Below are 56,042 nucleotides of genomic sequence, written 5' to 3' on the forward strand. Positions count from 1 at the left end.
ACGAGACGCTGGTGCGCGCCGTCGCCGCGCTGCGCACCCCCGTGGTCTCGGCCATCGGTCACGAGCAGGACCAGCCGCTGCTGGACCTGGTCGCCGACGTGCGCGCCTCGACCCCGACCGACGCCGCCAAGCTGGTCGTGCCCGACGTGGTGGGCGAGCTCGACGCCGTCGCCCACGCCCGCGAGCGGATGCGCGCCGCCCTCGGTGGCCGCCTGGCCCGCGAGGAGGCCGGGCTGCTGGCGCTGCGCACCCGCCCGGTCCTGGCCGACCCGCGCCACCTGATCGACACCCGCGACGACGAGCTCGTCGCGCTCCTCGGGCGCGCCCGGCGCACCCTGGGCCACCGGCTCGACCGCGCCGCCGACGACGTCGACCACCAGCGGGCACGGGCCCGGGCGCTGTCGCCGCTGGCCACGCTGCAGCGCGGCTACGCCGTCGTGCAGGACGCCGCCGGTCACGTCGTGACCAGCGTCGCGGCGCTCGCCCCGGGCGGTGCGCTGTCGGTACGCCTCGCCGACGGCCGCGCCGACGTCACCGTCTCCAGCACCTCCCCCTCACCCACCACCCCCGACCCCGAGGAGAGCCGATGAGCACCGACGACCGCCCGTCCTACGAGCAGGCGCGCACCGAGCTCGTCGAGACCGTCCGCCTGCTCGAGGCCGGCGGGACCTCCCTGGAGGAGTCGCTGGCGCTGTGGGAGCGCGGCGAGGAGCTCGCCGGGATCTGCCAGACCTGGCTGGCCGGCGCCCGCGAGCGCCTGGACGCCGTGCTCGACGAGCGCGAGGACGACGAGTAGGGCTCAGTCGCCGGGCTGGCGGTCCTGGTCGGAGTCGTCGGCGCCCTCCACGGTGACGTCGGTGAGCAGCGCGACGTACCCCGACATCTCCTGCGGCGAGGCCGAGCCGTAGACCAGCACCTGCTGCCCGTCGACCTCGGCGGCGTACGCCGTGTCGCCCCCGTCGTCGCCGAAGCCCTCCCACCGGGTGGCGACCAGGCCCTCGGCCTCGGCGCCGTTGAAGACCAGCGGGTCGCGCTCGGAGTAGTCCTCGTCGACCAGGGACTCCAGCATCTCCTCCAGCGGCGCGTCCGCCACCCGCAGGCCGACGTAGTCGGAGTCCGCCGTCAGCACCGACAGGTCGAAGGCGGGCCGGGGTGCCGGGGTGAAGTCGACGTCGCTGGCGCCCCAGCCCGAGGGGAGCGTGGCCGGGTAGACCACGTCGACGCCCGCCACCTGCACGTCGCGCACCAGGGCGAGGTAGTCGACGGGCTCCCGGTCGAAGACGTCCTCGTCGCTGGTCAGGTTGCGGAGCCCGAAGACCACGAGCACCCCGACGACGGTCACCACCATCGCGCCGACCAGGCCGCCGAAGGAACGCGAGTAGCGCCCCGGCCGTCCCGCGCTCCCCGTCTCGCTCACGTCGTCATCCTCCCAGGTCCCCGGCTACGGCTAGCATCCCGCCCATGAGCCACGTGGAGCCCGAGACCATCGCCACCGCCCCCGGCGGGCCCGACCGCAACCTCGCGCTGGAGCTCGTGCGGGTCACCGAGGCCGCCGCGATGGCGGCCGGCCGGTGGGTCGGCAAGGGCGACAAGAACGGCGCCGACGGCGTCGCCGTCAACGCGATGCGCGTGATGATCTCCAGCATCCAGATGCGCGGCACGGTCGTCATCGGTGAGGGTGAGAAGGACAACGCGCCGATGCTCTACAACGGCGAGGAGGTCGGTGACGGGACCGGCCCCGAGTGCGACGTCGCGGTCGACCCGATCGACGGCACGACCCTGACGGCCAAGGGCATGAGCAACGCGGTCGCGGTCCTGGCCGTCAGCCCCCGCGGCTCCATGTACGACCCCTCCGCGGTGTTCTACATGGACAAGCTGGCCACCGGGCCGGAGGCCGCCGAGCACGTCGACATCCGGCTGCCCGTGGCCGAGAACATCCACCAGGTCGCCAAGGCCAAGGGCCGCAAGCCCGAGGACGTCACCGTCGTCGTCCTCGACCGGCCCCGCCACGAGAAGCTCGCCGAGGAGATCCGGGCCACCGGCGCCCGGATCAAGTTCATCGTCGACGGTGACGTCGCGGGCGCGATCTCGGCCGCCCGCCCCGACAGCGGCGTCGACCTGCTGCTGGGCGTCGGCGGCACCCCGGAGGCGATCATCACCGCCTGCGCGATGAAGTGCATGGGGGGCGTCATCCAGACCCAGCTCTGGCCGACCGACGACGCCGAGCGCCAGAAGGCGCTGGACGCCGGTCTCATCCTGGACCCGGACCACGTGCTGTCCACCGAGGACCTCGTCACCGGCGACGACTGCTTCTTCGTGGCCACCGGGATCACCGACGGCGACCTGATGCGCGGCGTGCGCTACAGCGGGGGTGGCGCGACGACGCACTCGTTGGTGATGCGCTCGCGCAGCGGCACGATCCGCTCGATCACCTCCGAGCACCGGCTGGCGAAGCTACGCGCTTTCTCCGCGATCGACTTCGACCGCTGAGCCGGACCCGCCGACCCCGACGCCCGTGAGCCGGGCCGTCGCCCGGGCGGTGGTCGTCCCGACCTCCGGCAGGTCGTGACGACCCAGCGCCTCGACCACGACGGCGAGGACGCGTGGGTCGACGGCCATGCCCAGGTGCGTGGCCCGCACCTCCACCGACGTCGCCTCCGGGTCGACGCAGGCGCGGTGGTCGACCACCCCGTCGCGCCGCGACCAGACCGCGGTGAAGGCGACCTCGTCCGGCACCGGGGCCCGGGTCTCGTCGAAGCTCGCGCGGGCGCACCGCCCGTTGACACAGTCCTCGGCCATCAGCCCGCGGCACCCCGCCGCGCTGAGCCGCACCAGCAGCTCCAGGCTGGCGCTCAGCGAGACGTGGTGCGCCCCCGGGGCCAGCATCGGGCTGCCCAGGGTGACGATGCCCGAGACCAGGTCCGGGCGACGCACCGCGAGACCGCGTGCGAGCATGCCACCGAGGCTGTGGCCGACGACCTGCACGCGGGAGCCGCGCCGCGCGGCGATCGCCTCGATCCGGCTCTCGAGCTGGTCGGCGGCCGAGGCGGTGCAGCCGATGTTCGCGTGGATCTGGGACCGGTAGGTCCGTCGGCCCGCGCGGCGCAGCCCCGCGGCCATCACGGCCAGCGACCCGTCGCCGGCCAGGAACCCGGGGACGAGCACGACCGGCTCGGCGTCGCGCGGCCGGCTGCGTTCGGCGTACGGGAGCGCCCGGCGGCGCCGGTGCTCCGCGGCGGCGTGCCAGAGCGCCCGCCCGGCCTCGCCCACGACCCCGGCCTCGCGCAGCACCGCACCCGCTCCGGGAGGTGCGAAGCCCTCCGGGAGCAGGAAGGAGGCGGTGGGTGAGACGCCGGTCACACGCGGGACGTTAGACCCGCCACCTCGCCCACGGGGGTGAACGGAGGAGACAGGTGGGAGCACGGTCGTGCGCTTGACTGGTCCCATGGTCTCGAGCCCGTCCCCCGTCGCCGTGTCCGAGGAGCTCTTCGCGCCGGTCAGCCGCGACGTCGAGCTCTGCTACCAGACCTTCGGCGACCCCGAGGACGAGCCGCTGCTGCTGGTGATGGGGCTCGGCGGGCCGATGAACTGGTGGTCGCCCGGGCTCTGCGAGGACCTCGCCCGCACCGGGTTCTTCGTCGTCCGCTACGACAACCGCGACACCGGCCGCTCGAGCCGGGGCACCGGCCGGATCGGACGCACCGCCCTCGTGCGCGCGTTCGTCGGCCTGCCGGCCAGCGCGCCGTACGCCCTGACCGACCTCGCCGACGACGCGTTCGGGCTCCTGGACCACCTCGGCCTGCAGACCGCCCACGTGGTGGGGGTCTCGATGGGCGGGATGATCGTGCAGACCATGGCGGTGACGCGACCCGGCCGCGTCCGCTCGTTGGTCAGCATCATGTCGACGACCGGCAAGCGCACGGTCGGGTGGCAGAACCCCGCGCTCCTGCCGATGCTCGCGCTGCCGCGCAAGGGCGGCCGCGAGGCGTTCGTGGCCACCAGCGTCACGACCTGGCGCGCGATCGGCTCGCCGGCCTACGAGCGGACGCGCGCGGCCATCGAGGCGCAGGCCGAGGAGACGTTCGACCGCGGGGCCAGCGCCAGCGGGGTGCTGCGCCAGACGATGGCCATCCTGACCCAGCCTGACCGCAGCGCGGCGCTGCGCCGGCTGCGGCTGCCGGCGGCGGTGCTGCACGGCGAGGCCGACAAGATGGTGCACGTCTCCGGCGGACGCGCCACCGCCGCGGCGATCCCGGACGCCGAGCTGGTGGTGGTCGAGGGCATGGGGCACGACCTGCCCGAACCGCTGTGGCCGACGATCGTGGGCCTGGTCCGCCGCACGGCCGACCGCGTGTCCTGACCGCTACCGCTGCCGCTGCTGGACGCGGCCGTCGCGCAGCTCCACGACCCGGTGGCCCAAAACCGCGGCCTCGACGGGCTCGCGGGTCGTGACCAGCGTCGTGACTCCCACGCGGGCCAGGAGCCCCGGCAGGTCGGACAGCGCTCGGGCCCGCATCGCCAGGTCGAGGTTGGACAGCGGCTCGTCGAGGCAGAGCACCTGCGGTCGCCGTACCACCGCCCGGCCGAGGGCGACCCGTTGGCGCTGGCCGTCGGAGAGGGCCTCCGGCCGCTGGTCGAGCAGGTCGGTCAGCCCGAGCAGCGCGGCGGCCTCCTCGACCCGCGCGCGACGCTCGTCCTCGGCGACCCCGACCAGCTCCAGGGCGTAGCCGACGTTCTCGGCCACGCTCAGGTGCGGGTGCAGCGCGTAGTTCTGGAACACCACGGCGACCCCGCGCTCGCGCGCCGGGACCGAGGTGACGTCGCGGTCCCCGACCAGGACCCTGCCGCGGCTCACCTCCTCGAGACCGGCGAGCATCCGCAGCACGGTCGACTTGCCGGACCCCGCGGGCCCCAGCAGCGCGACCACCTCACCGTCGCCCACGACGAGGTCGAGGCCGGGCACGGCGGGGGCGTCGGCACCGGGGTACCACCGCTGCGCGTCGAGGAAGGTCACCGAGGACACCGCGACCCTCCTCCCACCGACCTCACCTGCAGATACCCGCAGGTGATCCATTGTGCCGGTGACCTGACTCACACTACGGTCGGAGGTCCCGACACGCCCCACCAGCCACACCCGAACCTCGACGGAGAGGCACTCATGCAGGCACGACAGGGACCCGGCCGACGCCGTCTGGTCGCCGCGCTCGCCACGCTCGCCTGCGGGTCAGCGCTGCTGACCGCGTGCGGAGGCGGCGACAGCGGCAAGCCGACGCTCAACTGGTACATCAACCCCGACGGCCAGGACACGCTCACGATGCTGGCCGAGCAGTGCAGCACCGACGAGTACGACATCGCCATCCAGCTGCTCCCGGCCAGCGCCACCGACCAGCGCACCCAGCTCGCCCGCCGCCTCGCGGCCGGCGACACCTCGACCGACCTGATGAGCCTGGACCCGGTCTTCGTCGCCGAGTTCGCCAACGCCGGCTGGCTCGAGCCCTTCACCGGCGACCGGGCCGAGGCGGTGCTCGACGACGACGTGCTCGCCGGCGCCGCCGACACGGTGGTGTGGGAGGACGAGGTCGTCGCGGCGCCGCAGTGGGCCAACACGCAGGTGCTCTGGTACCGCAAGTCGCTGGCCGAGGCCGCCGGGCTCGACATCGGGCCCGATTCCCCCGTGACCTGGAGCCAGGTGATCGACGCGGCCGCCTCCCAGGACGGGGCCACGGTCGGGGTCCAGGCCAACCGGTACGAGGCCTACGTGGTGTGGATCAACTCCCTGATCGCCGGCGCCGGTGGCGCCATCATCGAGGACACCGAGGCCGGGCGCGACGCCGAGGTCACGATCGACTCCGAGGCCGGCCAGGCCGCGGCCGCGGTCATCCAGCAGCTCGCCGACTCCGGCGCCACCCAGCCCGACTTCACCACCTCCAACGAGGGCACCAGCCTCGGCCGGATGTTCCCCGACGACGGCGGACCCGGGGAGTTCATGAACAACTGGACGTTCGTCTACAAGAACTACGAGTCGACGGTCGGGGCCGTCGGTGGTCCCGCCGACGAGCAGGAGCTCGAGGACCTCGGTTGGGCGCGCTACCCCCAGACGGTCGAGGGCGAGGAGTCCCGGCCGCCGATCGGTGGCATCGACATCGGGGTGGGCGCCTACTCCGAGAACCTCGACTACGCCCAGGACGCGGCCGTGTGCGTCACCTCGCCGGAGGCGCAGTCGGCGCTGGCCGTCACCGACGGCCTGATGCCCTCGCGCAACTCCGTCTACGACTCCCCCGAGCTCCAGGAGGCCTACCCGGCCGACCTGCTCGACCTCTACCGCCAGAGCATCGAGACCGGGGCGCCGCGCCCCAAGAGCGCGTTCTACAGCCAGATCTCCAGCGCCGTGCAGTCGGTGTGGCACTCGCCCACGTCGGTCTCGCCCGACTCGACGCCCCAGGAGTCGGCCGACTTCCTGCGCCAGGTCCTCTCCGGGGAGGCACTGCTGTGAGCACCGTGACCGCACCCCGCGAGGGCGGGACCCGCAAGCAGGGCAGGAAGGAGACCCCCGAGGTCTCCGACCGGCTCAAGGCCGAGAACAACCTGGGACGCAAGCTGGTGGCACCGGCGATCGTGCTGATGCTGCTGGTCACCGCGTTCCCGATGGCACGGGCCCTCTACCTGTCGCTGTTCTCCTACACCCTCACCGCCCCCGACGACCGCGAGTTCGTGGGCCTGGGCAACTACCTGACCGCGCTGACCGACTCGCTGTTCTGGACCACGACCCTCAACACCGTGATGATCATGGTCGTCACCGTGTTCGTCGAGCTGGTGATCGGCTTCGCCTTCGCGATGGTGATGCACCGGGTGGTCTTCGCCCGGGGCGTGATCCGCACCTCGATCCTGATCCCCTACGGCATCATCACCGTGGTCTCGGGCTTCGCCTGGCAGTTCGCCTTCTCCAACACCAACGGCTTCGTGAACTCGTGGCTGCCGTTCGTCGCCGACGACTTCAACTGGTTCGCCCAGTACGAGACCTCGATCATCGCGATCATGGTCTCGGAGATCTGGAAGACCACGCCGTTCATGTCGCTGCTGCTGCTGGCCGGCCTGGCGCAGGTCTCCGAGGACATGCTGGAGGCCGCCAAGGTCGACGGCGCGACCTGGTTCCAACGGCTGTTCAAGGTGATCCTGCCGAACATGCGGGCCGCGATCATGGTCGCGGTGCTCTTCCGCGCCCTGGACGCCTACCGGATCTTCGACAACATCTTCGTGATGACCGCCGGCGCCAACGGCACCGAGTCGATCTCGTTCCTGACCTACCGGCAGGTGATCGAGCAGTTCCAGCTGGGCATCGGCTCCGCGCTCTCGGTGCTGCTGTTCCTCTCGGTGCTGATCGTGGCCTTCGTCATCGTCAAGGTGTTCCGCGTCGACCTTTCCAACGCACGGCAGGGGTGAGCACGTCATGAAGCAGAAGATCGGTCTCACCACGGGCATCCTGCTGATCCTCACCTGGTGCCTGCTGCCGGTGGCCTGGATCATCTCGCTGTCGTTCAAGTCCCAGGAGGCCATCACCAACGGCTCCCCCGGGTTCTTCCCGTCCCCGGGCGGCACGGCGGGGTTCGCCAACTACAGCGACGTCCTCGCCGACGAGCAGTTCCGGCGCGCGATCATCAACTCGATCGGCATCTCGCTGATCGCCACCACGCTGTCGGTGCTCATCGCCACGCTCGCGGCGTACGCCATCGCCCGCCTGGAGTTCCAGGGCAAGAAGTTCGTGCTCACCACCGCGCTCGTGATCGCGATGTTCCCGGTGGTCTCCCTGGTCGGGCCGCTGTTCGACCTGTGGCGCACCATCGGCATCTACGACACCTGGCCGGGACTGATCATCCCCTACATGTCGTTCACGCTCCCGCTGGCGATCTGGACCCTGTCGGCCTTCTTCCGCGAGATCCCGTGGGAGATGGAGCAGGCCGCCCAGGTCGACGGCGCCACCTCGTGGCAGGCGTTCCGCAAGGTCATCGTGCCCCTCGCGGCACCCGGGGTCTTCACGGCCGCGATCCTGACCTTCTTCTTCGCCTGGAACGACTTCGTCTTCGGCATCTCGCTGACCTCCACCGAGGCCGCGCGACCGATCCCGGCCGCGTTGTCGTTCTTCGTCGGTGCCGACCCGTTCAACCGGCCGGCCTCGCTGCTCGCCGCGGCAGCCGTGGTCGCCACCATCCCGATCGTGATCATCGTCCTGCTGTTCCAGCGCAAGATCGTCGCCGGCCTCACCTCCGGCGCAGTGAAGGGGTAACGCCATGGCCGGCATCAACATGCGCCACATCGTCAAGAAGTACGGCGACGGCTTCCCGGCCGTCAACGACGTCTCCATCGACGTCGCCGACGGCGAGTTCATGATCCTCGTCGGCCCCTCGGGCTGCGGGAAGTCCACGCTGCTGCGGATGATCGTCGGGCTGGAGGACATCAGCGGCGGCGACATGATCATCGGCGACCGCAAGGTCAACGACCTCGCGCCCCGCGACCGCAACCTGGCGATGGTCTTCCAGAACTACGCGCTCTACCCGCACCTCACGGTGTTCGAGAACATCGCGTTCCCGCTCCGCCTGGCCGGCGCCTCGGACAGCGAGGTGGACACGAAGGTGCGCGAGGCCTCGAAGACCCTCGAGCTCGACGAGCACCTCGACCGCAAGCCCGGCAACCTGTCGGGCGGCCAGCGCCAGCGGGTGGCGATGGGACGCGCGATCGTCCGGGACGCGGACGCCTTCCTCTTCGACGAGCCGCTGTCGAACCTCGACGCCAAGCTGCGCGGGCAGATGCGGACCGAGATCTCGCGGCTGCAGAAGCGGCTGGGCATCACCACCGTCTACGTCACCCACGACCAGACCGAGGCGATGACCCTGGGCGACCGGGTGGCCGTGCTCAAGCGGGGCGTGCTCCAGCAGCTCGCCTCGCCGCGGCAGCTCTACGCGAACCCCGGCAACCTCTTCGTCGCCGGCTTCATCGGCTCGCCGCCGATGAACTTCCTGCCGGCCACGGTGCGTGGCGGCCAGGTCGAGCTGCCCTTCGGGACGGTGTCGATCCCGGCCGAGAAGGTGCGCGACGTGCCCGAGGACAAGCTGCTCATCGCCGGCATCCGCCCCGAGCACTTCGAGGACGCCTCCGTGGTCGACGACGACAAGCGCGCCAAGGGGTCGGTCTTCACCGCGCAGATCGACGTCACCGAGTGGCTGGGCAACCAGGCGTACGCCTACATCCCCTTCGAGGCCGACGAGACCGTCAAGGCGCAGCTCACCCAGCTCGAGCGCGACCTCGACGGCGACGCCATGCGCAACCAGCTCGTGGTCTCGCTGGACAGCACCAGCAGGATCAGCGAGGGGGACCAGGCCGAGATCTGGGTCGACACCCGCCAGATGCACCTCTTCGACCCGGAGACCGGCGACAACCTCACCATCGATCTCGCCAACGCCGGCGAGATCCCGGCGAAGAACGACCCGGAGGCCAGCGCCCGGGCCGAGAAGACCGCGGCCCAGGCTCACTGAGCCCGCCCGGCACGACCGGCACCACCAGCACGACCGGCGCCCCCGGCAGCTCGCGGCTCAACCGCCGAGCAGCCGGGGGCGCTTCGTCGTCTCCCCCGGCACCGGCTTGCGGACGACCGTGACGCCGCCCATCAGCGCCAGGCCCTTGACCCGCACCAGCGGTGAGTCCGGGCCCAGCACCGGCGCCACCGTGTCCCGCTGCTGCTCGAAGCCGCCCATCACCCCGAACCCCTCGACCGAGACCCGGGTCCCGGCGTTGACGACCACCTCGACGCCGCCCATCACGGCGTAGGCGTGGATCGTGGTCTCACGGGCGCTCAGCACCGCCTCGCGCAGGTCGAGCACGACGCCGCCCATCAGCGCCAACGCCGTGTGGGTCTCGCCGACCTCCCACACACCGCGGCGGTCCTGGCCGCTCATCACCGCCAGGCTGAGGTCGTGGCGCACCGCGGCGGACGGCACCGCGGCGGACGGCACCGCGGCGGTGCCGGTCGCAGCGAGACCGCCGGGGAGGTCGACCACGATCGGGACCAGGTCGGCGTACACCGTCGCACCCCAGGTGGCCTCGAGCCGCTCCTCGAGCTCGTCGAGGCCGATCCTGCCCTCGCCGGCGGCGTCGCGCAGCACCTCGGCCACGCGCTGGCGGTCGGCGTCGCCGATCCGCATCCTCGACGGCTGCGCGGGCGTGTGGTCGGCGTCCATGCCCCTCACCCTAGGACGGGGCCGACGTCGCGGTCATCGGGTCAGGCGGCGGCACTGCTCGGGCGTGCAGTCCTGCCACGCCAGCGCGCGCCGACGCAGGTCGCGCACCCAGGGCCGGTCGTGCATCCGGGCGTAGGTGTTGGTGCGCTCGTAGCGGGTGCCGGACGGGTAGAGCTCCCAGGCCCACCGCTCCCCGCGCCAGCCGCGCTCGAGGTCCAGGCGGACCAGCAGGCCGCGCTCCCCGCGGACCGCGGTGTAGGACGGGATCGCGTCCAGCCGACCGCCGCTGCCGGCGTCCGCGTCCGGCTCGCCCGGTCGCACGGGACCCTGCCGGTGCTCGACGAAGGAGTAGCGCGCTCCCGGCGCCCGTCGGTCCTCCAGGCTCGGCACGAGGCTGCTCCCGGCCCGCCACGGCTCGGGCGTCAGCCCGGCCAGCCGCTCGATCGTCGGGGCGAGGTCGAGGTTGGTGGTGACCTGGTCGCGCCGGCCAGGCTCGACGCCGGGTCCCACGACGACCAGCGGCACCCGGGTGTCGGACTCGTACGGCGTCCCCTTGCCACCGTCGAGACCGTGCTGGCCGAGGTGGAAGCCGTTGTCGGAGGTGATCACGACGTAGGTGTCGGGCCCGACGACCTTCATCAGCCGACCGAGCATCCGGTCGACCGACTGCACCATCCGGGCCCGGTCGCGGTAGCGCTTCAGGGCGTCGGTGCGGGAGAGCGTCACCCGGTCCGGTCGCCACCCCGCGGTGGTGACCGGCTCCCCGTCCCGCAGGCGGACCGGGCGGTTGTCGCGGGGGTCGTCGCCGTAGCCGGGCAGGTCGCGCACGGTCAGCCGGCCGCAGGCCGTCGGCCCGCACTCGCCCTGCGGGCTGCGCACGCCGCCCCGGTCGCGGAACGCGGGCGGGAAGACCGGCTCCCCGGGGAAGACCGGGTCGGCGTTGCGGGCGTGGGCGGCGTACGGCGCGACGTGCAGCAGGTACGGCTCGTCGGCACGCTCGTAGGACCGGGCCAGGGAGACGGCCCGGTCAGCGATCACGGTGCCGGCGTAGGACCGGTCCTTGACGCGGGCGGGGGCCGAGACCGGTGGGACGGGCTCGGCCCGCAGGTCGAGGTCCCCGTCGCCGCCCGTGACGGTGCGGAAGTAGCCCCAGCCGTCGTACGCGCCACCGGAGAAGGCCTCGAAGTCGTCCCAGCCGGGCACCGCCGGCGGCGGGGTGCGCACCGGGCTCCGCGGTCCTTCCGGCTGCCCGGGCTCGTACTCGTTGAGGTACTTGCCGACGAAGCCGGTGCGGTAGCCGGCGCCCTGGAGCGCGACGTTGTAGGAGCGCTGGGGCCCGCGGTTCTCGCGGAACGCGCGCCAGCCGCCCTTGGCGCCCAGCGGGCCGCCGGAGGTGTTGGTCAGGACGCCGTTGAGGTGGGGCGGCTGGCCGGTGAAGGTGGCCGCGCGGGAGGGGCAGCACAGCGTGTTCACCACGTGCGCGTCGCCGTAGGTGGCGCCCTGGCGCGCCAGCCGCCCGAGCCGGGCCATCGTGGGCACCAGGTCCATCGAGACGTCGTCCATCACCACCACCACGACGTTGGGGCGGTCCTCGGTGCGCCGGTCCCGGTCGTCGTGACCCTCGGACCCGGCGGGGGACACCAGCAGTCCCGCCACCAGCGCCAGCACCGCGAGCGTCACCACGGCCCCGAGGAGCGCGGCTGCGGTCGGGCCGCCACGCAGGGCGGCCCGTCGGTGCGACGGGAACATGCTCCGATCATGTCAGCCGTACCTGACGGGCGGGCGTTCCTCGCGGAACCGCGAGGGGTCAGGTGCGGCGCCCGCCCTCGTTCGGGTTCGCGTTGGGGCCCTGGGCCCCCTCGTCGACGTCGTCGTCGTCAGGTGCGCCCGCGACCGACTGGTCGGGCTGGATCGGGTGCTCGGCGTTCGCCATGGTCGAGACCTCGCTGACCTGGCCGTCCGACTCCTCGGACGGGTCCTGGTCCTGCTTCGCGGCCTGCTCGGGGTTCGGGATCTTGGTCACCGGTGCAGCCTAGGAGCCGGCCGTCACCCGTCCGGGGAGACGACGGACCGGGCCGCCCCCGCGGGGACGACCCGGTCCGGTGTGTCTGGTGGAACCGTGCTGGTGGATCAGGGTGACGAGGTCACTCCTCGGTGGCGAAGCCCGCCTCGACCAGGTAGTCGTGGGCGATGATCTCCTCGGACACACCCTCCGCCGAGATCTTGGTGTTGAGCTCCTGCATGATCTCGGTCGTCAGGCCCTCGGCCAGCGGGGCGAGCGCCTCCATGACCTCGGGGTTCTCCTCGTTGTACTGCACCGAGGTGACCGGGACGCCGTTGTAGAGCGGGAAGAACGTCTTGTCGTCCTCGAGGACCGTGAGGTCGTTGGCCGCGATCCGGCCGTCGGTGGTGAAGATCTCGCCGAAGTCGCAGTTGCCGTTGGCGATCTGCGGGTAGATGACGCCGATCCCCAGGCTCTGCTCGTCGCCGCCGGTGATGCCGTAGGCCTTGGTGAAACCGGGGTAGCCGTCGGGGCGGTTGGCGAACTCGGCCTCGATGCAGACGCTGGCGTCCGGGTTCTCCTCGAGGTAGGCGGCCATGTCGGAGTGCGTGGCCAGGCCGTTCTCCTCCGCGAAGGCCGCGGTGGTGGCGAACGCGTAGGTGTTGTTGAACGGCGAGAGCGGACCCCAGTAGACGTCGTTGGCGATGTCCGCCTCCTTGACCGCCTCGTACTGCTCGACCGGGTCGAAGATGGGCTCGTCGTTGCCGAGGTAGTTGATCCAGCCGGTGCCGGTGTACTCCCACATGATGTTGTTGTCGCCGGCGATGATCTTCTCGCGGGCGGCGGTCGACCCCTGGGTGTTCAGGTCGGTGCTGTTGTCCGCGCCCCACAGGCACAGGTACTGCGAGGTGAGCTCGCCGAGCACGAACTGCTCGTCGAAGTCCTTGGAGCCGACGACGACGGGCACGTCGGTCAGGCCCTCGGGGTCGATCACGTCGCCGGTCGCGGTCAGGCCGCCGCACTCGCCGCCGCCCCCGGCGGCGTTGCCGACGGAGTCCTCCTCGGAGAGCCCGCAGCCGGCGAGCGTGGCGGCCAGCGCGGTCGCGCCGAGCCCTGCCAGGACCCGGCGGGAGCCGCGGGTGGTCAGGTGGATGGTCATGTGGTGTCCCTTCGTCGTGGTGGAGCAGGAGGAGCAGTACGGGGGGTCAGCGGATGCCGCGCGGGGTGGCCCAGCGCTGCAGGATGCCGGCGAACCAGTCGAGCAGCAGCGCCAGGCAGGCGATGATGACGGCGATGCCGAGGATGCCCACGGCACGGTCGGTCTTGATCGCGGCGAACAGGTTCTGCCCGAGACCGCCGGCTCCCAGGAACGAGCCCAGCGGGACCGTCGCGACGGCGAGGATCAGGGCGGTGCGCGCACCGGCGCCGATGATCGGCACCGCCAGCGGCAGCTCCACCCGGAGCAGCACCGCGGCCGGTGACATGCCCATCCCCTTCGCGGCGTCCAGGACACCGCGGTCCACCTGCTGCAGGCCCGCGATCGTGTTGCGCAGGACCGAGAGGATCGCGTACGCGGTGATCACCGCCACCACGGGCCAGAACCCGGTGTAGAACAGGCCCACCAGGGCGATCAGGCCCAGGCTGGGCGCGGCCTGGCCGAAGTTGGCGAACGCCAGCACCAGGGGCGCCACCCGCTTGGTGCGGGGCCGGGTGACCAGCACGCCCAGCGGCACGGCGATCAGGATGACGAGCACCGCGATGGTGAAGCTCAGGTAGATGTGCTCGATGGTGAACCGGATCAACGTGTCCACGTTGAGCAGGTTGACCTCGATGTTGTCGAGCTCGCGGTCCTGGATGTAGAAGTAGAGCGCGGCCAGGACGACCGCGACCGTCAGGGGCAGGCCGAGGTCGCGGACCGCGAAGATCGAGGATCCCGTCGACGGCCGCGCGCCGCCGCCGGTGCCTTCGAGCTCGTCCTGCAGGTCCGTGGACGGCTCGGTGGTCGCCGCGCTCACCGGTGGCTCCCCCCGGCGCCCACGCCGTCACCCGTGCGCCCGACCCGGGCCAGGATGGCCTGCACCGACACCGACCCTCGGGACTGGCCGCCCTCGACGACCGAGATCGACGACAGGCCCTTGCCGACCATCAGGTCGAGGGCGTGGTGGAGGCTGTCGGACGGGGTGACGGTGACCTCGGAGGAGGCCGGGGACCCGCCCTGGTCCAGCGGCAGGCTGGAGACCGGCTCGAACTGCAGCCGCTTCAGCGCCGCACCCTCGCCGATGAAGCCGGCCACGAAGTCGTCGGCCGGGTTCGCCAGGATGTTCTCGGGGGTGTCGTACTGGGCGATCTGCGAGCCCTCGCGCAGCACGGCGATCCGGTCCCCCAGCTTCAGCGCCTCGTCGAAGTCGTGCGTCACGAAGACGATCGTCTTCTTGAGCGTCTCCTGCAGGTTGCGGAACTCGTCCTGCAGCCGCCCGCGGGTGATCGGGTCCACCGCTCCGAAGGGCTCGTCCATCAGCATGATCGGCGGGTCGGCCGCGAGCGCCCGGGCCACGCCGACGCGCTGCTGCTGGCCGCCGGAGAGCTGGCGGGGGTAGCGGTCGCGGTACTGCTCGGGGTCGAGGCCGACGACGGTCAGCATCTCGTCGACCCGCGCGGCGATCCGCTTCTTGTCCCACTTGAGCAGCTTGGGCACCAGCGCCACGTTGGCGGCGATCGTGAGGTGCGGGATCAGCCCGATCTGCTGGATGACGTAGCCGATCTGGCGGCGCAGCGTGGTGTCGTTCAGCGAGGCCACGTCCTGGCCGTCGATCTCGATCACGCCGTCGCTGGGCTGGATCATCCGGTTGATCATCCGCATCGTGGTCGTCTTGCCGCAGCCGGACGGGCCGACGAACACCACGATCTCGCCGGCCGGGATCTCCATGTCGACCGCGTCGACGGCGGCCTTGTCGGTCCCGGGGTAGCGCTTGGTGAGCTTCTTGAGCGAGATCGGGACGCCGAGCGTGGGCTCCTGCGAGGAGCCGCCGGTGGCGGGCTTGTCCAGGGTCAGGTCAGACACGGGCACCTCTCGGGGTGGTGAAGCGGCGGACGACGACGAAGACGGCGTCGAAGACCAGGGCGACGGCGGCGACGAAGATGACGCACGCCAGGGCCTCGTTGCCGGTGTTGACCGACCCGAGGTTGTTCAGGGCGTTGAAGCCGAGGATGCCGAGGCCGTAGTCGGCGACGAAGGCGCCGACGGCGACGATGCCCACGGTCAGCTGGGTCGAGACCCGGAGCCCGGCGAGGATCACCGGCCAGGCGATCGGGAGCCGGATCTGCCACAGCATCCGGACCGCGCCCACGCCCATCCCCTTCGCGGCGTCGATCACCGCGGGGTCGGCGGCCTGGAGCCCCACGATGGCGTTGCGCGTGATCGGCAGCAGGCCGTACAGCGCGACCACCGAGATCATGGTGACCAGCTCGTTGCCGGTCACCGAGTAGACCAGCCCGATCATGGCCACCGACGGGATGGTGAAGGCGACCGCGATGATCCCGATGTTGAGGTTGGCGAGCGCCTCGAACCGGTAGGTCAGCAGCGCCAGGGTCAGGCCGACCCCCGCGGCGAGCGCCACGCAGTAGATCGAGATCAGGAAGTGCTGCTGGACGCGGAAGATCACGTCCGCCTGGTTCTGCGACAGCCACTCTCCGAACGGCAGACCGGTCACATCGCCCCCCTTGGTTGATGACAGCCCAGGGCGCGAGACGATGCCGTCCGGGGCACGGACTGGCGCGACTGTAGCCCCGTTCGTCCCCCGCGACGGGGATGCGGCCGAGATGTGACGGCGCTGTGACCTGCACCGATCTGTGTAGTCGGCGGCCCGCCAGACCCCGCAGGGGGTGCTAGAGCGGCGGTCGCGGTGGGCGGAAGGTGGTCGGCACGGGGGCCGTCACGGGGATCGGGTCGGCCGGCGCGAGCTCCCCGACCTTCTCGTGCTCACGGTCGCGGACGGCCCGCTTGATCTGCTCGATGTTGTTGCGGAGCATGTCCGAGACCAGCTCGTCGGCGCGCGGGTCGCTGAGCATCTCGATGATCACGCGCAGCGTCGTCTCGCTGACCTCGGAGATGATCGCCTCGTAGCCGGGCAGCCTCTTGACCAGCCGGGAGTTGGGGTCGTCGCGGACCTTCTCGGTCACCAGCGCCTTGAGCTCGGTGTGGTTCTCCATCAGCGCCGCCGAGATGTTCTTGGTGTAGTGACCGGTCTGGATCACCGCGGCCACCTCGTCCAGCACCACGACCGTCAGCGGGCGGCGGAACAGCTTGATCACCGCCATCGCGAGGTTGCTGACGCGCTCCACCACGGCCGGCCGACGCTTGCCCAGCCGGACCAGGATCCCCCCGAGCACCGCGGCCAGCACGGACGCGCCGAAGACCACGGCGACGATGAGCAGCAGCACCTGCAGGGTGCTCAGCTGCTCCAGCCAGCGGGAGAACGCGGTCACCGGCACAACCTAGTGGGCCGGGGGGTGGGCCGGGTGGTGGGCCGGTACGACCCCGTCGGGAGGCTGGTTAGCCTGACCCCCATGAGCAGCCCGAGCCCCGAGACCGGCCAGTTCCGCACCGAGCACGACTCCATGGGCGAGGTGCAGGTCCCGCGCGACGCCCTGTGGCGCGCGCAGACCCAGCGCGCGGTCGAGAACTTCCCGATCAGCGGCACACCGATCGAGCGCCGGCTGATCGAGGGCCTCGCCCTGGTCAAGGCCGCGGCCGCCCAGGCCAACGAGGACCTCGGTGTCCTCTCCCCCGAGATGGCCGGCGCCGTACGCGACGCCGCCCGCGCAGTCGCGTCGGGCGAGCACGACGAGGACTTCCCGATCGACGTCTTCCAGACCGGGTCGGGCACCAGCTCGAACATGAACGCCAACGAGGTGATCGCCTCCCTCGCCGGCCGGGCCGGGGTCGAGCTGCACCCCAACGACCACGTCAACGCCAGCCAGTCGAGCAACGACACCTTCCCCACCGCCATCCACGTCGCGGTGACCCGCGCCGTGACCGGCGACCTGCTGCCGGCCCTCGAGGTGCTGGCGACCAGCCTGGAGGCGAAGGCCACCGAGTTCGCCGGCCTGGTGAAGTCCGGGCGCACGCACCTGATGGACGCCACGCCGGTGATGCTCGGCCAGGAGTTCGGCGGGTACGCCGCCACGGCGCGCCTGGCCGCCGAGCGCCTGGAGTCGGTGCTGCCGCGGGTACGCGAGCTGCCGTTGGGCGGCACCGCCGTCGGCACCGGCATCAACACCCCCGACGGCTTCGCCGAGAAGGCCATCGCGGCGCTCGTCGAGCTGTCCGGCGAGCCCTTCACCGAGACCCGCAACCACTTCGAGGCCCAGGGCACGCGCGACTCGCTGGTCGAGCTGAGCGGGGCGCTGCGCACCTTCGCGGTCGGCCTGACCAAGATCTGCAACGACCTGCGGTGGATGAGCTCGGGCCCCACGACCGGGCTGTCCGAGATCCACCTGCCCGACCTCCAGCCCGGGTCGAGCATCATGCCGGGCAAGGTGAACCCGGTGCTGCCCGAGGCCACCCTGATGGTCTGCTTCCAGGTCGTGGGCAACGACGCGACGGTCGCGGCCGCCGGCGCCAGCGGCTCCTTCGAGCTCAACGTCGCGATGCCGGTGATGGCGCGCAACCTGCTGGAGTCGGTGCGCCTGCTCTCCCACGCCAGCACCGTGCTGGCCGCCCGCTGCATCGACGGCATCACCGCCGACGCCCAGCGGATGCGCACCTACGCCGAGTCCTCCCCCTCGGTGGTCACCCCGCTGAACAAACACATCGGCTACGAGAGCGCCGCCAAGGTCGCCAAGAAGGCCCTCGCGGACGGCCGGACCATCCGCGAGACGGTGCTGGCCATGGGCTTCGTCGAGCGCGGCGAGCTGACCGAGGCCGAGATGGACGCCGCCCTGGACGTCGAGTCGATGACCGGGCGGTGACCCGGCGGTGACCTCCGCCGAGGACGACCGGCTGGCCTCGCAGCGCGCCCTGTGGCAGGCCGAGGCGGCCGGGTTCGACGCGGAGCCCGACCACGGCCTGCTCGACCCCGACGTCCGTGCGGCCTGGCGCGCCCTGCTCGAGCCGCACCTGCCCCCGGCACCGGCCGACGTCGTCGACCTCGGCTGCGGCACGGGGTCCCTGGCGGTGCTGCTGGCCGAGCAGGGCCACCGCGTGCGCGGCACCGACCTCGCGCCGGCGATGGTCGCCGCCGCCCGCGCCAAGGCCGAGTCCGCCGGCGTCGCGGACCGGGTGACGGTGGTGGAGGGCGACGCCGGCCACCCGTCGTACGAGCCCGGCTCGGCCGACGTCGTGCTCTGCCGGCACGTCCTGTGGGCCCTGCCCGACCCGGCCGCCGCCCTGGCGGCCTGGGGCCGGCTGCTGCGACCCGGCGGGCTGCTGCTCCTGGTCGAGGGCCGCTGGCACACCGGCGGCGGCCTCGACGCCGCGACCACGACCCGGCTCGTGGTCGACCACGTCACCGGTGCTGGCACGCCGCAGGTCGAGCACCTGGCCGACCGGGACGACCTGTGGGGCGGCCCGGTGGCCGACGAGCGCTACCTGCTCCACGCCCGCCTCCCGCCGAGATGACGCTCGCGGACAGCCGAGATGACGCTCGCGGCGCCTCGAGGTGACGGTTGCGGCGCGCTGCTCAGACCCGCCGGGGGTCACCCGCGACCACGTCGACCACGTCGACGGTGACCGGCACCGGCACCGGGCCGACCCCGACCGTCTCGGCGAGCAGTGCCCGGGCGTCGGACCGGACCTCCTCGGCGAGCGCACGGAGGTCGGTGCCGTAGGCGCAGGTCAGCGCCACCTCGACCAGCGACGGTCGCTCGTCCTCGACCCGCAGCGTGATCCGGTCCGGGGCGTGCGTCGGCGCGCGGCGCAGCAGTCGCCGCAGCGACGCCTCCAGCACGCGCGAGGAGACGTAGGTGCGCGACCCGCGGTCGTCGCGCACGCCCAGCACGAGCACGGGGTCGGCCGGCGCCACGGTGGAACGCACCCGCTGCCGCACGGTCCGCTCCACCGCAGGCCAGCCCTCGGGCGCCTCGTCGGCCTCGGCACGGCGCCGCAGCTCGCGGGTCGCCCGCACGACCGGGTCGGCCGGATCGGTCTCCGGCCCGGGGTCGACGGGGTCCGTCTCGGGTCCTAGCGCCATCGCGCCATCCTCTCGGCCAGGGTCTTGCGACCACGGTGCAGGTGCCCCCGGACGCTGCCGACGGGCAGCGCGAGGGCGGTGGCGATCTCGTCGTAGCTCATGCCCTCGGACTCCCGCAGCAGCCACACGGCGCGCTGGTGCCACGGCAGCTCGTCCAGCGCCGTCTGCAGAGCGGCCAGCAGCTCGTCGTCCAGCACGTGCTGGAGCGGGTTGTCGGCAGCCGGTCGGATGGTGTGGGAGAGCAGCTCGTCGTCGACCGGGACCGGTCGACGGTGCCGCTGCAGGTCGACCGCGCGACGGTGGGTGAGCCGGAACAGCCAGGTCCGCAGGCTGGAGCGCCCCTCGAAGGACCCGAGGCCCTTCCACGCCGAGATCAGCGCCTCCTGCACGACCTCGGCCGCGTCGGCGCTGCTGCCGCCGACCAGCCGCTCGGCGTAGCGGTAGAGCCCCGGCCCGTGACGGGCGGCGATCACGGCGAACGCCTCCTCGTCACCGGTGCGCGCCGCACGCACCAGCGCCTCGTCGGAGACCTCGTCGTAGGACGAGCCGTCGTCGGCCACGCGACTATCGTGACCGACGGGAGTATGAGGCAGGTCACCCGGGCACGCGCGTGACGATCCGGCCGCGGCGCACGACTACCCCGTGTCCCGTCCCCCAGACGAAGAGGTCATCCGAGATGAGCGACTCCACCAGCACCCCGACCACCACCACCGCGACCACCACCACGGCCCCCACGACGTCCGCGGCCACCGCGACGTCGACCGGTACGACCCGCACCGACGTGGCCGTGCCGGCCACCCCGTCCGAGGGCCGCACCTCGATCGCCGACACCGTGGTGTCGAAGATCGCCGGGATCGCTGCGCGCGAGATCGACGGCGTGCACGCCCTCGGCGGAGGCGCCGCCCGCGCCGTCGGCGCGATCCGCGAGCGGATCCCGGGATCGCGCACCAACCTGACGCAGGGCGTGGCCGTCGAGGTGGGCGAGCGCCAGGCGGCCGTCGACCTCGACATCGTCGCCGAGTACGGCGTGGCGATCACCGACCTGGCGACGGCCATCCGCCGCAACGTGGTCGGCTCGGTGGAGCGGATGACCGGCCTCGAGGTCACCGAGGTCAACATCACCGTCCACGACGTCTTCATGGACGACGGCTCCGACGACGCCGACGGCGCGCAGAACCCGCCGCGGGTCCAGTGAGTCGACCGTGAGCACCCCGGAGGTCGACCTCGTCGACCGGCTCGAGGCGGCCGTCCTGGCCGTCGAGGGCGTGGTCGGCCTGCACGCCGGCGTGCTCGGGGAGGTGGCCACCTACCTCCCCGGCCGCCGCGTCGGCGGGTTGCGCCTCCGCGGCGACGACTGCGAGGTGCACGTCGTGCTGTCCTTCGGCTCGCCGGTGGTCGAGACGGCCGACCGGGTCCGTGACGCCGTCCGCGTCCTCGTCACGGGCCGGGTCGACGTCACCGTCGAGGACGTCGCACCGCCGACATGAGCGACCACCCCACCCCCGACCGGCCCGGCCCCGACCGGCCCGCCCCTGACGAGGCCGCGGCCCTCCGGGCGCGGCGTCGGGCGGCGGCACGCCTGCACCACCCGGACCTCGGCGGCGACCCGGACGCGTTCCGGCGCGCCATGGCCGCAGCCGAGGCCCCGATCGCGTCCGCGCCCCCGTCCCGCGGCGAGCCGGTCGTGGTGCTGCGTCGCCATCGCGCGATCAGCGCGGCGGCCGTCGTGGCGGCGGGGGGCGTACGCCTGGTCGGCGGCCTGCGGGCCCGGCTGCCGCGGTCGTTCCCCGGCGCCCGCCGCTACACCGATCTCTGAGCCGGGCCCCGGCCCTCCCACCCGCTGTTCCACCCATGACAGGAGCACCACATGACCACCTCGACCCTCGGCCTGATCGCCGGGCTCCTCCTCGCCATCGCCGTCGTCGCCGGCGGGTTCACCGGCCTGCTGCTCGGCCTGGTCTTCGGCGCCGTCGGCTACCTCGTCGGCGGTCACGTGGACGGGCAGGTCGACCTGCGCGCCCTTCTGCGGGGTCGTCGTGGCTGAGCTGCCCGGCTCCACGCTGGTGCGCGCCGAGGAGCGCGGCACCCTCGACGTCCGCACGCGTGCGCTCACCCACCTCGTCGAGCGGGCAGCTCTCGAGGTCGCAGGCAGCGTGCGCCACCGCACCACGCTGGGCAAGGTCCGCGGCAGCGACCTGCCCCACGCCTCCCTGGACGTGCACGGCCACGACGTGCGGGTCACCGTGGACATCGCCTGCCGCTGGCCGGCCGACCTCAGCGCCGTGACCGCGGACGTGCGCGACCGGGTCCGCGAGCGTGTCCCGGCGCTGTCGGGGCTCACCGTCACCAGCGTCGACGTGACCGCGCACACGGTCGCCGCGGCCGAGCCGGACCGGGGGCGAGCCTGATGAGCGCCGACAACACCCGCAGCGGCACGCCTGTCCCCGCCGCCCCCCGTGGCCGGCCGGTGGCCTCGGTCGCCGCCCTCGTGCTGCGCCTGCTCGTGGTGGCCCTGGCGGTCGTCACCGTGCGCGACCTCGTCGTCACCCAGGGCTGGGCGTCCGGCACCTCGTGGACCGCCTCGGTCGCCAGGTCCCTCGACGGCACCTCCACCGGCCCCGGCGGGGTCGTGGCCGGCGTCGTCCTCGTCGTGCTGGGTGTCCTGGTGGTGCTGCTCGGCCTGCTGCCGGCACGCCGCACCCACCTGCGCTCGACCGTGGCCGCGCTCGACCTCTGGATCACCCCGGCCGCCCTGGCCGCGCTGGCGCGGGCCGTGGCCGACCGCTCCGCCGGCGTGCTGGAGGCCCGTACGTCCCGCGCCGGCCGACGTCGCGTCCGGGTCGCGGTGCGCGCCCACGGTGACGCCGCCGTCGTGGCGCGCGAGGCCCAGTCCGCGGTCGACCGGGACGTCTCCGCCATGACACCGGCCCGTGTCGTGGTCACCTCGACCAGCAAGGAGCTCCCCCGATGACAGACCGCCTCCGCACCGTCGACCGGCTCTGGGTGCTGCTCCTGGGCCTGGTCGTGCTCGGGTCCGGGCTGGTCCTGCTCGACCGCGAGTACTCCGTGGTCGGCCGCTACCCCGACACCGTCGACCTCGGCCCCACCGTCGACGTCCTCGAGAGCTCCTGGGGGCCGTGGGTGGTGGCCGTCGTCGGCGTGCTCCTCGGCCTGCTCGCCCTCCGGGGCCTCGTCCGACGGGTCGGGCGACCCCCGGCCACCACGAAGCGCCTCGGGGCCAGCGGCCCGGACGGTCGGCTCGAGGTCGACCTCCGCTCGGTGGCCGACTCGGTGGCCGACCGGCTGGGCGCCCAGGCCCCGGTGACCGGGGCCAGCGGGTCCGTCCGTCGCCTCGGTGGGCGGGACCTGCTGCTCATCGACGCCCACGTGACCGAGGACGCCGACCCCCGAGCCCTCACGGCCGCAGTCACGACCGCGCACGACGAGGTCGCCGCCGCGTTCCCCGAGGACGACGTCACCGTCCGGGTCGTGCTCGGGGCCCCGCAGCGGGCCCGCAAGGACCGCACCGACCGGGTACGCCTCGACGGCTGAGCCCGGGGAGCTTCAGCACGGGAGCTCAGCGCAGACGACGGCGGCCCCGGGACCAGCTGGTCCCGGGGCCGCCGCGCTGCTGTGGGTCGCCGTCAGTCGCGGGGGCGGAGGTCCTCGGCGGTCTCCTGGGCCTTGGTCTCCGCGTCGTCCGCGAGGTGCTTGGCCTTATCGGCGGCGGTGGACGCGGCGTCCTGCACCGTGTCGGCGACCTCGTCGGCCTTCGACTCGGCCCTGCGCTTCGCCTCGGCCGCCTTCGCCTCGAACTCCGAGCGGACCTGCTGGCCGGTGTCGGTGTCCTTCGCGCGGTTGAGCGCGAGCCACGCGACGCCGGCGCCGAGGGCCACGAGGCCGACGGTCACCAGGCGGCGACGGCGGCGCTGCTGACGGCGGCTCGTCCGGCCGACGGCCTCGAGGGCGCGGTCACGGGCCGCGTCGAGGTGGGACTCGAGGGCCGCGGGCACCTTCTTCTGGGCCTGCTGGGCGGCGCCCTGGGCCTGCTTCGAGACGTCCTGCGCCTGGCTGGCCAGGTCGTGGGCGACGTCCTCGAGGCGTCCCTGCAGGGTGGCCCGCAGCGAGTCGGCGCTGCTGGCGGCGTCCCCCGCGCGGTCCTTGAGCGTGGCGGTGGCGGTGGTCGCGGCGCCCTTGGCGACTGCCGTGGTGTTCATCTGGGTCCTCCGTGGTCGGTCGTCGTCCCGCCCGCGTGTGCACGGTGGACGGGGCGCCGGGGCGTGCCCGGCGGCTTACGTCGTAAGACCGTAGCGGGCCGGACCGGGCGCACCTCACCCGTCCGTCCAGGGCACCGCCGCCCGAGCGGTCGCTCAGTACCAGTTGACGGCCTGGCTGTGCGCCCAGGCGCTGCAGGGGCTGCCGTACACGTCCTGGATGTAGCCCAGGCCCCAGCGGATCTGGGTGGCCGGGTTGGTGGCCCAGTCGGCGCCGGCGGAGGCCATCTTCTCGCCGGGCAGCGACTGCGGGATGCCGTAGGCCGACGAGGTCGGGTTGTCGGCGGAGGGATCCCAGCCGGACTCCTTGGTCCAGAGGCTGTCCAGGCAGGAGAACTGGTCCGAGGAGAACCCGAACTCCGGCAGCAGCGTCTGGGCGATCTCGCGCGGGTCGTCGTCGGACAGCGTCTCGGAGGCCGTCATCGCGGGCGCGACCTCGACAGCCAGCGCCTCCTCCTTCGCGGGGTCGGCCTCGGCCCGGCGGTCCGAGCGGCTGACCACGGGCTCGCGCTCGCCCAGCTCGGCAGCCTCCTCGGCGGCGGGCTCCGCAGCCTCCACGACCTGCTCCTGCGACCCGGCGGTGCCGGCGGTGCCGGTCGGGACCGTGCCGGCCACCGAGGCGCCCGCGGTCTCCAGCACCGCACCCTGGCCCCCCAGGACCCCGGCGCCGACGGTCACGCCGGTGACGGCGACCGCGACGGAGGACAGGACCAGCGTGGTGCGCACGGCACGCCGCGGGACCTCGAGGGCCGGGCGTACGGGTGCGGAGCGGTGCTTCGGGACGTGCTTGACGTGCTTGCTCACAGGTGCGGGATCCCCGATGGTCTGGGCGGCAGCGGCGGGCCCGGCCGATCGGCCTCGACCCGCTCAGGTCACGAAAAGATCTCGGCACACCATGCCTGAGGACGCCCGATGGTCCAAAACCGAACCACCGCGTCGGGGGACAACGGGACGTAGGTCACACCTCAGGAGGACGCACGAGGCTCCTGCGCCCCGTGCGTCCCACCCGTACCAGGACCGATGACCTCAGACCGTCATGTTCTCCAGCATCTCGGTGACGAGGGCGGCGATCGGCGACCGCTCGGAGCGCGTCAGCGTGGTGTGCGAGAACAACGGGTGCCCCTTGAGCTTCTCCACGACCGCCACCACGCCGTCGTGCCGACCGACGCGCAGGTTGTCGCGCTGCGCCACGTCGTGGGTCAGCACCACCTTGGAGTTGGCACCGATCCGCGAGAGCACGGTGAGCAGCACGTTGCGCTCCAGCGACTGCGCCTCGTCGACGATCACGAAGGAGTCGTGCAGCGAGCGACCCCGGATGTGGGTCAGCGGCTGCACCTCGAGCATCCCGCGCGCCAGCACCTCGTCGATGACGTCGCGCGAGGTCATCGAGCCCAGCGTGTCGAAGACCGCCTGGGCCCACGGCCCCATCTTCTCGGCCTCCGAGCCGGGCAGGTAGCCCAGCTCCTGCCCGCCGACGGCGAACAGCGGCCGGAAGACCACGACCTTCTGGTGCTGCCCGCGCTCCAGGACGGCCTCGAGCCCCGCGCACAGCGCCAGCGCCGACTTGCCGGTCCCGGCCCGACCACCGAGCGAGACGATCCCGACCTCCGGGTCGAGCAGCATCTCCAGCGCGACCCGCTGCTCGGCGGAGCGGCCGTGGATCCCGAAGGCCTCCCGGTCGCCGCGCACCAGGTGCACCTGCTTGTCGGGGCCGACCCGGCCGAGCGCGGTGCCGCGCTCGGAGAGCAGCACGAGCCCGGTGTGGCAGGGCAGGCCGCGCGCCGCGTCGAGGTCGAGGACGCCGTCGTCGTACAGCTCGTCGAGGTCGGCGGCCGCCACGTCGAGCTCGGCCATCCCGGTGTAGCCGGTGTCGGAGTCGCTGATCGCCTCCGCGCGGTACTCCTCGGCGTCGAGCCCGACCGCCGAGGCCTTGATCCGCAGCGGCAGGTCCTTGGAGACCAGGGTGACCTCGAAGCCGTCGTCGGCCAGGTTGCGCGCGACGGCGAGGATCCGGGTGTCGTTGTCCCCGAGGCGGAAGCCCGAGGGCAGCGACGAGGCGTCGGTGTGGTTCAGCTCGACACGGACGCTGCCGCCCTCCTCGCCCACCGGGACCGGCTCGTCGAGCCGGCCGTGCTCGACCCGCAGCTCGTCGAGCAGGCGCAGGGCGGAGCGGGCGAAGAAGCCGAGCTCGGGGTGGTGGCGCTTGCCCTCGAGCTCGGTCACGACCACGACGGGGAGCACGACCTCGTGCTCGGCGAAGCGGCGCAGGGCGCCGGGGTCCGCCAGCAGGACGCTGGTGTCGACGACGTAGGTCCGACGGCCCGGGACGGGCACGGGTCGGGAGGCCGAGATGACGCTCGCGGACAGCCGAGATGACGCTCGCGGCGCGTCGAGGTGACGGTTCCGGACAGGCAAGCGCCGCCGTGACGGCCCGGTCGGTCCGGGCCGCCGAGGCCGTACGACCCGACCTCCGGGGAGGGGGTCCTAGGACCGGGGTCCTTCAGCCGGGGGCGTCGCGCGCCGATACCGTCGATGACAGGAAAGCCCCCCGCCCCCCGATCCTGGAGCTCCCGTGCGCCGTTCCTCCCTCGCCGTCCTGACCACCCTCCTGCTGTCCGCCGGGGCGGTGGTGCCGGCCGCGGCGACCACGGCCGACCGCACCAAGCCGCCGACGAGCACCTCCTCGGCGCCGGACTCGTGGGGCGGGGCGAAGCTGCCGACCTTCGAGCTCTACGGGCAGATCAAGAACATGCCGAGGACGGCCAAGGACGAGGCGCACCTCAGCGTCACCGGGTGGGGCTACCGCTACGTGGGAGGCGGCGGCAACAACAAGCTGACCGTCACCGCCCAGGGCGGCTCCCTGCGCTTCCACGACCGCGCGATCACGCGGTGGACCAACCTGCCCGGCGGCTGCGACCGCGTCCAGGTCGACGTCGGCCGGGCTGCGGTCTGCGACGTCCTGGCCAAGCACGAGGACAAGGCGTTCCTGGAGATCTGGCCCCGGCTCGGCAACGACACCATCGACACCAGCGCGCTGCCCGCGACGTGGCGCACCTGGGCGCTGACCGACGCCGGCAAGGACGTCGTCCGCACCGGTGCGGGCCGCGACTTCGTCAACACCGCCGCCGACCGGGACCTCGCGCACGGCGGGGCCGGGGACGACTGGATCCGGATGGGCCGCAACGGCAACCGCGCCTACGGCGGCGACGGCAACGACAAGCTGGTCGGCGGGGAGAACGACGACACCCTGCACGGCGGCGACGGCAACGACTCGGTCGGCGGCCTGGCCGGCAACGACGTCCTGCACGGCAACGCCGGCGCCGACCTGCTGGCCGGCAAGGTCGGGCGCGACATCGGCTACCGCGAGGGCGCGGACACGCTGCGCAACATCGACGTGGTCCGCTGACCCGTCAGTCCTGACGGGCCGCGCCTGCCCGGTGCGGCACCGGGCAGGCACCGAGGGTGCCCCGGTCGGCCAGCGGGGTGGTGGCGTCGACCACCCGGGGCGAGTCCCCGACGTACCTCGGACGACGGCGCGGTGGCATCACCGCCACGAACCGCGCCCGCAGGCCCAGGCCCGCGTCGACGCCCCGGCGCACCCACGGACCGGGGTCGCGGTAGCCCAGGGCCGCCAGCAGCGGCGGGTCCATCATCGCCCGGCTGGCCACCCGTACCGCCGGCGCGAGCGGGCGCGGGTAGAACCCGACCAGCAGGTCCAGCGTCGCGTCGGCCACCCGACGCGAACCCGGGTCGACGGGCACCGCGTCGCCGTCGGGGAAGTGTGCCCGCTCGTAGGAGTCCATCTCCTCGGCGAACGCCTCGTAGGTCGTCGGCACGTCCGGGATCGCCAGGTGGCGGCCCAGCTCGCGGTAGTAGTTGACCGACGCACGCTCCTCCGCCGCGCTCAGCGGCCGCCAGCCGTGGGCGGCCAGCCACCGCACGGGGACGACCACGAAGGTGGCCAGCACGTAGCGGAGCTCGTCCGCGTCGATGTCGTGGGCCGCGTGCATCCGGTTGATCCGGCGCAGCGCGGTGCGCCCCTCGGGGCTGGCGAAGCCGTGCGCCAACGGCGCCTCGAGCAGCACGGCGGTGTCGTCGTAGCGCTGCTGGCCGCGGCCGGTGAACTCGCCGGTGCGGTCCAGCAGGCCCCCGATCCCCGGCACGGCGTAGGTCCGGAACAGGGCCAGGCTGAGCGCCTGGTTGAGGTCCCAGGGGAACTCGTGCAGCGTGAGCAGGCGGTAGATCTCCACGAAGTCGGTCTCGGGGTCGAGCCCGGCGATGCGGCGCTGCCAGCGGTTCGGGCGCACGGGACCTCCCGGGTGCGGGTCGGGGTGTGGCGCACCTCACGCTAGCGCCGGCCGCCCGAGCGCGACAGTCTGTCGCAGGTACCCACCCCCGATCCCGTCCCACCAGGAGCCGCCCGTGTCCCCGACCGACAGCCTCGTCCGGCCCGCGGTGCGGTGGTCGCTCGGCCACGCCCTGCCCAGCACCGTGATGCGCAACGCGGCCCGGCACGGCGACCTCCAGGGCCGGCTGGTGGACCGCCGGGTCGCGCACGACCACGTCGCCCTGCGTGCCATCGCCGACGAGGTACGGGCATCCGGGCCGCTGCACCACGCGCGGTACGCCCTGATGACCGCGCACCAGCCGGTGGTGCGCGAGGTGCTGACCAGCAACGACTTCCGCACCGGGGTCTTCGACGCCGGCGACCAGGGCGTCCTGGGGCGTCTCGGCACGTGGGCCGCGGACCCGCGCGCCTTCGGACCGCTGAGCCCGCCGTCGCTGCTGGTCACCGAGCCCCCGCAGCACACCCGCTACCGCAAGCTGGTCACCCGCGTCTTCTCCGTACGAGCCGTCGAGGGCCTGCGCGAGCGGACCCAGCAGGTGGCCGACGAGCTGCTCGACGACCTGGAGGAGCGGGCCCGTCCCGGCGACGGTCCCGTCGACCTCGTCGAGCGCTACTGCGCGCTGCTGCCGGTGACCGTGATCGCCGAGATCCTCGGGGTGCCGCCCGAGGAGCGCGACCGGGTGCTGGCCTTCGGCGCAGCCGCCGCGCCCAGCCTCGACCTCGGCCTCGGGTACGCCGAGTTCCGCCGCGTCGAGCGCGCGCTGGCGGGCTTCCGGACCTGGCTTGCCCGGCACCTCGCGAGCCTGCGGGAGCGCCCCGGTGACGACCTGATGAGCCAGCTGGTTGCGGCGCGCGAGGACGGCGTCGGGCTGAGCGACGCCGAGCTGGAGGCCACCGCCGGCCTGGTGCTCGCCGCCGGGTTCGAGACCACCGTCAACCTGCTCTCCAACGGCATCGTCCTGCTCGCCGAGCACCCCGACGAGCTGGCCCGGCTGCGCGCCGACCCGGCCCTGTGGTCCACCGCGGTCGACGAGGTGCTGCGCGTCGACCCGCCGGTCCTGCTTACCGGACGCGTCGCCCGCCGCGACACCGAGGTCGCCGGGGTCCCCGTACGCCGGGGGTCGGTGGTCACCTGCCTGCTCGCCGGGGCCAACCGCGACCCCGCGGTCTTCGCCGACCCGGACCGCTTCGACGTGGGCCGGGCCAACGCCCGCGACCACGTCTCGTTCTCCGCCGGCAGGCACTACTGCCTCGGCGCCGCCCTGGCCCGGATGGAGGGCGAGGTCGGGCTGCGCACCCTGCTGGACCGGTTCCCCGACCTGGTGCTGGAGCCCGGCGCCCAGCGTCGTCCGACCCGGATCCTGCGCGGCTGGGAGGCCCTCCCGGCACGGCTGGGTCGCTGACGGCCCCCGCTCAGAGCACCGGGACGGGCTCACGGCGGTCGGCCGCGTCCGCCCGGGCGACCGCGCCGTGCAGCCGGTGCCGCGCGACGGTGGTGAGCAGCGCGGCGAGCGCGCAGGCGGTCACGGTGACCGCGAAGGCGGCGGTGTGCCCGGAGGTGTCGGCGAGCCGACCGGCGACGGCCGACCCCAGGGCGTACCCGATCCCGGTGCAGCTGGCCAGCAGCGTCATCGCCGCCCCCACCCGGGCCGGGTCGACCACGCGCTCGGCGAGGCTGAAGACCGCGATCATGTACGGCGCGACCGCGCAGCCGAGCACGAGCACCACCGCGGTCAACGGCAGCAGCGAGTCGACGAGCAGCAGCGGCACGCTGAGCGGCAGCAGCAGGCAGGCCGCCCACCAGGCGCGCAGCTCGTGGCCGATCCGCTGCGGGAGCCCGGCGGTCATCAGGCCGGCCACCGCGCTGCCGACCCCGAGCGTGCCGTGCACGAAGCCCGCCAGGCCGGGGCGGCCCTCGCTGGTGGCGAGCACCGTGGCGCCGGTCTGCACCGACCCGAACAGCATCCCGACGAGGAGCTGGGCCAGGCCCAGCACCAGCACCGTGCCGGTGAGCAGCCGTGCTGCGGCGGCCCGGTCGACGCCGGCGGCGAGCCGCGCCGCGCGCGAGCGGCGGGCGGTGGGGTGCAGCGCGAAGGCGGTGCCGAAGACGGCCAGCAGCCCGGCCGCCAGCAGCAGCGCCCCGGACGGCGAGACGGCGACGGCGCCGACACCGACCAGGGCCGGGCCGAGGGCGAAGGACGCCTCGTCGGCCGCGCCCTCGTAGGAGAAGGCCGCGTCGACCAGGCGCCGCTGGTGCACGCCGGAGCCGTCGGTGATCGGTCGCCACCGCACCCGCGCCAGGGGTCCCACCTGGGGCAGGCTGGCGCCGGCCGCGGCGGCCGCGGCCACGAGGACCGGCGTGGCCACGTCCGCGCCCACCAGCACCACCAGCAGCGACAGCAGCGCCGCGCCGAGCAGCGACTGCACCAGCACCACCGGACGCTGCCCGACCCGGTCGGCGAGCGCGCCGGCCAGCGGGGAGGTGACGGCGTTCGCCACGGCCAGCGCGCCGGCGGCGAGGCCGCCCGCGCCGTAGCTGCCGGTCGAAGTGGAGACCAGTAACAAGGTGCCGAGCTGGCTCATCGCCAGCGGGAGGCGGCCGAGGAAGGCGACGGCGACGTAGGCCGGGCCGGCCAGCCGCAGGAGTCGACGGTAGGAGGCGAGAGGAGACACGGAGGTTCTGCTTTCTTGCGGTTTTCGGGTGCGCCACGACAGGCGCGCGCCGAACCCACCTCCAAGACGCGCAGAACCCTCTGCGCCGCAGATGCTACCGAGCCCGGCCGGGGGTCCCCACATCCTCGACCACCAGCATCAGCTCCGGGTCGACGACGCTGACGGCGTGACCGTCGAGCCCGAGCCGACGGACGCCTTCCAGCAGCATCCGGCGGCCGACGTCGTCGACCTGGGAGACCCGGGTCAGGTCGAGCACCACGTCGACGCCGTCGGGGCCGATCCGGGCCAGCTCGCGCAGCACCCGCTCACCGCCGGAGAACGTCACCGGGCCCTGCAGCACCGCGCGCCAGGCCGTACGCCCGTCGTCGTCGCGGACCCGCTCGACCTCGCGGACCACCGCGAGCCCGGCCGGGGCCATCCCCATCAGGTGCAGCCCCATGTCCTCGGAGAGCCGCTCGCAGACCCGGACGCCGCGGGTGCTGTTGCCGAAGCGGTCCAGCCGCGGGGAGAAGGTGCCGATCCCGACCTCGCCGGGCAGCGCGCCGAGGATGCCGCCCGCCACGCCGGACTTGGCCGGGATGCCGACCACCGACAGCCAGTCGCCCGCCGCGTCGTACATCCCGCAGGTCGCCATCACGCTCAGCACCTGCCGGGCGACCCGCGCCCCGACCACGCGCTCCCCGGTCACCGGGTTGACGCCGTGGTGGGCCAGGGTCGCCGCCATCACCGCGAGGTCGCGCACGTCGACCAGCAGCGCGCACTGGCGGGTGTACTCGCGCACCAGCACCGTCGGGTCCTCGGTGGTGGTCCCGCGGCTGCGGACCATGTGCGCCAGGGCCAGGTTGCGGTGCGCGGTGCCCATCTCGGACTCCAGCACCGTCTCGTCGACGACGAGCTCCCGGCCGGCGAACGCGGACAGGCCACGACGCAGGCGCTCCGAGCGTGCCGCGACGGCGAGGCCCGGCTCCCCCACCAGCGAGTGCGTCGTGATGGCCCCGATGTTGATCATCGGGTTGCGCGGACGACCCGTCCCCGGCTCGAGCGAGATCTCGTTGAAGGCGTCGCCCGACGGTTCGGTGCCGACCACCTCAAGCACGGCGGCTAGGCCCCGGTCCTCCAGCGCCAGCGCGTAGGCGAAGGGCTTGGAGATGGACTGGACCGTGAACTGCACGTCGTCGTCCCCGGCGGAGTAGGTGACGCCGTCGAGCGTGGTCAGCGCGACGCCGAGCCGGTCCGGGTCGGCGGCCGCCAGCTCGGGCACGTAGTCGGCGACGGCGCCGCCGTCGACCGTGCAGCCGCCGAGCACCTCCTCCAGGTAGTCCGGCACCGGTGTCCTCATCCCCCCAGCATGCCGTCCGGGTGGCACCCGACCCCTCGGCCGAGGGGGTGCCCTCACCCGGCCGGTCGACCTAGCGTCGAGCGCATGACCACCGTCACCCGCACCTTCACCGTCCGACCCGAGCCCGCCACCGTCCTGGACTACCTCAAGGACTTCACCCACGCCGAGGAGTGGGACCCGGGCACGGAGCGCTGCACCCGCAACGACACCGGCCCGATCGTCGTCGGCTCGACGTTCCACAACGAGTCGAAGATCGCCGGGGTCGGCACGGAGCTGACCTACACGCTCGAGAAACTGACCCACGACACGATCGTGCTGGTCGGGCGCAACGAGACCGCCACGTCGACCGACACCATCACCGTCGTCCCGGCCTCCGGCGGCGGCAGCGAGGTGACCTACGAGGCCGTGATCGAGATGTCCGGCGCCGCCAAGCTGGCCGCCCCCGCGGTCAAGGTCGTCTTCGAGAAGATCGGCAACGACGTCGAGCGCGACATGACCCAGGCGCTGGACCGCCTGGCCGGTTGAGAGCGGGGAGCACCGTGAAGACCTACGACGTCCTCGTGGTCGGCGGCGGCATGGTGGCCGACGCGGCCGCCCAGGCGCTGCGCGAGCAGGGCCACGACGGCTCGATCGGCATCCTCGGCGAGGAGCCGGTGCCGCCGTTCCCGCGCCCGGCGCTGTCCAAGAAGCTGTGGACCGACCCCGACTTCACCCAGGACGGGCTCGACCCGCGGACCGCGGAGGAGACCGGGGCCGAGGTGCACCTCGCCACCCGGGTCACCGCGGTCGACCCGCAGGCCCGCACCGTCACCACGGCGGACGGCACGACCTTCGGGTACGGCTCGCTGCTGGTCGCCACGGGCGGGCACCCCCGCGGCGTCGACGGGCTGCCGGCCTCCGACCGGGTGCTGCACTACCGCACCCTGACCGACTACCAGCGCCTGCGCGCGCTGGCCGGGGGCGGCGCCCGCGTCGCCGTCGTCGGCGGCGGCTACATCGGCAGCGAGATCGCCGCCGCCCTCTCGCAGCAGGACTGCGAGGTCACCCTGGTCCACCCCGAGCAGGTGCTCGGCGACACCCGCTTCCCCGAGCCGCTTGCCCAGCGCTTCCAGCAGCTCTTCGTCGACGCCGGGGTGCGGCTCGTGTCCGGCACCAAGGTCGACGGCGGGGAGCAGCGCGGCGACGAGATCAGCCTGCGCCTCTCCGACGGCGGGGTCCTCGACGTCGACGTCGTCGTGGTGGGGATGGGCATCGAGCCCGCCGGCGACGTCCTCGACGGGGTGGCCGAGCGGTCCGACGACGGCGGCATCGTGGTGGACGAGCGGCTGCGGACCACGGCCGAGGGCGTGTTCGCCGCCGGCGACGTCGCCGAGTACCCCGACCGCATCCTCGGTCGGCGCCGCGTCGAGCACGTCGACAACGCCTCGGCGATGGGGGCCGCCGTCGGCCGGATCATCGCGGGGTCCGACGAGACCTACGACCACACGCCGATGTTCTACTCCGACGTCCTCGGGCACGGCTTCGAGGCCATGGGCAGCACCTCGACCGACCTGGAGACCGTCGTCGACGAGCGCGCGGACGGCCGTACGGTCGTCTACTACCTCACCGCCGACGAGGTGGCCGGCGTCCTGGTCTGGGACGGCGACGGCGACGAGCTGGAGGGCGCCGAGCAGCTGCTCGCCGCGCACGCCCGGCCGGCCAACCCGGTCGACCTGCTCGGTCGCCTCTAGGGGCCGGCGCCCTCACGGGGCGCGCCCCCGACCGCTGGCGAGGTCAGCGCCCCCGGCCCTCACGGGTTGCATCCCCGAGGATCTGCGTGAGTCTCGGAGCCCGGGGCCGCCGACCTCGCTGTCAGTCTTGCCCGAGGCCCCCCACCTGCGGATACACCCTCAGGCGTGAGACGCAGGGCCCCGGGTCGGCATCCGACCCAGGGCCCTGCGTGACGAGGTGCGCCGCGGTCAGGCGACCAGCGCGACGTCGTCGGACTCCGCGGTCACGGCCGCCGGCGAGGGACGCACCGACTTGGCGGCGATGACCAGGCCCGCGGTGACCACGGTCCCGACGACGATCGCCAGGAGGTAGCCCGGGATGCCGCTGATCAACGGCGTCACCCAGATGCCGCCGTGCGGGGCGGCGAGCTCGCTGCCAAAGAGCGCCACCAGGGCACCGGTGAGACCGGACCCGACCATGATCGAGGGGATCACCCGCAGCGGGTCGGCGGCGGCGAAGGGGATCGCACCCTCGGTGATGAAGGAGGCCCCCAGGAGCCAGGCCGCCTTCCCGTTCTCGCGTTCGGCGTCGGTGAAGAGCCGGCGGCGGACCACCGTGGCCAGCGCCAGCCCGAGCGGCGGCGTCATGCCGGCGGCCATGACCACGGCCATCACGGTGAGGGCGGCACTGCCGTCGGCGATCGCGGAGGCGGTCAGCCCGCCGGTGGCGAAGACGTAGGCGGTCTTGTTGACGGGCCCGCCCATGTCGAAGGCCATCATCAGTCCGAGCACCGCGCCGAGCACGGCGATCGAGCCGCCGGAGAGGCTGTTCAGGCCGTCGGTCAGACCGGTCTGCACGCTGGCCAGCGGTCGACCCACGACGAGCAGCATGATCACCGTGGTGGCGATGGTGGCCAGCAGCGGCGTGACCACGACCGGCATCAGGCTGGCCACGGCCCGCGGCACCCGCACCCGCGAGATGCCCAGCGCGAGGAAGCCGGCCAGGAACCCGCCGACGAGCCCCCCGAGGAAGCCCGCCCCGACCACGCCGGAGAGCGCACCGGCGACGAAGCCGGGTGCGAGCCCGGGACGGTCGGCGATGGCGTAGGCGATGAAGCCGGCGAGCACGGCGACCAGGAAGCCGAACGCCGCCACGCCACCCTGGAAGAGGAGCGCGGCCCACTGCGTGCCCGAGGTGGGGTCGAAGCTGGCGATGAGGTCGGTCACGGGGATGGCCGTGACGGTGACGGCGCCGTCCTCCCCGCCCGCAAGGCGGGCGAGCATGAAGCCCAGGGCGATCATGATCCCGCCGGCGGCGACGAACGGGATCATGTAGCTGACCCCGGTCATCAGCCACTGACGGACCCTCGAGCCCACCGAGGAGCCACCGAGGGGCCGGGGCGCCGCGGCCGGCGTGGTCGCCGTGGTCGCCGTCCGCGGGGCGCCGTCGGCGCGGTGGGCCGCAGCGACCCTCTCGGCCTCGAGCAGCAGGCCGCCCGGGTCGCTGATCGCGGCCTTGACGCCGACCACGACGGTGGGCTTGCCGGCGAACCGGTGCTTGTCCCGCACCTCGACGTCGGCGGCGAAGATGACGGCGTCGGCCGCGTCGATGTCGGCCTGGGAGACCCGGACGGCCCCTCCGGCCCCCTGGGACTCGACCTGGATCTCGTGACCGGCCTCGCGCGCGGCGACCTCGAGCGCCTCGGCAGCCATGTAGGTGTGCGCGATGCCCGTGGGGCACGACGTCACGGCGATGAGCTTCACGGTGGTGTCCTTCTCAGCGTGGCCCCAGGAACGGGGCGGAGCCAGCGTCTGCGGCTCTGGGCCTCATCGTGAGGTGAGTCACATCCCGAGAACAACAGGAACAAAGACACCTGGACCCAAAACCACATGGTTTTCGCAGAATTCGGGCCCTCGGTCCTAGACCGCGCCTCTCAGGCGCCGGACTCCCGCGAGCCCTCGGGCAGCTCGTCGGCGAACCGCGACAGCAGGGACCAGTGCCCGTGGTCGGCCAGCGCGGCCAGGGCGGCGTCGAGGTCGCCGGCCCGCACCACGTCCAGCAGCAACCGGTGCCGCGCGGCGTTGCCCGTGGGGTCCTCGTGCGTCCGGCTCGCGACGTTGGCGCTCATGCACAGCCGCACCTGCAGGCCCAGGTCGCGGTAGCTCGCGATCAGCCGCTGGTGCCCGGAGAGCGAGACGAGCGCGAGGTGGAAGGCGAACCCGCGCTCGACCAGCGCCGCGGCGCCGAGCCCCTGCGCCCCCGCGTCCTCCAGGGACGCCAGGGCCTCGACCAGCGGCGCGAGCCGCGCCTCGTCGGTGACCGGCAGCGCCAGGCGTACGGCGAGCTGCTCCAGGGCGTCGCGCAGCGTGACGATCTCGTCAACGTCGCGGCGGGTCAGGGTGCGCACGGCGAGCCCGCGCCGGCCGGACGGCACCACGAGCCCCTCGTGCTCGAGCTGCTGCAGCGCCTCGCGCACCGGCGGCCGCGAGACGCCGAGCTGCTCGGTGAGCCGGCTCTCGACCAGGCGCTCCCCGGGTCCCACCTCGCCACCCAGGATCATCGCCCGGATCGCGTCGGCCGCGCGGTCGGCCAGACCGGGCGGCGGGAGGAGCCGTCGGTCGACCGTCATACGGTATACCGTACACAGAACCCACCCAGGAGGTCGCGTGCCCGACACCGTCCCCGGACCGCTCGCCGGCGTCCTCGTCGTCGAGGTCGGGTCCTTCCTCGCCGCCCCGTTCGCGGCCACCCAGCTCGCCGACCTCGGCGCCCGCGTGGTCAAGGTCGAGACGCCCGGCTCCGGCGACTTCGTGCGGGGCAACGCGCCGTACGTCGACGGCGAGAGCTCCTCGTTCGTCCGTCTCAACCGGAACAAGGAGTCGGTCGCGCTCGACCTGAAGTCCGACGAGGGTCGCGACGCCTTCCGTCGGCTCGTCGCCCGCGCCGACGTGCTGGTCGAGAACCTGCGTCCCGGCGCCATGCGCCGGATGGGGCTGGGCTACGACGACCTCGCCGCCGACAACCCGGGCCTGGTCTACGCCTCGGCGTCCGGCTGGGGCCAGGACGGTCCGCTCGCGCAGCAGCCCGGTCTCGACATCATGGCCCAGGCCCGCTCCGGGCTGATGAGCGTGACCGGCTTCCCGGACGGGGGGCCCGCCAAGGTGGGCGTCCCGGTGTGCGACCTGATGTGCGCGATGTACGTCGCCCTCGGCGTCACCGCCGCCCTGCGCGAGCGGGACCGCTCCGGGCAGGGCCAGCACCTCGACGTCTCGCTGCACGAGGCCGGCGTCGCGCTCGGCGTGTGGGAGGCCGGGCGCTGGTTCGGCGGCGGTGGCGTGCCGGGACCCCAAGGCTCCGCGCACCAGTCGCAGGCGCCGTACCAGGCCGTGGTCACCACCGACGGCCACGTCACGATCGGCGCGAACACCCCGACGCTGTGGCTGGCCTTCTGCAGCGCGCTCGGGCTCGACGCGCTGCCCGCCGACCCGCGCTTCGTCGACAACACCGCCCGGATGACGCACCGCGACGCGCTGGTCGAGGCGGTCGAGGCGGTCACCGCGACGATGAGCACCGGCGCGGTGCTCGACGTCCTCGGGGCCGCCGGGGTGCCGTGCGCCCCGATCCAGACCTACGACCAGGTCTTCACCGACCCGGCGCTCGAGGCCCGGGACTTCTTCTGGGACGCCGAGCACCCGACGCTCGGCGCGGTGCGACAGGTCGGCTCGCCGATGCGCTTCTCCCGTACGCCGGTGCGCCGCGGGCCGGCCGGCCCCGTGCTCGGCGCCGACACCGCGGCCGTCCTGGCCGAGCTGGCCCCCACCACCGAGGAGACCCCGTGAGCCCCACCACCGACGACCTGCAGGTCCGTCTCGAGGGCCCCGTGCTGCACGTGGTCTTCGACCGTCCGGAGGCCCGCAACGCGATGACCTTCGCGATGTACGAGGGCCTGGTCGCCGCCTGCGAGCAGGCCGACGCCTCCGCGGAGGTCCGCGCGGTGCTGCTGCGCGGCGCCGGCGGTCGCGCGTTCGTGGCCGGCACCGACATCGCCCAGTTCGCCGGCTTCGACGGCCCGCGCGGGGTGGCGTACGAGCAGACGATCGACGCCACCATCGAGCGGCTGCTGGCCGTCCGGGTGCCGGTCGTCGCGGCCATCGACGGCGCCTGCGTCGGGGGCGGCCTGGCCATCGCGGCCGCGGCCGACGTCCGCGTGGCCCACACCTCGGCGCGCTTCGGCTACCCGATCGCCCGGACGCTGGGCAACACGCTCTCGGCGCGCAGCTACGCCCTGACGCTGCGCCACTTCGGGCACGCCCGGACCATCGACATGATCACGACCGCCCGGCTGCTCGACGCCACCGAGGCGCAGACCTGCGGGTTCGTCACCCGGACCACCGACGACGTCGACGCCACGACGACCGAGGTGCTGGACGCGATCCTGTCCCACGCGCCGCTGACCATGGCCGCGGGCAAGGAGATCCTGCGCCGGCTGCACGCGGCGGCCGGCACGGTCGACGTCGACGACGTGGTCGCCGGCGTCTACGGCTCCGACGACTTCGCCCGCGGCGTCGCCGCCTTCACCAGCCGCGGCACCCCGGACTGGCAGGGCCGCTGAGGCGGCCCTGCCTGGCCGGAACCGTCACCTCGACGCGCCGCGAGCGTCATCTCGGCTGTCCGCGAGCGTCATCTCGGCTGTCCGCGAGCGTCATCTCGGCTGTCCGCGAGCGTCATCTCGGCTAGGCGTGGGCGGGGTTGTCGGCGGCCCGCCGGCCGCCCGACGCCGAAGCCGACGCCGACGTCATCGCCTCCTGCACCAGCTCGACCGGGTGCCAGGCGGAGCGCTCGGTGCCGTGGAAGATCTGCTCGCGGCAGGAGGTGCCGGTCGCGCAGATGACCGTCTCGCGGTCCTCCGCCTCGATCGCCGGGAAGAGCCGGTCCGCGCCGACCTTCATCGACATCTCGTAGTGCTCGGCCTCGTAGCCGAACGAGCCGGCCATCCCGCAGCAGCCGGCGTCGAGCTCGACGACCTCGGCGCCCGGGATCCGCTTCAGTAGGGCGACGGTCGCGGCGGTGCCGACCTCGGCCTTCTGGTGGCAGTGGCCGTGGTAGAGGATCCGTCGGCCCGCGAGCCACGAGTCCTCGGCGAACGCCAGACGCCCGTCGTCGACGGCCTCGACCAGCAGCTCCTCGACCTGGCGCACGCGCCCGGACACGTCCTGCACGTTCGGGTCGTCGGGGAGCATCGAGACGTGCTCGTCGCGCAGGGTGAACAGGCACGACGGCTCGCAGCCCACGATCGGGGAGCCGGCCGGGGTGTTCGTCGCGAGGTCGGCCGCCATCGTGCGGGCCTTGCTCGTGGCCTCGTCGACCAGGCCCTTGGACAGCGCCGAGCGGCCGCAGCAGCCGGTGCTGGCGAGCTCGACCTCCCACCCGGAGCGCTGGAGCATCCGGATCGCGGCCTGGCCGATGTGCGGCTCGGAGTAGGAGGTGAACGAGTCGGCCAGGAAGTTGACGGTGCCCTGGGTGGCCCTCGTCGTCGACCGGCGACCCTCGCTGCCGTACCAGCGCACCAGGTTGCGGCGCTTGAACTGCGGCAGGGGGCGCTGCCGGGCGATGCCGAGCACCTTCTCCATCAGGAACCGCAGCACCGGGATCCGGCCGGGGACATTGGCCAGCGGGCCGAAGAAGGAGCCCAGCTTGTTGAGGGTCCGGATGTTGCCGAAGATCCGCGAGCGCAGCGGCACGCCGTGCTCGTCGTGGTAGTGCGAGAGCGTCTCGCTCTTCAGCTTGGCCATGTCCACGCCGAGCGGGCACTCCGACTTGCAGGCCTTGCACATCAGGCAGAGGTCGAGGATCTCGTGGAGCCGCTCACCGCCGAGCGCGGCCTTCGGGTCGGGCTCGGAGAGCGCCTTGACCAGGGCGTTCGCACGGCCACGGGTGGCGTGCTCCTCCTCGCGGGTCGCGATGTACGAGGGGCACATCGCCCCCGTGGTGCTCTTGCGGCATAGCCCGATGTTCATGCAGCGGTCGGCCGCGCCCCGCATCCCGCCCACGACCTCGAAGTCGAGGCGGGTGCGGAAGGCCGGCGCCGGCGGGAGCACCGCGTCGCGGAGGTTCTCGGTCATCGACGGGGCGTCGACGATCTTGCCCGGGTTCATGATGTTCGCCGGGTCGAAGATCCCCTTGACCTCGCGCATCGCCTCGTAGAGGTCGTCGCCGAAGATCTCGCGGTTGAACTCGCTGCGGGCCAGGCCGTCGCCGTGCTCGCTGGAGTTGACGCCGCCGAACTCCTTGACCAGGTCCTTGATCTGCTCGGCCACGCGACGCATCCGGACGATCTCGTCGGGCCGCGACAGGTCCACGAACGGGCGGATGTGCAGGCAGCCGACCGAGCAGTGGCCGTAGAAGCCGGCCTTCATCTCGTTCTCGTCGAGGATCTCGGCGAAGCGGGCGGTGTAGTCGGCCAGCCGCTCGGGGGGCACCGCGGTGTCCTCGACGAAGGCCAGCGGCCGGTTCGAGCCCTGGCTGGCGGCCATCAGCAGGCCCAGGCTGGACTTGCGCACCTTCAGCAGCGCGGTCTGCTGGGCCGCGGTGACCAGGCGCAGCGTGTGGTAGCCGTGGCCCTTCTCGTCCCAGACCTCGATCAGGTGGTCCAGGCGCGCCAGCACCTCGTCGCGGTCGTCGCCGGTGAAGGAGACGAACAGCAGCGCGGCCGGGTCGCCGACCAGGGACGAGCCGAGGTCGGCGTACTCGATCTTCTGGCGCGACAGGTCGAGGATCGTCTTGTCCATCAGCTCGACCTGGGCCGGCTCGCAGGACAGCGCGTCCATGGTGGCCTCGATGGCCTTCTGCGTGGTGTCGAAGTGGCCCACGGCGTAGACGGTGTTCCCGGGCTTAGGGACCAGATCGACCTCGGCGACGGTGGCGGTGACCAGGGTCCCCTCGCAGCCGACGACGAAGGTCGCCAGGTCGAACGGCGTCGCGGGGTCGGCCAGGCGGTCCAGGCGGTAGCCGCAGGCCCGGCGCCAGAACGGCGGCATGCCGTCGGCGATCGCTCTCCGGTTCTCCTCGACGATCCGCGGCAGCTCGCGGTAGAGCGAGCCCTCCAGGGTCGGCATCGAGGCCCGCCGGTGCACCTCCGCGTCGTCGACGGGCTCGAAGCGCGCCGTCGAGCCGTCCGAGAGCACCACGTCGAGCGCGCGGACGTGGTCGATCGTCATCCCGAACCGCAGCGACCCGCTGCCGGCGGAGTTGTTGCCGATCATCCCGCCGATGGTGGCCCGGTTGCTGGTCGAGGTGTCCGGGCCGAACATCAGCCCGAACGGCGCCGCCGCCCGGTTCAGCTCGTCCTGCACCACGCCGACCTCGACCCGAGCCGTACGCCGCTCGGGGTCGAGGTCGAGGATCCGGTTCATGTGCCGCGACAGGTCGAGCACGATGCCCGCGCCGATCGTCTGACCGGCCAGGCTGGTGCCGGCCCCGCGCGGGGTCACCCGGACACCGTGCTCGGCGGCGACGCGGACGGCGGCCGCCACGTCGTCGGCGTGGCGGGGGTAGACCACGCCCAGGGGGCGGATCGCGTACATGCTCGCGTCCCGGGAGAACAGGTGGCGGCTGTAGTCGTCGAAGGCGACCTCGCCCTCGACCGCGGCCTCCAGGGCCGCGGCGAAGCCCGGCGGGGCCTCGTCCGGGCCGACGGTGCTCTCGGGGGGCGCGGTCGTCGTCATGGTCGCTCAGTCCTCTTGCAGCACGGCGAGGGCGGCCTGGACGCCGCCCGGGGTGAACGGGACGCCGGCGAGGCCGAGACCCATCTCCACCCCGCCCAGCGTGCCGACCAGGGACAAGTCCTCGAAGTGGCCGAGGTGCCCGATCCGGAAGACCCGACCGGCGAGCTTCGTCAGGCCCGCACCCAGCGACATGTCGAAGCGCTCCAGGATGAGGGCGCGCAGCGCGTCGGCGTCGTGCCCCTCGGGCATCACCACGGCGGTCAGGACGCCGGAGTGCTCGCGCTCGTCGAGGCAGAGCACCTCGAGGCCCCAGGCCTCGACGGCGGCGCGCGTGGCGCGCGCCCAGCGCTGGTGGCGCGCGAACACGTTCTCCAGGCCCTCGTCGGCCAGCATGTCGAGGGCGACCTCGAGGCCGTAGAGCAGGTTGGTGGCCGGGGTGTAGGGCCACATCCCCTTCTCGTTGGCCGCCAGGATCGGCGTCCAGTCCCAGAAGGAGCGCTTCATGCCGGCCGTGCGGTGGGCCTCGAGCGCCTTGTCGCTGACGGCGTTGAAGGACAGGCCCGGCGGCAGCATCAGGCCCTTCTGGGAGCCGGCGACGGTGACGTCGACCTTCCACTCGTCGTGGCGGTAGTCGATCGAGCCCAGCGAGGAGATCGTGTCGACGAGCAGCAGGGCCGGGTGGTCGACCGAGTCCATCGCCGCCCGCACGTCGCCGATCCGGCTGGTGACGCCGGTCGAGGTCTCGTTGTGGACCGCGCAGACGGCCTTGATCTCGTGGGCGGTGTCGGCTCCGAGGTGCGCGGCGACGGCGTCGGTGTCGACGCCGTGGCGCCAGTCGCCGGCCACCATCTCGACCTCGAGGCCGAGCTCGGCGGCCATCGTCTGCCACAGCGTGGCGAAGTGGCCGGTCTCGAAGCAGAGCACCTTGTCGCCGGGGCTCAGCGTGTTGACCAGCGCGGCCTCCCAGGCGCCCGTGCCGGACGCGGGGTAGATCACCACCGGGTTGGTGGTGCCGAAGACCGGCTTGATCTTCTCCAGCAGACGGGTGCCGAGCGCGGCGAAGGTCGGGCCGCGGTGGTCGATCGTCGGCGCCGAGATCGCGCGCAGCACCTCGTCCGGACAGTTGGTGGGACCGGGGATCTGCAGGAAGTGACGTCCCATGGGAATCCTCTCGTCCCGGACCCGACGCTCACGTCCGCCCGAGTGGTTTATCCGTCCAGCGGAAGTTCTCTACCGCTAAGTGGAGCGTAATCGTGACGTGGGCCACCCGTCCACCCACTCGAACCGTTCTCTGCCCAGGGCTTGACGAGACCTGAGTCACACGCCAAGGTCGGTGCAGCGAAAACTCTCTTCCGCTTGGCGGAATGAACCCGGAGGTCCTGTCCCTTGTCCATCGCTGTCGTCGCCATCATCGCGCTCCTCGTGCTGAGCGTGATCTTCCTGCTCTCCACGTTCCTACCGATCCACATGGGCGTGCTCGCCATCTCCGCCGCGTTCGTCCTCGGCATCCTGCTGCTGCCGGGAGGGTTCGGCTCCGACGCCCTCGACGAGAAATCGGGGATGATCTCGGACGGCTTCCCCGGGGACCTCTTCATCACCCTGGCCGGGGTCACGTTCCTCTTCGGCATCGCCAAGAACAACGGCACGGTCGACTGGCTGGTGCACGCCTCCGTACGCCTGGTCGGCGGCCGGGTGGCCCTGATCCCGTGGGTGTTCTTCGGCGTCACCGGGGTCCTGACCGGCATCGGGGCCGTCGTGCCCGCCGCCGTCGCGATCATCGCCCCGATCGGGATGACCTTCGCCCGCAAGTACGGCATCAACCAGGTCCTGATGGGCCTGATGGTGATCAACGGCGCCACGGCCGGCGGCTTCTCCCCGCTCAGCATCTTCGGCGCGATCACCAACGACACGGTGGCCAGCGCCGGTCTCGACGGCAGCCCGCTGTTCCTCTTCCTCGCCTCGTTCGTCTTCAACGTCATCCTCGGCGCCATCACCTTCGTGCTCTTCGGCGGGCGCAAGCTCCTGGGCGTGCGCGACGCCGGCGACGGCGAGCTGGTCTCCTCCGACGGCGCCAAGGTCAGCCGGTTCCGCGAGGGCCCGGCCGAGCAGACCGGCCAGAAGACGGCCTCGGCGTCCAGCGCCTCCCCGCTCGCGAAGCCGGGCGACGCGCCCGTGACCACGCTCGACTTCCACCGCAGCCTCACCATCGCCGGGATGGTCGTCCTCACCCTGGGCGCGTTCTTCCTGGGGCTCGACGTGGGCTTCTTCTCGTTCCTCATCGGGTCGCTGCTGTGCCTGATGAACCCGAAGATCACCAAGGGCGCGGTCGGCGAGATCGCCTGGCCGACGATCCTGCTGGTCTGCGGCATCGTCACCTACGTCAGCCTGCTGCAGAACCCCGCGCTCGACCCGGCGGGCGAGCGCGACGTGATCACGTACTTCGGCGACTGGGCCGCCGGCCTCGGTGCCGCCGTGATCGCCGCCCTGCTCGTGCTCTACGTCGGTGGCATCGTGTCGGCCTTCGCCTCCACGACCGGCATCCTGGGTGCGCTGATCCCGCTCGCGGTCCCGTTCCTGGACGGCCCCAGCGCCGTCCTCGGCGTGGTCGCCCTGGTCACCGCGCTGGCGATCTCCTCCTCGACGGTCGACTCCTCGCCGTACTCGACCTCGGGCGCGCTGGTGGTGGCCAACGCCAACGAGGCGGACCGGGACCGGGTCTACAAGAGCCTGCTCACCTGGGGCTTCTCGATGGTGGCGGTCGTCCCGCTCGTCACCTGGGTGCTGTTCATCCTGCTCGGCGACCAGGCGCTCGGCCTGGGCCTCCTGCAGTGACAGCCACGCCCGGGCGCTGACCCGGGCTCGACGAGGGGGAGGTGCGCCGGTCGGCGCACCTCCCCTTCCGCTCAACGGTAGGATGTTTTCGACAAACGGAAGAAGAACAGGGGGCAGTCGTGGCTGAGGACGAGAAGTCCCGCTCGACGGGCGGGGTCCAGTCCATCGCCCGTGCGTTCCGGCTCCTGGAGATCGTCGCCACCAACGGCGGCGTGATGGGCCTGTCCCAGCTCGCGGTGCAGTCCGGCTTCCCGCTCCCCACGATCCACCGCGCCGTGCGCACGCTGGTCGACCTCGGCTACCTGCGCCAGGAGCCGTCACGGCAGTACGCCCTCGGCCCGCGCCTGCTGCTGCTCGCCGAGAGCTCCTCGACGATGCTGAACTCCCTCGCGGCCCCGCACCTGCGCCGCCTGGTCGACGAGCTCGGCGAGACCGCCAACCTCGCCCTGCTCGACACCGACCGGATCGCCTACGTCGCGCAGGTCCCGGGCCGTCACGCGATGCGGATGTTCACCGAGGTCGGGCGGCGCGTCCTGCCCCACTGCACGGCCGTGGGCAAGGTCCTGCTCTCGACGACGCCGACGACCGAGGTCCACGACCTGCTCGTGCGCACCGGCATGCCGCGCTACACCGACCACACGATCACCGACGCCGGCTCCTTCGACGCCGAGCTCGACCGCACGCGGGAGCGCGGCTACGCCGTCGACGAGGGCGAGCAGGAGGTCGGCGTGCGGTGCGTGGCCGTCGCCGTGCCCCAGTCCCCACGCCAGTCCGGCCCCCGGCCCGTGGCCCGGCTGGCGGTGTCGATCTCGGGCCCGGCCCCCCGGATGACCGACGACCTGCTCACCGAGGCCGTGCCCGCCCTCCACCGGGCCGCCGCGGCGATCGCCGACGACCTCGCCTGACCCAGGACCACACGAGCGGGTGAGGAGCCCTCGGGTCATAGTTGAACGGTCAGCGCGATCGTGCCGCCCCCCGGCGGCCGGTCGCTCCCGTACGAGAGGACCCCTGTGACCGTCTCCGTCCCCGCCCTGTCCGCCGCCTCCGCCGACGCCTCCTTCGAGAAGGTGCAGCTCGAACGCCGCGACCTGCGCCCCGACGACGTCCGCATCGACATCCGCTGGGCGGGCATCTGCCACAGCGACATCCACACCAAGCGCGAGGAGTGGGGCCCGGTCTCCTTCCCGCTCACCCCCGGCCACGAGATCCTCGGCACCGTGCTCGAGGTCGGCCCCGAGGTCACCACCCACGCCGTCGGCGACATCGTGGGCGTCGGCTGCTTCGTCGACTCCTGCCTCGAGTGCGCCGCCTGCAAGGACGGCGAGGAGCAGTACTGCGAGAAGGGCGGCGTGGGCACCTACGGCGTCGAGGGCTACGACGGCGAGATCACCCAGGGCGGCTACAGCGACCAGGTCGTCGTGCGCGACCACTTCGTGGTCAAGGTGCCGGACTCCTACGACGAGTCGCAGTACGCCGGCGTCACCCCGCTGCTGTGCGCCGGGATCACCACCTACCACCCGCTCAAGCAGCACGGTGTCGGCCCGGGCACGCGGGTCGGCGTCATCGGCCTCGGCGGCCTCGGCCACGTCGGCGTCAAGATCGCCGCGGCCATGGGCGCCGAGGTCAGCGTCCTGTCCCGCACCGACGCCAAGAAGGAGGACGGCCTGTCCTTCGGCGCGCAGCACTACTACGCGACCGAGGACGAGTCGGTCTTCGACGAGCTCGCCGGCTCCTTCGACGTGCTGCTCAACACCGTCGGCTCGGGCATCCCGCTCGACAAGTTCATGGGCCTGCTCGCCCGCGGCGGCGTGATGCACAACGTCGGCGCCCCCGAGGAGAACCTCGAGGTCAGCGCGTTCTCCCTGCTGGCCAACCGCCGCCAGATCGCCGGCAGCATGATCGGCGGCCTCCCCGAGACGCAGGAGATGATCGACTTCTGCGCCGAGCACGGTGTCACGGCCACGGTCGAGGTCATCTCCGCCGACCAGGTCGACGACTACTACGACAAGGTCGTCTCGGGCGACGTGCGCTACCGCGCGGTCATCGACACCGCGACGCTCCAGGGCTGAGTCCCCGCGCGTGGCCGACGTCCCGACGGACGTCGGCCACCGTAGGATCGGTCCGACATGAGCCCTGCCGATCCCCTGCTGAGCGTCGTGGTCCCGGTCTACCAGGGAGCGACGGTCCTCGGCACGGTCCTGACCTCGGTCCTGGGTCAGCGCGGGGTGCGGCTGGAGGTCGTCGTCGTCGACGACGGGTCGACCGACGACAGCGGGGCGGTGGCCCACGAGGTCGCCGCCCGTGACCCCCGCGTCCGGGTCGTGACCCAGGAGAACCGCGGTCTCGGGGCCGCCCGGAACACCGGCGTCCGGCACGCCACGGGCGACCTGCTGGCCTTCGCCGACGCCGACGACGTGGTCCCGCCCGGGGCGTACGCCGCGATGGTCTCCTCCCTGGGCCGGTCCGGCTCCGACCTCGCGGTCGGCAACGTCACCCGCCAGGTGGGCGACGAGGTGCCCCGGGTGGCGGCCTGGATGGTCCCCGTCCACCGCCGCCGGCGCACCGCCGCCCGGCTCGAGGACGTCCCGGGCGTGCTCGGCGACCTCTTCGCCTGGAACAAGGTCTTCCGCCGCGCCTTCTGGGACGACGCCGGCCTGGCGTTCCCCGAGGGCGTCCACTACGAGGACCACGTCCCGTCGGCGCGGGCCTACCTCGCGGCCCGCGGCATCGACGTGCTGCCCGAGGTGGTCTACCGGTGGCGCGTCCACGAGGGAGCCGGGTCCATCACCCAGCGCAAGCACGAGCTGCCCAACCTGCTCGACGCCCTCGCCGCCCGCCGCGAGTCCACCGCCCTGATCACCGCCGGGGCCGGCCCGGCCGTCGTGCGGTCCTGGCAGGAACGCATGCTCAACGGCCTTCCCGTCTTCATCGAGCAGGCCCCGCGCGACGAGGTCTACTGGGAGCACCTGCGTGAGGGCGTACGCCGGGTGCTGGCCGCGATCCCGCCGGACGCCCTCGCCGCCACCCCGGTGCGCGCCCGGGTGCTGTGCTGGCTGGTCGCCCACGCCGACCGCTCCGCGGTCGATGCCCTGCACACCCTGCTGGAGGGACCCCGCGAGCAGCGGCCGCGTCCCCGGCTGCGCGACGGGCACACCGAGCTCGACGTGCCGGACCTGCCCGGGCTCGACGTCCCCTGGCCAGACGGGCTGCTGCGCCTGGCGGAGGTGGACACCAGGATCGTCGCCCGCCTGACCGGCCTGGGGGCCCTCGACGACATGTCCGGCCGGCTCCGGCTCAGCGGCGTGGTCCGTCTCGTCGGCGTGGCCCGCCCGGCCGGTGCGTTCGACGTGCCCGAGGTGACGGTCCTCCTGCGCCCCCGTGACCTGGCGCCCGGCGAGGTGGAGGGCGGCCGGGACGTCGAGGTGCCGTGCACCGCCACCGTCCAGGGCGACGTGGCGGACGACGCCCTCGAGCTCCCCCCGGTAGCGTTCTCCACCGTGCTGGACCCCGACGTGCTCGACGCCCACCTGCCGCGTGACGCCGACCTCGCCGTCGAGGTGCGCGTCCGACGGGGTGGCACCACGACCGACGGCTGGTTCGCCACCAAGACCTTCCCGCAGGCACCCCCGCAGGGCCTGCCGACGCCGTCGGGCTCGTGGGACCTCGGGTGGCGGCCCGGGCCGGGCCTGGAGCTGCGGACGGTGTCGCGATGAGGGTCCTGCTCCGGGGCTACATCGACCCGCGGACCAGCCCCTCGGCCTCCGAGGTGCTCGAGGAGGACCTGATCGGTCGCAACAGCGGCAACCAGATCTTCGGCGACGCCGCGTTCCGGGTGCTCGACCGCCCCGACACCGACCTCACGATCACCGACTTCCGCGGCTGGTGGCGGCAGGCCGAGCGGATCAACGAGGACTACGACGCCGTCGTGCTGCCCTTCGCCAACGCGTTCCGGCCGGAGTACCTCCCGGTCCTGCGCCGGTTCACCCAGCTCCTGCGGCGCCTGACGGTGCCGGTGACGGTGCTGGGCATCGGCGCCCAGTCCGACCTCGACTACACCTTCGACCCGCTCTCCCCGCTCGAGGACGACGTCCGCGACTTCGTCGCCGCCGTCCTGGACCGCGGCCCCTCGATCGGCGTGCGCGGGGAGTTCAGCGCCGCCTACCTGGCCCACCTCGGCTTCTCCGACGTCGAGGTCGTCGGGTGCCCGTCGGTCTTCCGGCACGGCGCGGACCTGGCGCCCACGCGGAGCACCACCCTGACCCGCGAGTCACCCCTGGCGATCAACCTGACCGGCCCGGTGGAGCACCCCGGCCTGCTCCCGCACCACCTCGACCGCTACCCGAACCTCAGCTACGTCGCGCAGGCCCGCGCCGAGCTGCGCACCCTGCTCACCGGCTCCACGCAGGACCGCGGCGGCCCGGAGCACCCCCGCGACCCGAGCCACCGGCTCTACACCGAGGACCGGGTCCGGTTCTTCCTCGACGCCCCGTCGTGGCTCGACTTCCTCGCCGGGCAGGACTTCTCCTTCGGCACCCGGATCCACGGCAACGTCGCCGCCCTCCTGGCCGGCACCCCCGCGCACGTCCTGGCGCACGACTCCCGCACCCGGGAGCTCAGCGAGTACTTCGGCATCCCGCACACGCGGATCGACCGCCTCGCCCCCGGCACGGACGCCGCCGACCTGCTGGCGCGCTCCGACCCCGCTCCGTTCCAGGACGGCCACGCCGAGCGGCTGGCACGGTTCCGCGGCTACCTCGACACCCACGGGGTGCCGCACACGCTCGACGCCTGAGGACGGGCGCTACTCGCAGACCCGGCCGGTTCCCGGCACCTCGTACACCGCGGTGACGGCGTCGTGGTCCGAGGCCGCCGAGGGGCGTACGGCCGCAGCGAGCGGCACCACGTCCGCGGACTGGTAGAGCCGGTCGATGCGGGTGGTGGCGCGGCCGGCGGGGTGCGTGGCGCCCTGGCCGGCGCCGACGTCGAACCACGTGTCGCGCAGGACGCCGTTCAGCACGCCGGCGACGTCACCGGTCGGGCTGGAGTTGAAGTCACCACCCAGGACGGCCGGGTTGCCGGTCGCGGCGCGGCGGGCACCGATCATGCCGGCGATGCTGCGGGCCTGCTGCGTGCGCAGCGGGGCGGCCTGCGGGGTGTGCTGCAGGTGCGTGTCGAACACGTCGAGGCGGGTGCCCCCGACGTCGAGCGTGGCCCGCAGCAGTCCGCGCTGCTCGAGGCCGTTCCAGTTGGGCAGCCGGGCGTTCGCCTGCTCGACGATGGGGAACCGCGAGAGCACGGCCGTGCCGTACTGCGTGCGCGCGCCCTTGCGGGCGTTGTAGCCGAAGGCCCAGTCCATGCCCAGGTCGGCGGCGAGGTCGGCGGGCTGGTCGCTGCGGGCCGCGTCCCCGCCGAGGCGGTAGACCTCCTGCAGGATCGCGACGTCGACGTCCCAGGAGGCGATGTCGGCGCGGACCCGGGCCAGGTCGTAGCCCCCGCCGGAGCGCGACCCCGCGCCCAGGATGTTGTAGGTGGCGATCCGGACCGTCGTGGACGGTGCGGGCAGGCAGGTGCGCTCCCGGGCGCGCGGGCCGCTGCCGGCGGGTCCGGCGGCCTGCTCCGCGCTGCGGGCGAGCTCCTCGAGCGCGTCGCCGACGCCGCCGTCACCGCCGTCGCCGTTGTCGCTGCTCGCGCGCTCGATCGGGGGGCCGGCCTCGAGGACGTCGCCGGGCTCCGCCGCGGCCAGCGGCTCGCCGGGCTCGTCACCGACGACGTCCCCGGTCGGCGGTGCCTGCGGGGTCCCGGCGTCCGAGGGGGAGGCACCGGCGTCGGAGGCCGACGTCGTCGAGGCGGTGACGGTGTCGTCGGTGACGGCGCGGACGCCGAAGAACCCGCCCACGACCAGCAGCAGCACCAGGCCGACGACCTGCAGGACCTGGCCGGACGGTCGGCGGCGGCCGCCGCGGTGCCCGTCCGGGCCCGCGGCGGGGCGCTCCGGGCCACCGGTCCCGCTGCTCGTGCTCACGACTGCATCGTCCCCCATGCCCGGTGACCCGTCCCCCTCCGTCTCAGCCGGCCGTCCGACCTCAGGCGTCGATGACGACCGGGATGATCATCGGCGTGCGGCGGAAGGCGCGCTGCGCCCAGCGGCCGACGTCGCGCCCGATCATCTGCTCCAGGCGGCGGGAGTCCCCGATGCCCTCGGAGGCCGCACGCGCCAGGGTCTTCTCGATCACGGTCACCGCCGGGTCGAAGGCGCGGGGGTCGTGCTCGAAGCCGCGGACCAGGAAGTCCGGCGGGTCGGCGAGCGTGCCGGTGTCGGCGTCGACGATGGCCAGCACCGTCACCACGCCCTCCTCCGCCAGCGTGCGGCGGTCCTTCAGCGTGGCCTCGGTGACCCCGCCGACGACGTTGCCGTCGACGTAGACGTTGCCCGCGGCGACCTTGCCGGTGATCTTGGCCCGGCCCTTGACCAGGTCGATGACCACGCCGTCCTCGGCCAGCACGACGCGGTCGGCGTCCATGCCGGTGCTGATCGCCAGGTCGGCGTTCGCACGCAGGTGGCGGAACTCGCCGTGGACCGGCATCACGTGGCGCGGCTTGACGATGTTGTAGCAGTAGACGAGCTCGCCGGCGCTGGCGTGGCCCGACACGTGCACCTTGGCGTTGCCCTTGTGCACCACGTTGGCGCCCCAGCGGGTCAGGCCGTTGATGACGTTCGAGATCGCGTTCTCGTTGCCGGGGATGACCGAGCTGGCCATCAGGATGGTGTCGCCCTCGCCGACGCGGATCTTGTGGTCGCGGCTGGCCATCCGCGACAGCGCGGCCATCGGCTCGCCCTGCGAGCCGGTGCAGATCAGGGTGGCCTTGTTGGGGGCCATCTTCTCCAGCTGGTCCAGCGGCACGATCAGGTTCGGCGGCACGGTGAGGTAGCCCAGGTCCTGCGCGACGCCCATGTTGCGGACCATGGAGCGGCCCACGAAGGCGACCTTGCGGCCGTACGCGTGGCTCTGGTCCAGCACCTGCTGGATCCGGTGCACGTGGCTGGCGAAGCTGGACACGATCACGCGGCGCGGCGCGGTCCGGAAGACCTGCTCGATCGCGGGGGTCAGGTCGCGCTCGGCGGTGGTGAAGCCGGGGACCTCGGCGTTGGTGGAGTCGGTGAGGAACACGTCGACGCCCTCGTCGCCCAGCCGGGCGAAGCCGCGGAGGTCGGTGATCCGGCGGTCCAGGGGGAACTGGTCCATCTTGAAGTCGCCGGTGTGCAGCACCAGCCCGGCCGAGGTGCGGATCGCGACGGCGAGGCCGTCGGGGATGGAGTGGTTGACCGCGAGGAACTCGAGGTCGAAGGGCCCGTACGTCGTGCCGGTGCGGTCGCCCTCCTTGACCTGGTGCACCTTCGGGACGATCCGGTGCTCCTTCAGCTTCTCCTTGATCAGGGCCAGCGTCAGGCGCGACCCGACCACGGGGATGTCGGCGCGCTCGCGGAGCAGGTAGGGCACCCCGCCGATGTGGTCCTCGTGACCGTGCGTCAGCACGATCGCCTCGATCTTGTCCAGGCGGTCCCGGATCCAGGTGAAGTCCGGGAGGATGACGTCGACGCCGGGCTGGTGCTCCTCGGGGAAGAGCACCCCGCAGTCGACGATGAGCAGCCGGCCGGCCTGCTCGAAGACGGTCATGTTGCGGCCGATCTCGCCGAGGCCGCCGAGGGCGACGATGCGCAGGCCGTCGTTCGGCAGGCGGGGCGGCTTCTGGAGCTCGGGGTGGGGGTGGCTCATGGGTGGTCCGTTCTTCAGCGGTGGGTCGCGGTCTCGTCGGACCGCGGGCGTCGGTGGTGCGGGTTCTCGTCGGTGGTGCTCGTACGGGTCGTGCGGAAGGTCGTGGGCCGCCAGTCTCGCGGCAGCGGCGTGATGGTGCACATCGTGGCGCGGTCCGGGTCGGCGCCGGTCACCGGGGACGTGGCGGTCACCGCCGGCGGGTCGGGCCGGTGGCCAGGTAGACGGTGCAGGACGACGTGCCACCGGTGGCGGCGTTGTCGAAGGTGACCACGTGGGAGGTGGCGTCGGCGAAGGCGGTCGTCATCGACTCCAGCACGGCGGCGTCGGGCGGCTCGTCGGACCACAGCGCCAGCACGCCGGCCGGGTCCAGCAGCGCCGCGACCGCCGCCAGGCCGCCGGGCGAGTAGAAGTCGCCGTGGTCGGGGCGGAGCAGGCGGTCCGGTGCGTGGTCGATGTCGACGAGGACGGCGTCGTACTCGGCGTCGTGGGCACGGGAGCGGACGAGCGCGAAGAAGTCGTCGTGGACCAGGGTGGTGCGCGGGTCCGCGGCCAGGCCGCGGGTGTCGGGGAAGAGGTCGCGCCGGTGCCACTCCACGACGCGTTCGACGGCCTCGACCACCGTGACGTGGGCGACGCGGGGGTCGGCCAGCGCGGTGGCGGCGGTGTAGCCGAGGCCGAGCCCGCCGACGAGCACCCGCAGCGCGTCGCCGGTCAGCGCGCGCAGGGCGATCCGGGCCAGCTCCTCCTCGGTGGCGGTGAACTGGCTGGTCATCAGGAAGTCGTCGTCGAGCTTGACCTCGAAGACCTCGCGGTCGGTCACCCGGTCGTGGCGGCGGCGCAGGCTCACCACGCCCCAGGGCGTCTCGGCGTGGTCCAGCTCCTCGAAGCGGCTGCCGCCCCCACGTCCGGCCATCCGTCGCCCACCTCCCCGGGTCCTGCCTGGCTCCCGACCCTACCCTGACGCGGCGGGAGGGTTTCGGTCCCGAGCGGGCCGGCCGCTAGCCTCGGCCGCCAGGAGAGGCAGCGAGCAGGGGGCGGAGGAGGACGATGGGCACGGAGCAGCGGGCGACCGGGCACAGCCAGATCGGCGAGGTCGCCGCGCGCACCGGGCTGAGCCTGCGCACGATCCGCTACTACGAGGAGGTCGGGCTGGTGCCGCCGTCGGCCCGCTCGACCGGCGGGTTCCGGCTCTACGCGGAGTCGGACGTCGCACGCCTCGAGCTGGTGATGCAGATGAAGCCGCTGGACTTCTCCCTCGACGACATGCGCGACCTGCTCGAGGTCGTCGACGCCCTCGAGCAGCACCCGGCCGGGGCGGAACGGGCCGGCCTGCTCGAGCGGCTGGCGGTCATCCACGCCGCGGCGGAGGAGCGGGTGGCCACCCTGCGCCGCCGCCTGGGTGTGGCCGAGGCCTTCGCCGCCGGCCTCGGGGAACGGCTGGATTCGGGCGGCCCGCTCCCACCGACGTAGATTCGGGGGTGATGTCCACCCACTCCGACTCCCGTCCGCGGCGCACGTTCGCCGTGATCAGCCACCCCGACGCCGGCAAGTCCACCCTGACCGAGGCGCTCGCGCTGCACGCCGAGGTGATCGGCGAGGCCGGGGCCGTGCACGGCAAGGGTCACCGCAAGGCGACGGTCTCGGACTGGATGGACATGGAGAAGGCGCGCGGCATCTCCATCACCTCCGCGGCCCTGCAGTTCGAGTACGAGGGCCACGTGGTCAACCTCGTCGACACCCCCGGCCACGCGGACTTCTCCGAGGACACCTACCGCGTGCTCTCGGCCGTCGACTCCGCGGTGATGCTGGTCGACGCGGCCAAGGGCCTCGAGCCGCAGACCCTGAAGCTCTTCCAGGTCTGCGCGCACCGGGGGATCCCGGTGGTCACCGTGATCAACAAGTGGGACCGCCCCGGCCTCGACCCGTTCGGGCTGATGGACAGCATCCAGCAGCAGATCGGCCTGCGCCCGACCCCGCTGACCTGGCCGGTCGGCGAGGCCGGCGACTTCCGCGGCGTGCTGGACCGCCGCTCGGGCGACTACATCGCCTACACCCGCACCGCCGGCGGCGCGACCAAGGCGCCGGAGAAGCGGATGGACGCGGGCGCCGCACGCGAGTCCGTGGGCGGTCTGTGGGACGAGGCCGAGGAGGGCCACGAGCTGCTCTCGCTCGACGGCGCGGACCACGACCAGGAGACCTTCCTGGCCGGTCGGACCACACCGGTGCTCTTCGGCTCGGCGCTGCAGAACTTCGGCGTCGCGCAGATCCTCGACATCCTGCTCGACCTCGCGCCGCCGCCCGGGCCGACGCCGGCCGTCGACGGCTCGGTGCGCGAGGTCGACGACGACTTCAGCGCCTTCGTCTTCAAGGTGCAGTCCGGCATGAACGCCGCCCACCGCGACCGGCTCGCGTACGCCCGGGTCTGCTCGGGGGTCTTCGAGCGCGGGATGGTCGCCACGCACGCGGCCACGGGCCGCCCCTTCACCACCAAGTACGCCCAGGCCGTCTTCGGCCGCGAGCGCGCCTCGGTCGAGATCGCGCTGCCCGGCGACATCATCGGCCTCGTCAACGCCCACGCGCTCCGGGTCGGCGACACGATCCACGCCGGCCGCTCGGTGACGTACCCGCCGATCGCCAGCTTCGCACCGGAGCACTTCGCGACCGTGGCCGTGACCGACACCGGTCGCTGGAAGCAGTTCCGCAAGGGCATGGAGCAGCTCGACCAGGAGGGCGTCATCCAGGTGCTGCGCTCGGAGCTGCGCGGCGAGCACGCGCCGGTCCTGGCGGCGGTCGGCCCGATGCAGTTCGAGGTGGTGCAGGCCCGCCTCGAGAGCGAGTACCAGGCGCCCGTACGCCTGGAGAACCTGCACTACCAGATGGCGCGGCGCGTCGAGCCCGAGCAGGCCGACGAGGTCGGCGCCCTGCGCGACGTCGAGGTGATGACGCGGACCGACGGCACGCTGCTGGCGCTGTTCCCGGACAAGTGGCGGCTGCAGGCGATCGAGCGGCTCAACCCGCACCTGCGGCTGCACAGCCTGGTCGCCGGGGTGGAGTGAGCAGGACCACCTGCCCGACCGTCCCCGCGGACACCAACCCTTCCCTCACGTCAGGGTAGAGTCGCGCCACGTGAGTGACACCGCCCTGGCCGGGCCCCCTGCCGAGACCCACACCGTGATGGGTGCGCTGCGCCGCCCCGCCGTCCTGCGTCGCGAGGTCGTCGCCGGCCTCGTCGTGGCGCTCGCGCTGATCCCCGAGGCCATCTCGTTCTCGATCATCGCCGGGGTCGACCCCCGGGTCGGCCTGTTCGCGTCCTTCACGATGGCGGTCTCGATCGCCTTCCTCGGCGGCCGCCCCGCGATGATCTCGGCCGCCACCGGCGCCATCGCCCTGGTGATCGCGCCGGTCATGCGCGACTACGGCCTGGACTACCTGGTCGCCACCGTCATCCTGGGCGGGCTGATCCAGGTCGCCATGGCCCTGCTCGGGGTCGCGAGGCTGATGAGGTTCGTGCCGCGCTCGGTGATGGTCGGCTTCGTGAACGCGCTGGCCATCCTCATCTTCACCGCCCAGCTGCCGTACCTGGTCGACGTGCCGTTCCTGGTCTACCCGATGGTCGCCGTCGGCATCGTGGTGATGGTCGGGCTGCCCCGGGTGAGCACCGCCGTGCCCGGCCCGCTGGTCGCGATCGTGCTGCTGACGGCGGTCACCCTCGGCGCCGGCCTCACGCTGCCCGACGTCGGCGACGAGGGCGAGCTGCCCGACAGCCTGCCGTCGCTGTTCCTCCCCGACGTGCCGCTGACGCTGGAGACGCTGCAGATCATCGCCCCGTACGCCCTCGCGATGGCCCTGGTCGGCCTGCTCGAGTCGCTGCTGACCGCCAAGCTGGTCGACGACATCACCGACACCCGCTCCGACAAGACCCGCGAGTCCTGGGGCCAGGGTGCCG

58 protein-coding genes (2 of these 58 only partly in view) are annotated in these 56,042 nt (G+C 73.1%); 31 read left to right on the forward strand and 27 right to left on the reverse strand.

Features of this window, described 5'->3' with window-relative positions; translation table 11 throughout:
* Both xseA and GV155_RS14515 read left to right on the forward strand, forming a co-directional pair.
* On the forward strand, window positions 1-590 hold the final stretch of the coding sequence (gene xseA / locus GV155_RS14510; RefSeq protein ID WP_160009057.1) for an exodeoxyribonuclease VII large subunit. It extends 661 nt beyond the left edge of the window; 590 of the gene's 1,251 nt are visible here — the last part of the coding sequence; its start codon lies off the left edge, out of view; its stop codon occupies window positions 588-590.
* Complete coding sequence (locus GV155_RS14515) at window positions 587-796, forward strand: exodeoxyribonuclease VII small subunit (RefSeq protein ID WP_160009059.1); 210 nt, start codon at window positions 587-589, stop codon at window positions 794-796. Before xseA ends, GV155_RS14515 begins: the two co-directional genes overlap by 4 nt.
* A 3-nt stretch (window positions 797-799) precedes the next feature.
* Here GV155_RS14515 and GV155_RS14520 read toward each other — a convergent pair whose 3' ends face one another.
* Window positions 800-1,417, reverse strand: a complete 618-nt coding sequence (locus GV155_RS14520) for a DUF4245 family protein (RefSeq protein WP_160009061.1) — start codon at window positions 1,415-1,417, stop codon at window positions 800-802.
* Between the two features lie 44 nt (window positions 1,418-1,461).
* Between GV155_RS14520 and glpX the strand changes: the two genes are divergently transcribed.
* Window positions 1,462-2,490 carry a class II fructose-bisphosphatase gene (gene glpX / locus GV155_RS14525; RefSeq protein ID WP_160009063.1) on the forward strand — a complete coding sequence of 343 codons (1,029 nt, stop codon included), beginning with the start codon at window positions 1,462-1,464 and terminating at the stop codon, window positions 2,488-2,490.
* Here glpX and GV155_RS14530 read toward each other — a convergent pair.
* On the reverse strand, window positions 2,455-3,360 hold the full coding sequence (locus GV155_RS14530) for an alpha/beta fold hydrolase (RefSeq protein ID WP_160009065.1): 906 nt from the start codon (window positions 3,358-3,360) through the stop codon (window positions 2,455-2,457). The genes glpX and GV155_RS14530 overlap by 36 nt on opposite strands.
* Window positions 3,361-3,445: 85 nt before the next feature.
* Here GV155_RS14530 and GV155_RS14535 point away from each other — a divergent pair, with 85 nt between their 5' ends.
* Window positions 3,446-4,360 carry an alpha/beta fold hydrolase gene (locus GV155_RS14535; RefSeq protein WP_160009067.1) on the forward strand — a complete coding sequence of 305 codons (915 nt, stop codon included), beginning with the start codon at window positions 3,446-3,448 and terminating at the stop codon, window positions 4,358-4,360.
* 3 nt (window positions 4,361-4,363) lie between these two features.
* On the opposite strand, the gene GV155_RS14540 is transcribed toward GV155_RS14535, so the two are convergent.
* Window positions 4,364-5,023: an ABC transporter ATP-binding protein gene (locus tag GV155_RS14540; RefSeq protein WP_160009069.1), complete on the reverse strand. Its 660-nt coding sequence runs from the start codon at window positions 5,021-5,023 to the stop codon at window positions 4,364-4,366.
* A gap of 135 nt (window positions 5,024-5,158) precedes the next feature.
* On the opposite strand from GV155_RS14540, the gene GV155_RS14545 reads away from it, so the two are divergent.
* Genes GV155_RS14545 through GV155_RS14560 form a run of 4 tightly spaced genes read left to right on the forward strand, consistent with a single transcriptional unit; the run spans window position 5,159 to window position 9,527 of the window.
* Entirely contained in the window at window positions 5,159-6,493 is a 1,335-nt protein-coding gene (locus tag GV155_RS14545; protein ID WP_160009071.1) for an extracellular solute-binding protein, read from the forward strand.
* Window positions 6,490-7,440, forward strand: coding sequence for a carbohydrate ABC transporter permease (locus tag GV155_RS14550; protein WP_236554339.1), 951 nt, complete (start codon window positions 6,490-6,492; stop codon window positions 7,438-7,440). Before GV155_RS14545 ends, GV155_RS14550 begins: the two co-directional genes overlap by 4 nt.
* Before the next feature lie 7 nt (window positions 7,441-7,447).
* Window positions 7,448-8,281 carry a carbohydrate ABC transporter permease gene (locus tag GV155_RS14555; protein WP_160009073.1) on the forward strand — a complete coding sequence of 278 codons (834 nt, stop codon included), beginning with the start codon at window positions 7,448-7,450 and terminating at the stop codon, window positions 8,279-8,281.
* A gap of 4 nt (window positions 8,282-8,285) precedes the next feature.
* Entirely contained in the window at window positions 8,286-9,527 is a 1,242-nt protein-coding gene (locus tag GV155_RS14560; RefSeq protein ID WP_160009075.1) for an ABC transporter ATP-binding protein, read from the forward strand.
* 57 nt (window positions 9,528-9,584) lie between these two features.
* Here GV155_RS14560 and GV155_RS14565 read toward each other — a convergent pair whose 3' ends face one another.
* The 8 genes from GV155_RS14565 to GV155_RS14600 form a co-directional block, all read right to left on the reverse strand.
* On the reverse strand, window positions 9,585-10,229 hold the full coding sequence (locus GV155_RS14565; protein ID WP_160009077.1) for a DUF1707 SHOCT-like domain-containing protein: 645 nt from the start codon (window positions 10,227-10,229) through the stop codon (window positions 9,585-9,587).
* A 33-nt stretch (window positions 10,230-10,262) separates the two neighbouring features.
* Window positions 10,263-11,978, reverse strand: coding sequence for a sulfatase-like hydrolase/transferase (locus tag GV155_RS14570; protein ID WP_160009079.1), 1,716 nt, complete (start codon window positions 11,976-11,978; stop codon window positions 10,263-10,265).
* Window positions 11,979-12,036: 58 nt separating this feature from the next.
* The gene (locus tag GV155_RS14575) at window positions 12,037-12,252 is read right to left on the reverse strand and encodes a hypothetical protein (RefSeq protein WP_160009081.1); all 216 of its coding nucleotides are present in this window, start codon (window positions 12,250-12,252) and stop codon (window positions 12,037-12,039) included.
* Window positions 12,253-12,373: 121 nt separating this feature from the next.
* Window positions 12,374-13,390: a glycine betaine ABC transporter substrate-binding protein gene (locus GV155_RS14580; RefSeq protein WP_160009083.1), complete on the reverse strand. Its 1,017-nt coding sequence runs from the start codon at window positions 13,388-13,390 to the stop codon at window positions 12,374-12,376.
* A gap of 46 nt (window positions 13,391-13,436) precedes the next feature.
* A complete protein-coding gene (locus GV155_RS14585; RefSeq protein WP_160009085.1) occupies window positions 13,437-14,246 on the reverse strand; it encodes an ABC transporter permease in 810 nt (269 codons plus the stop codon).
* A complete protein-coding gene (locus GV155_RS14590) occupies window positions 14,243-15,292 on the reverse strand; it encodes an ABC transporter ATP-binding protein (RefSeq protein ID WP_160009087.1) in 1,050 nt (349 codons plus the stop codon). Before GV155_RS14590 ends, GV155_RS14585 begins: the two co-directional genes overlap by 4 nt.
* A complete protein-coding gene (locus GV155_RS14595; RefSeq protein ID WP_160009089.1) occupies window positions 15,285-15,941 on the reverse strand; it encodes an ABC transporter permease in 657 nt (218 codons plus the stop codon). The genes GV155_RS14590 and GV155_RS14595 overlap by 8 nt, the downstream gene beginning before the upstream one ends.
* 175 nt (window positions 15,942-16,116) lie before the next feature.
* Window positions 16,117-16,716, reverse strand: coding sequence for a hypothetical protein (locus GV155_RS14600; RefSeq protein ID WP_160009091.1), 600 nt, complete (start codon window positions 16,714-16,716; stop codon window positions 16,117-16,119).
* A gap of 81 nt (window positions 16,717-16,797) precedes the next feature.
* Here GV155_RS14600 and GV155_RS14605 point away from each other — a divergent pair, with 81 nt between their 5' ends.
* The gene (locus tag GV155_RS14605) at window positions 16,798-18,201 is read left to right on the forward strand and encodes a class II fumarate hydratase (protein ID WP_160009093.1); all 1,404 of its coding nucleotides are present in this window, start codon (window positions 16,798-16,800) and stop codon (window positions 18,199-18,201) included.
* Window positions 18,202-18,208: 7 nt separating this feature from the next.
* Entirely contained in the window at window positions 18,209-18,850 is a 642-nt protein-coding gene (locus GV155_RS14610; protein ID WP_201300179.1) for a class I SAM-dependent methyltransferase, read from the forward strand.
* A 61-nt stretch (window positions 18,851-18,911) separates the two neighbouring features.
* On the opposite strand, the gene GV155_RS14615 is transcribed toward GV155_RS14610, so the two are convergent.
* A complete protein-coding gene (locus GV155_RS14615; protein WP_160009095.1) occupies window positions 18,912-19,421 on the reverse strand; it encodes a hypothetical protein in 510 nt (169 codons plus the stop codon).
* Window positions 19,412-19,981 carry an RNA polymerase sigma factor gene (locus GV155_RS14620; RefSeq protein ID WP_160009097.1) on the reverse strand — a complete coding sequence of 190 codons (570 nt, stop codon included), beginning with the start codon at window positions 19,979-19,981 and terminating at the stop codon, window positions 19,412-19,414. The genes GV155_RS14615 and GV155_RS14620 overlap by 10 nt, the downstream gene beginning before the upstream one ends.
* 116 nt (window positions 19,982-20,097) lie before the next feature.
* On the opposite strand from GV155_RS14620, the gene GV155_RS14625 reads away from it, so the two are divergent.
* The 7 genes from GV155_RS14625 to GV155_RS14655 are packed head-to-tail and all read left to right on the forward strand — an operon-like array spanning window position 20,098 to window position 22,973.
* Window positions 20,098-20,616 carry an Asp23/Gls24 family envelope stress response protein gene (locus GV155_RS14625; protein WP_160009099.1) on the forward strand — a complete coding sequence of 173 codons (519 nt, stop codon included), beginning with the start codon at window positions 20,098-20,100 and terminating at the stop codon, window positions 20,614-20,616.
* 7 nt (window positions 20,617-20,623) lie between these two features.
* Window positions 20,624-20,908, forward strand: a complete 285-nt coding sequence (locus GV155_RS14630; RefSeq protein ID WP_160009101.1) for a hypothetical protein — start codon at window positions 20,624-20,626, stop codon at window positions 20,906-20,908.
* Window positions 20,905-21,237 carry a hypothetical protein gene (locus tag GV155_RS14635; protein WP_160009103.1) on the forward strand — a complete coding sequence of 111 codons (333 nt, stop codon included), beginning with the start codon at window positions 20,905-20,907 and terminating at the stop codon, window positions 21,235-21,237. The genes GV155_RS14630 and GV155_RS14635 overlap by 4 nt, the downstream gene beginning before the upstream one ends.
* 51 nt (window positions 21,238-21,288) lie before the next feature.
* Window positions 21,289-21,465, forward strand: a complete 177-nt coding sequence (locus GV155_RS14640) for a DUF2273 domain-containing protein (protein WP_160009105.1) — start codon at window positions 21,289-21,291, stop codon at window positions 21,463-21,465.
* Complete coding sequence (locus GV155_RS14645; protein WP_160009107.1) at window positions 21,458-21,829, forward strand: Asp23/Gls24 family envelope stress response protein; 372 nt, start codon at window positions 21,458-21,460, stop codon at window positions 21,827-21,829. Before GV155_RS14640 ends, GV155_RS14645 begins: the two co-directional genes overlap by 8 nt.
* Window positions 21,829-22,392 carry a DUF6286 domain-containing protein gene (locus tag GV155_RS14650; protein WP_160009109.1) on the forward strand — a complete coding sequence of 188 codons (564 nt, stop codon included), beginning with the start codon at window positions 21,829-21,831 and terminating at the stop codon, window positions 22,390-22,392. Before GV155_RS14645 ends, GV155_RS14650 begins: the two co-directional genes overlap by 1 nt.
* The gene (locus tag GV155_RS14655) at window positions 22,389-22,973 is read left to right on the forward strand and encodes a hypothetical protein (protein ID WP_160009111.1); all 585 of its coding nucleotides are present in this window, start codon (window positions 22,389-22,391) and stop codon (window positions 22,971-22,973) included. The genes GV155_RS14650 and GV155_RS14655 overlap by 4 nt, the downstream gene beginning before the upstream one ends.
* 92 nt (window positions 22,974-23,065) lie before the next feature.
* Here GV155_RS14655 and GV155_RS14660 read toward each other — a convergent pair whose 3' ends face one another.
* From GV155_RS14660 to GV155_RS14670, 3 genes are all read right to left on the reverse strand, one after another.
* On the reverse strand, window positions 23,066-23,638 hold the full coding sequence (locus tag GV155_RS14660) for a hypothetical protein (protein WP_160009113.1): 573 nt from the start codon (window positions 23,636-23,638) through the stop codon (window positions 23,066-23,068).
* A 153-nt stretch (window positions 23,639-23,791) separates the two neighbouring features.
* On the reverse strand, window positions 23,792-24,499 hold the full coding sequence (locus tag GV155_RS14665) for a lytic transglycosylase domain-containing protein (protein ID WP_160009115.1): 708 nt from the start codon (window positions 24,497-24,499) through the stop codon (window positions 23,792-23,794).
* Window positions 24,500-24,721: 222 nt separating this feature from the next.
* Complete coding sequence (locus tag GV155_RS14670; RefSeq protein ID WP_442938869.1) at window positions 24,722-26,062, reverse strand: PhoH family protein; 1,341 nt, start codon at window positions 26,060-26,062, stop codon at window positions 24,722-24,724.
* Window positions 26,063-26,267: 205 nt separating this feature from the next.
* On the opposite strand from GV155_RS14670, the gene GV155_RS14675 reads away from it, so the two are divergent.
* Window positions 26,268-27,101 carry a calcium-binding protein gene (locus GV155_RS14675; protein WP_160009117.1) on the forward strand — a complete coding sequence of 278 codons (834 nt, stop codon included), beginning with the start codon at window positions 26,268-26,270 and terminating at the stop codon, window positions 27,099-27,101.
* Between the two features lie 4 nt (window positions 27,102-27,105).
* Here the strand turns inward: GV155_RS14675 and GV155_RS14680 are convergent, their stop codons facing one another.
* Entirely contained in the window at window positions 27,106-28,002 is an 897-nt protein-coding gene (locus tag GV155_RS14680) for an oxygenase MpaB family protein (RefSeq protein ID WP_160009119.1), read from the reverse strand.
* 115 nt (window positions 28,003-28,117) lie between these two features.
* On the opposite strand from GV155_RS14680, the gene GV155_RS14685 reads away from it, so the two are divergent.
* Window positions 28,118-29,446, forward strand: a complete 1,329-nt coding sequence (locus GV155_RS14685; RefSeq protein WP_236554341.1) for a cytochrome P450 — start codon at window positions 28,118-28,120, stop codon at window positions 29,444-29,446.
* A 10-nt stretch (window positions 29,447-29,456) separates the two neighbouring features.
* Here GV155_RS14685 and GV155_RS14690 read toward each other — a convergent pair whose 3' ends face one another.
* The gene (locus tag GV155_RS14690; RefSeq protein ID WP_160009123.1) at window positions 29,457-30,716 is read right to left on the reverse strand and encodes an MFS transporter; all 1,260 of its coding nucleotides are present in this window, start codon (window positions 30,714-30,716) and stop codon (window positions 29,457-29,459) included.
* A gap of 94 nt (window positions 30,717-30,810) precedes the next feature.
* On the reverse strand, window positions 30,811-32,055 hold the full coding sequence (locus GV155_RS14695; RefSeq protein ID WP_160009125.1) for a glutaminase: 1,245 nt from the start codon (window positions 32,053-32,055) through the stop codon (window positions 30,811-30,813).
* 84 nt (window positions 32,056-32,139) lie between these two features.
* On the opposite strand from GV155_RS14695, the gene GV155_RS14700 reads away from it, so the two are divergent.
* Both GV155_RS14700 and GV155_RS14705 read left to right on the forward strand, forming a co-directional pair.
* Window positions 32,140-32,580 (forward strand): SRPBCC family protein, encoded by a 441-nt coding sequence (locus GV155_RS14700; protein ID WP_160009127.1) that lies wholly within the window; start codon window positions 32,140-32,142, stop codon window positions 32,578-32,580.
* 14 nt (window positions 32,581-32,594) lie between these two features.
* Window positions 32,595-33,785 carry an NAD(P)/FAD-dependent oxidoreductase gene (locus tag GV155_RS14705; RefSeq protein WP_160009129.1) on the forward strand — a complete coding sequence of 397 codons (1,191 nt, stop codon included), beginning with the start codon at window positions 32,595-32,597 and terminating at the stop codon, window positions 33,783-33,785.
* A gap of 228 nt (window positions 33,786-34,013) precedes the next feature.
* Here the strand turns inward: GV155_RS14705 and GV155_RS14710 are convergent, their stop codons facing one another.
* Both GV155_RS14710 and GV155_RS14715 read right to left on the reverse strand, forming a co-directional pair.
* On the reverse strand, window positions 34,014-35,528 hold the full coding sequence (locus tag GV155_RS14710) for a PTS fructose transporter subunit IIC (RefSeq protein WP_160009131.1): 1,515 nt from the start codon (window positions 35,526-35,528) through the stop codon (window positions 34,014-34,016).
* 170 nt (window positions 35,529-35,698) lie between these two features.
* Window positions 35,699-36,394, reverse strand: a complete 696-nt coding sequence (locus tag GV155_RS14715) for a GntR family transcriptional regulator (RefSeq protein WP_160009133.1) — start codon at window positions 36,392-36,394, stop codon at window positions 35,699-35,701.
* A gap of 37 nt (window positions 36,395-36,431) precedes the next feature.
* On the opposite strand from GV155_RS14715, the gene GV155_RS20480 reads away from it, so the two are divergent.
* Both GV155_RS20480 and GV155_RS20485 read left to right on the forward strand, forming a co-directional pair.
* Window positions 36,432-37,604: a CaiB/BaiF CoA transferase family protein gene (locus tag GV155_RS20480; protein WP_201300180.1), complete on the forward strand. Its 1,173-nt coding sequence runs from the start codon at window positions 36,432-36,434 to the stop codon at window positions 37,602-37,604.
* Window positions 37,601-38,377 (forward strand): enoyl-CoA hydratase, encoded by a 777-nt coding sequence (locus GV155_RS20485; RefSeq protein WP_201300181.1) that lies wholly within the window; start codon window positions 37,601-37,603, stop codon window positions 38,375-38,377. Before GV155_RS20480 ends, GV155_RS20485 begins: the two co-directional genes overlap by 4 nt.
* Window positions 38,378-38,498: 121 nt before the next feature.
* Here the strand turns inward: GV155_RS20485 and GV155_RS14725 are convergent, their stop codons facing one another.
* Complete coding sequence (locus tag GV155_RS14725; protein ID WP_160009135.1) at window positions 38,499-41,489, reverse strand: FAD-binding and (Fe-S)-binding domain-containing protein; 2,991 nt, start codon at window positions 41,487-41,489, stop codon at window positions 38,499-38,501.
* 6 nt (window positions 41,490-41,495) lie between these two features.
* Window positions 41,496-42,650 carry a pyridoxal-phosphate-dependent aminotransferase family protein gene (locus GV155_RS14730; protein ID WP_160009137.1) on the reverse strand — a complete coding sequence of 385 codons (1,155 nt, stop codon included), beginning with the start codon at window positions 42,648-42,650 and terminating at the stop codon, window positions 41,496-41,498.
* 225 nt (window positions 42,651-42,875) lie between these two features.
* Here GV155_RS14730 and GV155_RS14735 point away from each other — a divergent pair, with 225 nt between their 5' ends.
* From GV155_RS14735 to GV155_RS14755, 5 genes are all read left to right on the forward strand, one after another.
* Window positions 42,876-44,321 carry an SLC13 family permease gene (locus tag GV155_RS14735; protein WP_160009139.1) on the forward strand — a complete coding sequence of 482 codons (1,446 nt, stop codon included), beginning with the start codon at window positions 42,876-42,878 and terminating at the stop codon, window positions 44,319-44,321.
* A gap of 119 nt (window positions 44,322-44,440) precedes the next feature.
* On the forward strand, window positions 44,441-45,226 hold the full coding sequence (locus GV155_RS14740; RefSeq protein ID WP_160009141.1) for an IclR family transcriptional regulator: 786 nt from the start codon (window positions 44,441-44,443) through the stop codon (window positions 45,224-45,226).
* Between the two features lie 105 nt (window positions 45,227-45,331).
* On the forward strand, window positions 45,332-46,390 hold the full coding sequence (locus GV155_RS14745) for an NAD(P)-dependent alcohol dehydrogenase (protein WP_160009143.1): 1,059 nt from the start codon (window positions 45,332-45,334) through the stop codon (window positions 46,388-46,390).
* Window positions 46,391-46,447: 57 nt separating this feature from the next.
* Window positions 46,448-48,034, forward strand: coding sequence for a glycosyltransferase family 2 protein (locus GV155_RS14750; protein WP_160009145.1), 1,587 nt, complete (start codon window positions 46,448-46,450; stop codon window positions 48,032-48,034).
* A complete protein-coding gene (locus GV155_RS14755; RefSeq protein ID WP_160009147.1) occupies window positions 48,031-49,113 on the forward strand; it encodes a polysaccharide pyruvyl transferase family protein in 1,083 nt (360 codons plus the stop codon). Before GV155_RS14750 ends, GV155_RS14755 begins: the two co-directional genes overlap by 4 nt.
* Window positions 49,114-49,122: 9 nt before the next feature.
* Here the strand turns inward: GV155_RS14755 and GV155_RS14760 are convergent, their stop codons facing one another.
* The 4 genes from GV155_RS14760 to GV155_RS14775 form a co-directional block, all read right to left on the reverse strand.
* On the reverse strand, window positions 49,123-50,343 hold the full coding sequence (locus GV155_RS14760) for an endonuclease/exonuclease/phosphatase family protein (protein WP_160009149.1): 1,221 nt from the start codon (window positions 50,341-50,343) through the stop codon (window positions 49,123-49,125).
* A gap of 61 nt (window positions 50,344-50,404) precedes the next feature.
* Window positions 50,405-52,096 (reverse strand): ribonuclease J, encoded by a 1,692-nt coding sequence (locus tag GV155_RS14765; protein WP_160009151.1) that lies wholly within the window; start codon window positions 52,094-52,096, stop codon window positions 50,405-50,407.
* A gap of 14 nt (window positions 52,097-52,110) precedes the next feature.
* On the reverse strand, window positions 52,111-52,287 hold the full coding sequence (locus GV155_RS14770; RefSeq protein WP_160009153.1) for a hypothetical protein: 177 nt from the start codon (window positions 52,285-52,287) through the stop codon (window positions 52,111-52,113).
* Window positions 52,284-53,009: a spermidine synthase gene (locus GV155_RS14775; protein WP_160009155.1), complete on the reverse strand. Its 726-nt coding sequence runs from the start codon at window positions 53,007-53,009 to the stop codon at window positions 52,284-52,286. Before GV155_RS14775 ends, GV155_RS14770 begins: the two co-directional genes overlap by 4 nt.
* 134 nt (window positions 53,010-53,143) lie before the next feature.
* On the opposite strand from GV155_RS14775, the gene GV155_RS14780 reads away from it, so the two are divergent.
* The 3 genes from GV155_RS14780 to GV155_RS14790 form a co-directional block, all read left to right on the forward strand.
* Complete coding sequence (locus GV155_RS14780; protein WP_160009157.1) at window positions 53,144-53,566, forward strand: MerR family transcriptional regulator; 423 nt, start codon at window positions 53,144-53,146, stop codon at window positions 53,564-53,566.
* A gap of 11 nt (window positions 53,567-53,577) precedes the next feature.
* Window positions 53,578-55,152 carry a peptide chain release factor 3 gene (locus GV155_RS14785; RefSeq protein ID WP_160009159.1) on the forward strand — a complete coding sequence of 525 codons (1,575 nt, stop codon included), beginning with the start codon at window positions 53,578-53,580 and terminating at the stop codon, window positions 55,150-55,152.
* A 70-nt stretch (window positions 55,153-55,222) separates the two neighbouring features.
* On the forward strand, window positions 55,223-56,042 hold the 5' portion of the coding sequence (locus tag GV155_RS14790) for a SulP family inorganic anion transporter (RefSeq protein WP_236554342.1). The gene runs 689 nt beyond the window's last position; the window shows 820 of its 1,509 coding nt (coding positions 1-820); it begins with the start codon at window positions 55,223-55,225; its stop codon lies off the right edge, out of view.

The organism is Nocardioides sp. AX2bis (assembly GCF_902506435.1).
Lineage (GTDB): Bacteria > Actinomycetota > Actinomycetes > Propionibacteriales > Nocardioidaceae > Nocardioides.

What these genes read in the sequence shown, in the direction of transcription:
- GV155_RS14580 (WP_160009083.1), bottom strand. Translation starts at nt 13,390, where the DNA reads ATGACCATCCACCTGACCACCCGCGGCTCCCGCCGGGTCCTGGCAGGG.
- GV155_RS14725 (WP_160009135.1), bottom strand. Translation starts at nt 41,489, where the DNA reads ATGACGACGACCGCGCCCCCCGAGAGCACCGTCGGCCCGGACGAGGCC.
- GV155_RS14515 (WP_160009059.1), top strand. Translation starts at nt 587, where the DNA reads ATGAGCACCGACGACCGCCCGTCCTACGAGCAGGCGCGCACCGAGCTC.
- GV155_RS14660 (WP_160009113.1), bottom strand. Translation starts at nt 23,638, where the DNA reads ATGAACACCACGGCAGTCGCCAAGGGCGCCGCGACCACCGCCACCGCC.
- GV155_RS14570 (WP_160009079.1), bottom strand. Translation starts at nt 11,978, where the DNA reads ATGTTCCCGTCGCACCGACGGGCCGCCCTGCGTGGCGGCCCGACCGCA.
- GV155_RS14650 (WP_160009109.1), top strand. Translation starts at nt 21,829, where the DNA reads ATGAGCGCCGACAACACCCGCAGCGGCACGCCTGTCCCCGCCGCCCCC.
- GV155_RS14750 (WP_160009145.1), top strand. Translation starts at nt 46,448, where the DNA reads ATGAGCCCTGCCGATCCCCTGCTGAGCGTCGTGGTCCCGGTCTACCAG.
- GV155_RS14765 (WP_160009151.1), bottom strand. Translation starts at nt 52,096, where the DNA reads ATGAGCCACCCCCACCCCGAGCTCCAGAAGCCGCCCCGCCTGCCGAAC.
- GV155_RS14730 (WP_160009137.1), bottom strand. Translation starts at nt 42,650, where the DNA reads ATGGGACGTCACTTCCTGCAGATCCCCGGTCCCACCAACTGTCCGGAC.
- GV155_RS14700 (WP_160009127.1), top strand. Translation starts at nt 32,140, where the DNA reads ATGACCACCGTCACCCGCACCTTCACCGTCCGACCCGAGCCCGCCACC.
- GV155_RS14560 (WP_160009075.1), top strand. Translation starts at nt 8,286, where the DNA reads ATGGCCGGCATCAACATGCGCCACATCGTCAAGAAGTACGGCGACGGC.
- GV155_RS14755 (WP_160009147.1), top strand. Translation starts at nt 48,031, where the DNA reads ATGAGGGTCCTGCTCCGGGGCTACATCGACCCGCGGACCAGCCCCTCG.
- GV155_RS14655 (WP_160009111.1), top strand. Translation starts at nt 22,389, where the DNA reads ATGACAGACCGCCTCCGCACCGTCGACCGGCTCTGGGTGCTGCTCCTG.
- glpX (WP_160009063.1), top strand. Translation starts at nt 1,462, where the DNA reads ATGAGCCACGTGGAGCCCGAGACCATCGCCACCGCCCCCGGCGGGCCC.
- GV155_RS14780 (WP_160009157.1), top strand. Translation starts at nt 53,144, where the DNA reads ATGGGCACGGAGCAGCGGGCGACCGGGCACAGCCAGATCGGCGAGGTC.
- GV155_RS14555 (WP_160009073.1), top strand. Translation starts at nt 7,448, where the DNA reads ATGAAGCAGAAGATCGGTCTCACCACGGGCATCCTGCTGATCCTCACC.
- GV155_RS14775 (WP_160009155.1), bottom strand. Translation starts at nt 53,009, where the DNA reads ATGGCCGGACGTGGGGGCGGCAGCCGCTTCGAGGAGCTGGACCACGCC.
- GV155_RS14625 (WP_160009099.1), top strand. Translation starts at nt 20,098, where the DNA reads ATGAGCGACTCCACCAGCACCCCGACCACCACCACCGCGACCACCACC.
- GV155_RS14605 (WP_160009093.1), top strand. Translation starts at nt 16,798, where the DNA reads ATGAGCAGCCCGAGCCCCGAGACCGGCCAGTTCCGCACCGAGCACGAC.
- GV155_RS14545 (WP_160009071.1), top strand. Translation starts at nt 5,159, where the DNA reads ATGCAGGCACGACAGGGACCCGGCCGACGCCGTCTGGTCGCCGCGCTC.
- GV155_RS14715 (WP_160009133.1), bottom strand. Translation starts at nt 36,394, where the DNA reads ATGACGGTCGACCGACGGCTCCTCCCGCCGCCCGGTCTGGCCGACCGC.
- GV155_RS14785 (WP_160009159.1), top strand. Translation starts at nt 53,578, where the DNA reads ATGTCCACCCACTCCGACTCCCGTCCGCGGCGCACGTTCGCCGTGATC.
- GV155_RS14535 (WP_160009067.1), top strand. Translation starts at nt 3,446, where the DNA reads ATGGTCTCGAGCCCGTCCCCCGTCGCCGTGTCCGAGGAGCTCTTCGCG.
- GV155_RS14635 (WP_160009103.1), top strand. Translation starts at nt 20,905, where the DNA reads ATGAGCGACCACCCCACCCCCGACCGGCCCGGCCCCGACCGGCCCGCC.
- GV155_RS14640 (WP_160009105.1), top strand. Translation starts at nt 21,289, where the DNA reads ATGACCACCTCGACCCTCGGCCTGATCGCCGGGCTCCTCCTCGCCATC.
- GV155_RS14615 (WP_160009095.1), bottom strand. Translation starts at nt 19,421, where the DNA reads ATGGCGCTAGGACCCGAGACGGACCCCGTCGACCCCGGGCCGGAGACC.
- GV155_RS14695 (WP_160009125.1), bottom strand. Translation starts at nt 32,055, where the DNA reads ATGAGGACACCGGTGCCGGACTACCTGGAGGAGGTGCTCGGCGGCTGC.
- GV155_RS14565 (WP_160009077.1), bottom strand. Translation starts at nt 10,229, where the DNA reads ATGGACGCCGACCACACGCCCGCGCAGCCGTCGAGGATGCGGATCGGC.